The sequence below is a fragment of the Stenotrophomonas sp. 05L414_2 genome (genome assembly GCF_056397905.1).
Genome location: NZ_JBFTOJ010000039.1, coordinates 1 through 52,271 on the forward strand (window position 1 = coordinate 1; position 52,271 = coordinate 52,271).

Below are 52,271 nucleotides of genomic sequence, written 5' to 3' on the forward strand. Positions count from 1 at the left end.
CGCCCGCAAATGAAACCCGGTTGAAGGCTGCGGACGTGGTCGCGGCAGACCGCTACGGAAGCTCCAGCCTGGGCATCTTGAACGTGAACAAGGTGCCGGCGGCCGCACTGGACTCCACCTCCAACGTGCCGCCATGGGACCGCGCGATCTCCGACGCAATGTAGATGCCGAGGCCGAGACCCGGCCGCGGACGCTCACTCTTTTCACGTGAGAATGGGCTGAAAATCGCGTCCAACCTCGCTGATGGAATGTGTCCCTCGTTGTGTACGTCGAGCGTGAGCATTTCCGGCTCGGAGTGGACGGTCAGCGTAATCGGGGACGAGCGCTCTCCGTGTACCGCTGCATTGGTGAGCAGGTTGGCCAGGAGCTGTGCCAATCTGCTCGGGTCGCAGACCACGTCGTCGTCTATCTTTATGTGGACCTTGATGTCCTGGCGGCCAGTGGCGATTTCCACCTCTTCCACAACCCGCTTCAGGTCTTCTTCCAGCGTGCTTGTCAGCTGCAGCGCGATGGGAATGCCGCCGCCCAGACGTCCCCTGGCGAAATCAAGCACGTCGTTGATCAGTCCGTCCATTCTGGCAACGCCGGAGGTGATGTGCGCGAGCATCCGTTGCTGGCGCTCAGTGCCCGCCTCACATGCCAGCGAATCTGCGGCGATGCTGATGGCCTGCAGCGGACTGCGCAGGTCATGACCCAGCACGGCAATGAACTGGTCGCGCAGGTCGGCGACACGATGCGCGTCGGAGAGCGCCGTTTCCGCTCGCACAAGGCGATCTTCCTTGTCGAGGTAACTTCCTACCAGGTCGGCCAGCAGTTCCATGGAGCGTTGGACGTGGGCTATGTCGAAGTTGGCCGGTGCCGAATCAATCGCGCAGAGCGTGCCGAAGAAGCTCCCGTCTGGCCGATGGATGGGAACGGACGCATAGCTCTCAAGCCCGTAGATCCGTGGCGTGTGATGCTGRGAGTAAATCGGGTGCTCGCTTGCATGCGCAAATACAACTGACGTCGCCGACTGCCTGATCTCGTCACAGATGGTGGTCTCAAGCACCAGTTGGCCACCGGGAACCAGCCCGAACCCCAGGGTGTCGAAGGTGGCGCACGCGGTCCAGGTTGTCTGGGTCACGCGGGCAATGGCCGTGAATCGTGAGCCCGTGATGTGGGCGACGGTCTCCAGGATTCGCGGCACGGCCTGGATTCGACCAATCTCGGCGATGTCGTCCAGCAGATTGGGGTCCGTCAGCTTCTGCATGGTCGCTCGTCCGGTGGGCACCGCATCATCCCATGGAACCGTTGTGTAGGTTGATGCGAGGGTGATTGCGGCCTTTTCAGGCTTGGTCGTGGCGGACACTCGGGCCCCCTGCGGGAGGTGAACGACCGATCTGTCCGAATGCAGACATTGCGCAGGTCAGGCCATCTCCTTGGTCTCGTGGTCGCGCCGATCGTCGATGACCGTTCAGAGCTTGATTTCCAGCGTTGCCCGATACAACAGCGCCGTCTTGCGGCGCCGCTCGATATCCGTCGAGCCGCTCTCGTCGAAGTAGGCGTTCCCCGAAATGATCGCCTGCTGCAGCAGTTGCGCACGCTCACGCGGAGCTTGCTCTTCCTGCTGATGCTCCATCGCACGTCAGGTTGAAGACAGAGGGCACCGAAACCTCCACTGCGGCCGTGACCCAGCTGCTGAAAGGTCTTGTAGGTGCTGGCTACGTGGACAAGCAGGAGGCAACCGACGACCGGCGCAAGTGACGGCTGCCGGTCGAGCGCGCCACCGGCAGCGCGAAGCGAACATCCAGCAGTGGATGCAGCAGGCGCTGGCGCACTCTACGACGCGCTGTAGGCCGCCCAGAGGGCTTTACACCATCGCATCCATATTTATAATCGACCGGATGGTTAAATATGGAATCCGGTGATGGGCCGTCGCAAAAGTATTGATCCGCAGCAGCTCCTTGATGCTGCCGAGCGCGTTGTCGCCCAGGTGGGGGCGGCGCGCCTGACGTTGGATGCGGTGGCCGCCGAAGCCGGGGTCAGCAAGGCCTCGGTGGTCTACGACTTCCAGTCCAAGGCCGGTCTCATCCAGGCCGTGGTCGAACGTGCGGTGGCCCGCGACAACGCCTTCAACCGCGAGGCGGCCAAGGGGTTCAACCAGGATGCGCTGCTGCGCGGTCGTATTGCCGCAGCGGCCCAGCCCTTTCCCGAGGCATTCCAGCCGGTGGCCTTGGCGCTGTGCGCGGCCATGGCCCAAGATCCACAGCTGCGCGCACCCATCCAGCACAACCAGGCGCAGATCCTGGCCGAGATCCAGCAGCAGGCCACGCACCCACGCAGCGCGTTGCTGGCATACCTCGCGCTGGAGGGTATGAAGCTGCTGGAGTCGCTGGACTACGTGCAGTGGCCGGCCGCGCAGCGGCAGCAGCTGCTGCAGGACATTGGCGCGTTGATCGAGACGCCGCCGCGCTGAACCCGTTCTCTCCCCCGAGGTAACCCTGATGAGTTCTTCCACCCTCTTCCTGACCGGAGGAAGCGGCTACGTGGGCCGCAATCTGATTCGCCGCCTGTGTGCAGACGGTCACCACGTGCGTGCGCTGGTGCGCAGCCCCCAGGCGGCGGCGGTGGTACAGGCGCTGGGCGCCCAGCCGGTACACGGCGATCTGCTGGACCCCGACATCGCTTTGGCGATGGAGGGCTGCGCCGCGCTGATCCACGCGGCCGCCGACACCGACCACCGAAATGCTTCACCCAGCCAGTGGCAGACCAACGTGGAAGGCACCCGCAACGTGCTGACGGCCGCCCGTACTGCGGGTGTGTCGGTGGCGATCGTGCTGAGCAGCGAATCGGCACTGACCACCGGTGCGCCTTTGCATCAGGCGCGCGAGAACCATCAGTATCCGGCGCGCGCAGCAGGCATCTACGGCGCGAGCAAGGCTGAAGCAGAACGGGTGGCGATCGCGCTGTCCACACCGCATTTCGCAGTGAAGGTGCTGCGACCAAGATTTGTCTGGGGCCGCGACAACACGACCGCTATGCCCTACTTGCTGCAGGCCGTACGCAGCGGCCGCTTCGCCTGGATCGACGGCGGGCACTACCTCACCTCGTCCACCCACGTGGACAACCTGGCTGAAGCGGTCTGCTGCGCCTTGACGCGCGGTGCGGGCGGCCGTGTCTACCACATCTGCGATGGTGCGCCCGTGCCGTTCCGCCGTCTGATTGGCGCTCAGTTGCTGGCTTATGGCGTACAACCGCCTGAAAAACAGGTGCCGCGTGCGCTGCTGCGTGTTTTCATCGGACTGGATGACCTGTTCCGCAGACTGCGGCTGCCTCTGCGTGCGCCAATGACCCGCCAGGAGTTCGCATCTTCAGCGGTGGAGGTCACGCTGGATGACAGCCGTGCACGCAGCGAGCTTCGCTATCGGCCGGCGGTTACGCTGGAAGCCGGAATCGCGATGCTGCAGCGCCAAGTGGCCGAGCAAGGCTGATACTCATCGAGCGATCAGCGGGAGAGCCTCGCGCGGTGCGTGGCCGAACAGCCGACTGAACTCGCGGCTGAACTGAGAAGGGCTCTCGTAGCCCACGGCGAACGCGGTGGCGGAGATGCTGGTGCCGCCCCCCTGCAGCAGGCGACGTGCCTCGATCAGGCGCAGCTGCTTCTGGTACTGCAGCGGTGACAGGCCCGTTGCCGCACGGAAATGCCGATAGAACAGCGCGCTGCCCATGCCTGCACGGCTGGCCAGCGCGGCCGCATCAAGCGGTTGCCGGAAGCTGCGTTGCAGGGTGCGAATCGCGCCCGCCATCCGCCGTGCCAAGGGAGATGGCTGGGCCATCGCCAGCAGTGCTGGCCCTGCTTCACCCTGCAACAGACGAAACAGCAGCTCACGCTGCAGGGCAGGCCACAGCAGCCGCTGGGCGTCGGGCGTGTCGAGGGCCAGCTCCAGCAGACGCAGCAGACAGCTCAGTACGGGTGAATCCAGCGCTACCACACTGAATGGCGCAGGATGAGGCGCTTGGCCTGTCGGTGGGTTGCCCAACTGGCTCAGCAACTGTCGCAACAAGACGGTGTCCAACTCCACCACCAGCCCCAGAAAATGCGTCTGGTGGTTGCCCCGGGCGGCCATCCCGCGAGCGGGAACGGGCTGACGGGTGAGTAGTGCATCGCCGGCGCGATATTCCAGCACCGCATCGCCCACCCATACCTGTTTGGCCCCCTGTAGCACCGCCGCCACCGCGGGACGGTACAGAGCCGGGGCCGGAGCGCGCGTTGATCCTGTACGCGCCAGCCAAGCGCCGGGCAGAAGTTCCAGCAGCGGCTCCGCGTCCAGGCTGCGTGCGCGCAGCACCGCCTGCGCCTGCAGCGCTAATGCACGCAGCGGGGCTTGGCGATCACAGGTAGCAGGGAAATCGGGCAAGGATCGTGTGCAATTGGGCAAGTGCGGACGGCACCGTGGGCGCAGCATGTCACGCTCCGTTTCACGAGACAAAGCCACCATGAACAGCGTACACACTCCGCGCACCATCGCCCTGGTTACCGGCGGCAGCCGCGGCATTGGCCGCAGCATTGCCCTCCACTTGGCCAGGCAGGGTAGCGACGTGATGATTACCTACCAGCATCAGCAGGTTCAGGCCGCCGAAACCCTGCGCCAGATCGAAGCCTATGGCGTACGCGCCGCGATGCTGCCGCTGGATCTGGATGCGGTTGGATCACTGGAGACCTTCGTATCGGCTGTGCGGGCACAATTGCAGCGCTGGGGTGCATCGTACTTCCAACAGCTGGTGAACAATGCAGGGCTGCACGCACCATCGGCGTTCGGTGAGATCCGCGGCGATGACATCGACCTGCTGTACCGCGTGCATTTCAAAGCGCCACTGCTGCTGACCCAGTTGCTGGCGCCGCAGCTGGCCGATGGCGGCGCCATCATCAACATCTCCACCAGCCTTACCCGCCACGTGGCTGCGGGCAGCCTGGTGTACGCAGCAATGAAGAGCGCACTGGAAACCGCCACCCACTATCTCGCGCTCGAGCTGGGACCGAGGGGCATCGCGGTCAACGCCGTAGCCCCTGGCGCCACCGAGACCGACTTCTTCGGCGGTGCAGTGCGCGACGATGCCGCCGTGAACCACTATGTGGCACAGCACACGGCGATGGGACGTACGGGTCGCCCCGACGACATCGGCATGGCCGTGGCAAACCTGCTGGCGGGAGGCAGTCATTGGATTACCGGTCAGCGCATTGAGGCCTCAGGAGGAATGCTCCTGTAAGCGACTAGAGGGCCTCGCGATGTCAGCTTCTGGCCGAAAGTGGACGCTGGCGTGTGCATGCAATCCGAGCAGATATTCGTCAACCCGGCCGGGCGCTACAGGTTCTGGAAATGTCCGGATTACCTGGCAGGTCGCCTTCGGCAACTGCGCCGCCGAGCTGATGTGTAATCGCTGGTTGACAAGGTAGAACGATCGTTCTACCTTGGCGCCATGGATAAGACAACGACCGACACCCGACTGAAGATCCTGGACACGGCGGAGGCGCTGATTTACCAGAACGGAATACATGCGACCGGCATGGATCTGCTGGTGAAGACCTCTGGCGTTGCGCGCAAGAGCATTTACCGACACTTTGAAAACAAGGACCAGGTTGCCGCAGCCGCGCTGAGCGCGCGGGACGTGCGCTGGCTCAACTGGTTCAGGCAGGAATGCGACAAGGCCGGCAGCCCGGAAGCGCGCATCCTGGGCATGTTCACGGTGCTCAAAGGTTGGTTCAGGTCCGAGGGCTATCGCGGCTGTGCCTTCATCAACACGGCAGGCGAGGTCGGCGATTCTCACGACCCGATCCGCAGGATCGCCAAGCACCACAAGCAGAAACTGCTCGATTACACGCTGGAGCTCACCGGGCAACTGAACATCGCGCAGCCGGCCGTTCTGGCGCAGCAGCTCCTGCTTCTGATGGAAGGCGCCATCACCGTATCGCGCGTGATGGGTGACTACGACGCCGCAGACACCGCAAGGGACGTTGCGCAGTTGTTGTTGAAGCAAGCCACGCGCTAACGCCGCAGTAACCGAAATCCCGCCGCAGTACCCCGTTCATCCATTTCCACTGGAGGCCCCACCGTGTCCGCAGAAGCACCCCGTCCCCCCCTTCCCCCGTTCTGGCCGTCGCGGCGGTGGATGACCACGCGCAACTCCGACGACTCTGGAAACTGGTTCCGCTCCTATGGAAACGAGAACTGGGAGTTCGGCGCGGATGGTCTGATGGAGCGCCGCTTCTCGTGCATCAACGACATGCCCATCAAGGACAGCGAACGCAAGTTCCACTGGCCACTGGGGCGCCGCCCGGATGATCACCCGGGGCTGTCCGACCTGGGCATGTAAGCTGCGGAGCCAACGTGAGGAAGGCCTGCGGGCGTGAATGCGCCCGCGGGCTTTCCATGTCAGCGCGGGGTGCTCCTTCGCTTCAGGGTCCGGCTACGGCTGCACTTCAGCGCGGAACGCGATCTCGATCAACTGTTCGGGGAAGGCGAGCGCGGAAACCCCGATGAGGTTGCTGGCCACCTGGGGAACAGGCTGGCCATAGACGGCAGGCCTGACCTTGCTGCTGGCGGCGAACGCCGCAGGCACATCAATGACAAACAGGGTTTCCTCAACCACATCCGCCAACGATCCACCCAGCTCGGCCAACAACACCTGCGCGTTCTCGTAGGTGCGCTTCATCTGCGCTTCCATGGTGTCGAAGTTGGCAGGCTTTCCATCAGCGCCCAGAGCGGCCGGTGCCACCAGCTGTCCCTCCGGCGTGTGCGAGAGCTGGCCCGACACGAAGATCGAATTGTTCACGCGCACGGCCTGTACATACCCATAGGTCGATTCCCACGGCACGCCGAAGCTGGCCGTCTTGCGGTTGGAGGTACTCATTGCGTTGTCCTTCCAAGGATAAGGTCGCTGGTCTGCCGGCAGGCTCGGGTCCCCGCCTGCCCCGAACGGGTGAGGCAAGCGTGATCGTGAGCCTCGTGCGGCTGCTGCTGGCCGGAAGCAGACACAGCCTTCGGTTGCGCCATCCATGCGCCGTTTGTTCAATCCAGCGCGTGCTCGGCCAGACATGATCTATCGGTCCCAATGCAATCCCGCACCGATGACAGATTCCGATACGTGCCGTTCGCCAGTCCAAAGTACCTTCCGACGTTGTGTCATCGGTGGAGAACGAAAGGACAGATCGGCACCACCGCAGGTTACGGAGGGGGCGATAGCCTTCTCCACCCTGTCTTCCCTGGCCGCAGTATTGAGCGATGAGAACCGCCGGCTGTTGCGACTGCTGCGCGAACTTCAACCCAGGTCGCTCACCGAACTGTCCGAGCACTGCGGGCGCAAGGTTCCAAGCCTTTCTCGTACCCTTCGGATGATGGAAGGCTATGGGCTGGTTGAACTGAAGCGGGTCGGGGCGTCTGTGGTGCCATCTGCCATGGCCACGCGCTTTCTCATAGAGCTCGACTAGCACCACGTTGTATCGCCGCATCGCGGAGTTCTGTCGTTATTGCCTCGTTGACGTGTCAGCCCACTACGCTGGCAATCACGACCCATGTCGCATATTCCTCTATCGCCGAGGGCCCTTGCGCCATCGGCGTCTGGGGCGGCTTAACAGCATGCAAGAATGCCGAAAGCGTCTTGCATCAAGCATTGAATGCAACTCTTCTGATTGGCACTGCGCGTCGGCACAGGTACAGATGACGAGCCGCCTCATCTGGGGCGGCCGGGCCTCGAAAACCCGTATCGACAATGAAGTGATTGCGCTTGCCGGCCGACGCCACCTCGCGTGGCGTCGGTCGGCAATCCGTCTGCCGGCTGCGGCGGGCGGAGCGTGGAGGCCTTGTGCCTGCCGGTTCATTGTCCCRGTTTTCGAGCCACGTCTCCGCCCGCCACCTTTGTGTGGCGGCTACCGTCTGTCCTGCACGGAGCCCCAGCCATGACTGCACCGGAATTCCCCCGTCCCCATCCCTATCGCGCAGCTGACGATGCGTCATCAGAGCAAGCATCTGCGATCGATCCCAGAGCTTTCATCGCCACGCTGACGCGTATCGGCAACGGCGCAGCCGCCGACGGCCAGCCGTGGCCGGAGCGTCATCAGATGCCCGGCCGCCGCATGGCGCTGGCCGATGCGGACTGCGCACTGGCGGGCCTGCGCATCGCGCTGGAAATGCTGCTGGCGGCCGAGCGCGTCCGCCAGAACGGACCGGACGACGAATACGTGGGCGATCGGGTGATGGAGGGTTTGATGATGGCGTGCCTGGCGCTGACCGCGCAGGTCAGCGCGCGGATGCGGCCTGAGGCGTAACGCCGGAGAATCTTCCGGCGTTACCGCCGGTCATTCGCAGGAATCGCCTTCTTCCTTCAGCATCGCCTCGTCCACCGGCCGCTCGCGCTCGATCAGCGCGCGCTGCTCCGCGTTCGGCTCGCCCAGCCACCACACGTTGCAGCGGGTGGTAAGGCGGCCGACCATCTTCGAGTGCGTCGGCGAATACAGCATCGCCAGCGCGGTGGTCGAGCACTGGTGCGCCTGGCAGGCGGTGTAGAGCCACCACGGCTCGCCCTGCAGCACCATCAATTCGCCAGGCCCGCTGGGACCGCTCAGCAGGCGTTCGCGCAGGGAGGGGACGTTCTTGTCGGGCGATTCGGCCGTGGCAGTGTTCTTCATCAGGGCGTCGAACGCGGCCAGCACCTTCGGGTCCTTGCGGCCGCAGTCGTCCACGGTGTTGCCGCCGACCAGGGTGAAGAAATAAGTCGCCAGCGGATTGTCCGCGCAGGTGAGTTCGGCGCCGGGGGTCTCACCTTCCGGCTCGCCTTCGTTGTCCCACACCGACGGGTCCACGCCGTCTTCGACGGAAGGCGCGTTCTCGACCACCGTGGCCGTGGCGGCGGGGGCTTCCGTCGGCGCAGCAGTAGCGGCGGGTGCAGCTGCGGTGCCTGCTTCCGGTGCCGGTGCCTGCGTGCACGCGGCCAGCAACGCGACCAGCCCTGCCATTCCCATCATTCGAGACGTCATTCCCTGTCCTGTGTCCATTCGCCCAGCCGGCGACCGCGTGATTCTACCCGCCAGCCAAGGTGGATACTCTGGCAATCACGCCTTCCATCACTGCCAGGATGCAGACGTATGTGCCGTTCAAGACTTGCCGTGATTCTTCTCAGTGGCCTGTTGCTGGCCGGGCCTGTTGTTGCGCAGGAGCCCGCCGCACGCTCGCCCGCCGCGCGTCTTGCCGATGTCCCCCTGCCCGCCGCGCTGGATCGCGTGCTGCGCGATTACGAACAGGCGTGGCGCACCGGTGATGCGAAGGCGTTGGCGGGATTGTTCGCCGAGGATGGTTTCATCCTGCAGAGCAACCAGCCGCCCGTGCGCGGGCGCGCGGCGATCGAGGCGGCGTATGCCGGCCAGGGAAGCAGCCCGTTGCGGCTGCGTGCGCTGGCCTATGCCGCAGAGGAATCCACCGGTTACATCATTGGTGCCTACACCTACGGCAACAACGCAGGCGATACCGGGAAGTTCACGCTGACGTTGAAGCGGGTGGCGGGTGGGCCATGGATGATTTTTTCGGACATGGACAACACCAACGCGCCGCCGCAGTCGCGGTGATGGGCGCTGCGGGTTCCGCAGTAGATCCACGCCATGCGTGGATGGGTTTCGCGCACGCACAGAAAAAACCCCGGCGCTGGGCCGGGGTTTTTCGATTCACTTGAACAGCGTATCCGGATACTCCGGTTTCTGTTCGCGTGCCAACAGCGCACGCAATCCTTCTTCCGGGGTCTGCTCGCCATGCAGCACGGCGCGCACGCGGTCGGAGATGGGCAGGTCGATGCCATGACGGCGCGCCTGTCGCATCACCTCGTCGGCGGTCTGCACCGACTCGACCACCTGGCCGATTTCGCGGATGGCGTCCTGCAGCGTCTGCCCGCGGCCCAGGGCCAGGCCCAGGCGGCGGTTGCGCGACAGGTCGCCGGTGCAGGTCAGCACCAGGTCGCCCAGCCCCGCCAGGCCCATCAGCGTTTCCGGCTTGGCGCCGATCGCTGCCGCCAGGCGCAGCATCTCGTTGAGGCCACGGGTGATCAGGCCGGCACGGGCGTTCAGGCCCAGCTGCATGCCATCGGCCACGCCGGTGGCCACGGCCAGCACGTTCTTCATCGCACCGCCCAGCTCGGCACCGACCATGTCGTCGCCGGTGTAGGCGCGAAACGCCGGACCGTGCATCGCCTCGGCCACCGTCTGCGCGAACTCGGGCACGTCGCCGTGCACGGTGATCGCGGTCGGCAGGCCCAGAGTGACTTCCTTGGCGAACGACGGCCCGGTGACAACGGCCAGCGGCACGTCCTCGCCCAGCACTTCGCGCGCCACTTCATGCAGGAAGCGGCCAGAGCCGGGCTCGAAGCCCTTGGTGGCCCAGGCCACACCGGCACCGGCCGGACGCAGCGGTGCCAGCGCGCGCACGGTTTCACCGAATGCATGCGACGGGGTCACCACCAGGATCCAGGCGGCACCTTCCACCGCCGACGCGAGGTCGGTGGTGGCGCGCAGCGATTCCGGCAACGGAATGCCCGGCAGGTAACGCGGATTCTCGTGGCGCTGGTCGATGGCCTCGACCACGGCGGCATCGCGCCCCCACAGCACGGTCTGGCGACCGTGGCGGGCGAGCAGCGTCGCCAGCGCGGTTCCCCAGGAACCGGCGCCGAGTACGGCAACCTTGTCAGCGGTAGTGCTCATCCGTGACGTCGCGGCCGGGATCAGGCGTTGCCGGCCGGCTCGGAGTCAGCCAGCGACGGTGCGTCGCCCTGCTCCTGGCGCTGGCGCAGGGTTTCTGCGTACAGGCCTTCGAAGTTGATCGGCTGCAGGAAGAACGGCGGGAAGCCGCCGGCCTGGATCAGGTCGCTGACCAGCTGGCGCACGTACGGGAACAGGATGTTCGGGCACTGGGTGCCGAGGAGCACGTCGATCGACTGCGGGTCCAAGCCGACCAGGCCGAACACGCCAGCCTGCTTCACTTCGGCCACGTACGCGGTGCGCTCGCCGGCCTGGCAGGTCAGGGTCACGGCCAGCACGACTTCAAAGGCATTCTCGCCCAGACGCTGGACCTGCTGGTTCAGGTTGAGCTGCAGTTCCGGCTGCACCTGGTCGTTGAAGATCGACGGGGCATTCGGCGACTCGAAAGAAACGTCCTTGACGTAGATCTTCTCGACGGTGAACGCGGGGCCGGTGGCGGCATCGACCGGCGCGACAGCGCCGTTGGTGGTCTCTTCGGACATTTCCAGTAACTCCAGTGAATGCAATGAAAACGATGGTCGAATTACTGCGATGGGGGCGGCGGAGGGCGCAAACAAGGCCACATCCGCCACCGCCTGCGATCAGTTGCGGCCCTTGACCAGCGGCAGTTCTGCCTGCTGCCACGCGGGGATGCCGCCGTCGAGCACGAAGACCTTTTCGAAGCCGGCCTTCTTCAGCGCCTTGGCGGCGGTCTCGGACGCGTTGCCGCTGCGGCACACCAGTACCACCGGGGCCTGCTTGGCGTTGGCCACCAGCTTGTGCTCGGGGCCGAACGCGCTGGCCTGGGCACTGCGGCTGCCGGCGATGTGGCCCTTTTCGAAATCAGCGCTGGGCGACAGATCAACCACCACCGTGCCGCCCGCGTTGATCAGCTGGGTCAGTTCGGCGGGCTTGATGCCCTTGAAGCCCCGGAACAGGCGGCGGATTTCGGTGACGATGAGGGCCACGGTCAGGCCGACCAGGGCCGCGGACAGCATCGGGTTTCGGCCTGCGAAGGCCAGCAACTCTTCGTAATTCACTCAGGTCACGGGTCGATTAAGCGGGCGCCGATTGTCGCACAAGCCGGACGCGACCCGTCACTGCCCCTGCCAGAGGTCCGGCAGGCCCGCACTCTGCCACCAGCGCTTGGCTTCCGGATCCCAGCGCCAGCGCTCGGTCACCACCACGGTGCGCTCGGCCTGGGTGTTCTGGTTGATCACCCCGATTTCGACCCGGCGCTCGACCTGGCCGCCGTCCAGCGATGCGCTGCTGCGCTCGCGGTAGGACGACACGCGCAGCTGCGCATAGCGGTTGAGCTCGAACTCGGTCGGCGGCTTGGTCTTGCGCAGCTGCGGGTCCAGATAGGCGATGGCGTCGTCCATGCTGCCCCAGCGGATGGTGGCACCGTAGGCGATCTGGGTCTCTTCCAGCAGCTTGCGCTGCTTGCGGCTGAGGTCGTCGGCGGCAGCGCCGGCGGCGGCGCTGAGCAGCAGCAGGGAACACAGGAGGATCTGGATGAGGCGGCGCATCGGTGGGTTCCGCAGGGCGTCAGCCTGCCATCCTACCCTTTGGCGAAGGCAACGAAGCGACCGCTGAATTCGGCCGCGGCCTTGCCGTCGGCACCGGGCTGGGTGGCGACAATGCTGATGCGGGCCTTGCCGCGCTGGCGGAAGGTGGCCAGGAAGGTCTCCCAGGCGCCGCTTCCGGCCGCTTCGGCATGGGCATGCAGGTCTTCATAGACCGGTGCCAGGTAGCGCAGGTTGCTGTCGGCCACGTAGACCTCGGCGTCGTGGCCGGCCAGGCGCAGGCGCAGGCTGACCAGCGCCCAGCCGGACAGGGTCAGCACCGAGGCCAGGCTGCCGCCGAACGCATTGCCCTTGTCATTGACGTTGGCCACCAGCGGCGCGGTGATGCGCAGCACGCCGTCGGCATAGCCATCCAGGCGGATCTGCATCGCGCGGACCGCCGGCATGCAGTCCAGCACGTCCTGCAGGGCAGCCAGCGAAGAGGTCAGGGCATCAACAGCCATCAGCAGCAACCACGACAACGAAGGGCCCGCATAATGACGGTAATGGCCAACCATACGATACCCACTGGCTGGACCCTGATCTCGCTGCGCCCGCAGGGCCAGCAGGCGGCGCTGCGCCACGCCGCAGCAGGGCTGGGAGGCCGTACCGTCGCGCTTTCGCCCTGGCGGCTGCAGCGTCTGCAGGGCAGCGCCGCGCGCCAGCAACTGCAACGGGCGCTGACCAGCGATCGGGTGGTGTTCACCAGCCCGGCAGCCGTGGCCGCAGCGGCCAGCCTGCTACCGCTGGCGACGGCGCAGCGCAGCCCGTGGCTGACGGTGGGCGAAGGCACCGCGCGTGCCCTGCTGGCCCATGGCGTCGCTGACGTCCATGCGCCCCAGCGGATGGACAGCGAGGGCCTGCTGGCGATGCCGGTGCTGGGCGATGTGCGGGGCATGCAGATCGGGCTGGTGACCGCACCGGGAGGCCGGGGCCTGATTGCCGCTGAGTTGCAGGCCGCGGGCGCGCAGATCACCCGCGCTGATGTCTACCGACGGCTGCCACTGCGCTTGTCACGGCGCATGCTGGCGCGTTTGGCCCGTTCTCCGATGCCTTGGCTGCTGGCCATCAGCAGTGGCGAGGCATTGCAGCGTTTCTGGCAGCAGCTGCCTGGGCACTGGCAGCAGCGGCTGCGGGCGAACGCGATCGCGCTGGTCGCCAGCGACCGGCTGGGCGCGCAGGCGCAGGCCCTGGGGCTGACCCGGGTGGTGCGCAGCGAGGGCCCTACCAGCGTTCAGTTGATGGCCGCTGCACACACTGCGCTCACCGGCCCGGCAGCGACCTGAACAGGCGCCCGGCAGCGGCTTGCCGGTGTCGTCGGCAACAGTGATGCTGTGCACAACGCTGCCTGCCGGATCTGTTCCGGCATTGCCGCCGACAAGGAAGCCCGATGAACGACACTCTGCCGCCCGCTCCATCGCCCCATCGCCCCATGCGCTGGCTGCTGCCGCTTGCCGTGCTGGCGGTGCTGGGCGCGGGCGGCTATGCCGGCTACCACTATTGGCAGAAGCAGCAGAGCGACCAGCTGGCGCAGGCGCAGACCACCGCCGTGCAGCTGAAGGGGCTGGAGGCTACGGTCGAGGCCCTGCGCCGCGACCAGCGTGCTGCCAGCCAGCGCTTGCAGGATGCGGCCACCACCAACCGGGTGCTGCGCGACGAAGTGCTGGGCCTGTCGCAACGAAGTGCCCTGCTGGAAGAMAACCTGGCCAAGCTGGCCGACAGCGCCAACCAGGGCCGCCAGGCGGTCCAGCGCGATGAGGCCGAACTGCTGCTGACCCAGGCCGCACAGCGGCTGGCCTTCGCCGATGACGTGGAAGGCTCACGCCGGCTGTATGCGCTGGCCGCCACTGCATTGGCCGATCTGCCCGACAGCGACGGCCTGAACCTGCGCCAGGCACTGGTGCAGGAACGCAACGCGCTGGATGCGTTGGGCGCTGGCCCGCGCGTGCTGTCACTGCAACGCCTGGACGCGCTGGGCAAGGCCCTGCAGGGCCTGCCTTCGCAGATCGCGCAGACGCCGGCCAACAACACCGCAAAACCGTGGTGGCAGGCCGCGCTGGCGCCCTTCGTGGATATCACCCCGAGCCGCCTGAACGGCCCGCTGACGTCGGCCGAGCGCGCCACCATCGATACGGCGCTGCAGCTGGAACTGACCCTGGCCCGCGCAGCGATCGAGCGCGGCGACGGCAAAGGCCGCGATGCCGCGCTGAACAGAATCGATCACTGGGCGCAGCGGCGCTGGCCGGATTCACCGGACCTGCGCGCGCAACGTGCTGAACTCCATGCCCTGCGCTCGCTGCCATTGCAGGCCGATGACACCGTGCTTGGCAGCACCCTGCAACAACTGCGTACCCAGACCGACCGGAGGTAAGCCCGTATGAAACCCCTGCAATCACTGGTCGTGCTGTTGCTGGCCGTGGCCATTGGCGTAGTTGCCGCGCAATGGCTCGGCACCGATGACCTGAACCGCTACGGCGAAGTGACCCTGCGCTATGGCGGCTACGACTACCACAGCAACCTGCCGAAGGTAGCGCTGCTGTCGGTGATCGGCGTGCTGGTGCTGTGGCTGCTGTGGAGCCTGATCGCCGCACCGTTCCGTGCCTGGGGCCGCTACCGCCGCAAGCAGGGCCGGGTGCGCCTGATCGATGGTCTGCTGGCCTATGAGCATGGCCAGTGGCAGCGCGCCGAGAAGCTGCTGGATGGCGCCGCCAAGGATCCGGAAGTGAGCGGGGTTGCCCTGGCCAATGCCGTGCGCAGCGCGCAGGTGCGGGCCGATGCACCCGCTGCAGAGGCGCTGCTGCAGCGCCTGGGCGAAAGCGATGCGACCTTGCAGGCACTGCTGCGTGCCGAGCAGCTGTTGGCCAACGATCTGCCGGTGGATGCGATCAACGCATTGGATGTGGCGGCGATCCAGCCGCTGCCGCCGCGTGGTCTGTGGCTGCGTACCGAAGCGCTGGCACGTGCTGGCCGCGCGCACGAGGCTTACGGCCAGCTGGGCGCGCTGCGCCAGACCAAGGTGCTGCCGGCCGAGGCCAGCAGCGAGCTGGAAGCACGCCTGGCCGCGCAGGCACTGCTGGAAGCGGGCGACGTCAACGCCCTGGCTGCGCAGTGGGAAGCCACGCCGAAGGCGCTGCGACCGACCCCGGACGTGGTTGCCGCCTACGCCACCCGTGCAGTTGCACTGGACTGGGACGAACCGGCACTGCTGGCGCTTGAGCAGGCGCTGGACCACCGCTGGGATGACGAACTGGTGGCCGTGTATGGCCGTCTGCCGGCCGAACGTCTGGCCACGCGCCAGGCCAACCTGCAGCGCTGGCGCAACGTGCATGACGACTCGGCGGCCCTGCGCCTGGCCCAGGGCCGCATCGCGCTGGCGCAGCAACAGTGGGACGCGGCCGATGCGTTCCTGCATGAAGCCATCGCCGCGGGTGCCGGTGCCCCTGCATGGGAAGCGCTGGGCGAAGCCTTCGCGCAACGTGGCGAACACGTGCTGGCCGCGCAGTGCCTGGCCAACGCGCTGCGCCTGCAGCGTGGCGAAGACAGCGTGGCGCTGGTGCGTGCACCGGCAGCGGTGGTTGACCCGCCGCTGCATGCGACCGTCGAGGAGCAGTCGATTGCACCGCTGCCGCCGGTGTACGACGCCAATGAAGAGCGCGACGCGTTTGGCAACCCGCGGATGCCGTGACCCGCTTCGGTAGTCGCCAACCTTGGTTGGCGTGTGAGCCCGCCGGGATAACAAAAACGCCGCCCATCGGGCGGCGTTTTCAATTCCAACGTTGCCGGCCAGCGGCCGGCACTACCGTGGCGTTCAACGTTCGACGATCGCCACCACGCCCATGCCGCCGGCGGTGCAGATCGACACCAGCGCACGGCCACCGCCGCGCTCGGCCAGCTGCTTGGCCGCCGTGGCGATCACGCGTGCACCGGTGGCGGCGAACGGGTGGCCGGTGGCCAGCGACGAACCCAGCAGGTTGATCTTGTCCGGGTCGATGCGGCCCATCGGCGCATCCAGGCCGAGGCGGTTGCGGCAGTAATCCTCGCTCTCCCACGCACGCAGGGTGCACAGCACCTGTGCGGCGAAGGCTTCGTGGATCTCGTAGATGTCGAAGTCCTGCAGGGTCAGGCCGTTGCGCTTGAGCATCTCCGGCACGGCCACGGTCGGCGCCATCAACAGGCCTTCGCCGTGCACGAAATCGACGGCCGACACGTGTGCGTCGCGCAGGTAGGCCTGCGGCTCGTGGCCATGTGCGCGTGCCCATTCTTCGCTGGCCAGCAGCACGGCGGCGGCGCCATCGGTCAGCGGGGTGGAATTGGCTGCGGTCAGGGTGCCACGGCCGGATACCTTGTCGAAGGCCGGCTTCAGCGTGGCCAGCTTCTCCAGCGAGGTGTCGGCACGCAGGATGTTGTCGCGCTCGACGCCGCGGAACGGTGCGATCAGGTCGTTGAAGAAGCCGCGCTCATAGGCTGCGGCCAGCTTCTTGTGCGAAGACACCGCCCACTCGTCCTGCGAGTCGCGCGAGATGTTCCACTCCTTGGCCATGTCCTCGCAGTGGTCGCCCATGCTCTTGCCGGTACGCGGCTCGGCCACGCCCGGAAACTCCGGCTTGAGCTCGGCGAACTTGAAGCCGGAGGTCAGTGCGCGGATCTTGTCGCCGGTGCTCTTGGCACGGTTGGCAGCCAGCAGGCGCGCACGCAGCTTCTTGCCATACACGATCGGCACGTCGGACGTGGTGTCCGAACCACCGCCGATGCCGGACTCGATCTGGCCCAGGGCGATCTTGTTGGCAACGGTGATGATGCTGTCCAGCGAGGTGCCGCAGGCGCGCTGCAGGGTGATGCCGGGGGTCAACGGCGACAGGCCCGAGGACAGCGTGGCTTCGCGACCCAGGTTCCAGTCGCTGGAGTGCTTGATGACCGCACCCATCGCCACTTCGCCCAGCTGCTGGCCGTGCAGGCCGAAGCGCTCGACCAGCGCTCCCAGCGTACGCACCGACATGCCGAGGTTGCCGACATCCGAATACGCGGTGTTCTGCCGGCAGAACGGAATGCGGACGCCACCGAGGATGGCGACGGGACGAGCGTTGGGCATGGAGATACCTGGCATGGATGAGGGTGTCTGCAACATGGCCTGCACGACAGAGCAGGCATAATGGGGCCAAGTGTAGCTGCCGCCCTGTGATGGGCCAACCGTGGAACCATGAGCAAACCCGACCCTGCGATGAATGCCCTTGGCGTGCTGGCCCTGGAACTGGCCGGCGGCGAAATCCCCCGCCAGGCGGTGCTCAGCGCTGAACAGGCCGGTGAACTGGCCGAACGCGTCGGCCGCGACCTGTCCAAGCTGGTGCCACAGGTGGCCGAGCTGGACCTGGTGTTCGCCGCCGCCCATTTCGATCCGGCCGAAGTGCTTCGCCCCGGCTGGCCGATCCATCGCCGCCTGGAAGAACTGCAGATGCGCGCGCCCGGTAGCAACCAGGGCCCGCGCGTGCTGGCCTTCGGCGCCGATGCCAGCGGTGATGTGCCGCTGCCGTTCCAGGCCGACGCTACCTTGGTAGGCGGTGGCCTGCGGGTGGTGCCGTTCCTGCTGACCGGTACCGACGTGGCCACCACGACAGCCGTGGCCGATGCCCTGGAAGAGGTGCTGCTGGCCAATGGCATGGCCCATGCCGATACCGCGCTGATGGCACAGAACACGTTCGGTGCACGCGTGGAGCACGCACGCTATTTCACCGTGAACGATCTGGCCGCGATGATGTCGATGCAGTACGACAACCAGGGACTGGCCGCGCTGTGGCCGCTGATTGAAACCGCGATCATGGCCCCGGGCCAGGACGAGTGGCTGAGTGACGCGCCCGAGCCGTTGCTGCGCTATACGCAGGGCGAAGCGCGCATGGCGCTGTTCGACCCGGCCGGCTGGTGCGCGCATTACAACCACGGCAAGGGCGACTGCGAGCGCCTGCAGGGCATCTACGAGCAGTTCCTGATGCGCCAGCGGCAGATGGCCGCGGTGCTGGAAGCGCACGGTGTGCCGGTGCTGTTCGTGCATTGCGAAGCCGGCCAGGACGCGCGCGAGCTGCTGGCGCGCTGACGTCCAGGTAATGCCGCCGGGCATGGCCCGGCGCTACCCACGGAATACGGTAGCGCCGGGCCATGCCCGGCGGATCAACTGAAAAACGCCGGCTTGCGCCGGCGTTTTCGTTTTCTTACGGTGCCTTGTTGATTACCGCGCACGCCAGTCGCGCACCGGCGTTGCCGGTCGGCTGGGTCTTGTAGTCGTCCGCGTCGGCGTGGACGATCAGGCCGCGGCCGATGATGTCGAAATCATCACCCTTGCCGATGTTGACGTTGCTCGACACCGGGCTGTCGATGGTGGCTACGCCCTTGTCGTCGGCCTTGATGTTGGGCATGTCGCCACCGTGGTGCGGATCGGTGGCCACGTTGCCGTGGTCCTGCTTGCCCGGATTGAAGTGGCCGCCGGCGCTCATGCCGTCCGGCGCGCTGCAGTCACCCTTCTCGTGGATGTGGAAGCCGTGCTCGCTGCCCGGCTTCAGGCCACTGATCTGGCCGGATGCGTGCACCTTGCCGTCGACCAGCTTGAAGGTGATCGAGCCCTTGGTTTCATTGCCCTGGGTCGGTGCCAGTTCGGCAGTGGCCGAGGCATCGGCTGCCGGGGCCGCTGCGGTAGCCGGTGCAGTGGCCGGGTCGGCCGGCGCTGCCGAACCTTCGGCCGGGGTGGTGGCCGGGGCTTCGGCTGCCGGTGCTGCCGGCTGCTGGTTGCAGGCGGCAAGGCCCAGTGCAGCGATGGCCGCGAACAGCGAAGTGTGGATCAGACGCATGGAAACTCTCCTTGGGAAATGCCGGTGGTGTGATCAGCGGGTTACCCGGATCACGCCGCAGGCGATGCGGACGCCGGCATTGCCGGCGGGCTGGCTGCGATAGTCGTCGGCCCTGGCATGCACGACCAGTGCACGCCCGGCGATATCCGTGGCGGCGCCTCCGCCCAGGGTAACGCCCTTCAGATGCACATCGATGTTGGCGCGGCCCTGCGCGTCGGCCTGCAGGTTGTCGATGTCACCGAGGTGGTGCTTGCCGCTGCCTGCACGACCGTGCGCGACACCGGCGGGATTGAAGTGGTTGCCGGCGCTGCTGGCGTCCACCGCGCTGCAGTCACCGCGCTCGTGGATGTGGAAGCCGGCCTGCTGCATCGGCTGCAGGCCGCCAACCAGGCCGGTCAAGTGCACGCCACCGCTTTCGGTCTTCAACACCAGACGGCCGCTGACGATGCTGGCCGAGGCTGGCGCCAGGTTGGCTTCGGCCAGCTGGGCCACGGGCGTGGTGACCACCGGCGGCGGTGTGGGCTGCGGCTTCTTCGGTGCGCTGCCACAGGCAGACAGGAGCACGGCAGCGGACAGCGGCAGAAGGGCGAAGGACAAACGCATCGAGGACTCCTTGCAGGTAACACTACGGACGGCATCGTCCATGGAGGATCAACAGTTCAGCAAGCGGGTGCGAGGATCGCGTGCAGGCACCGTTCAATGGCCGCCGCGGCGGCGACCGGCGCCCAGCTTGCGGGTAAGCGTATTGCGGCCGAGGCCCAGGCGCGCGGCGGCTTCGGCGCGACGACCGTGGGTGACCTGCAGGGCGGCCTCCAACAGGGCGTGGTCGACCCGTTCGCGCACCTGCGCGTGCAGGCCTTCAGTGCCCTCGGCCAGCTGCCGGCGTGCCCATTCGGACAGCAGCGCTTCCCATTGGCCCGGGTCACCGGCGGCCGTGCTGCTGCGCCGGCTGCGGGCACGGTTGAGCGCGGTATCAACATCAGCCACGCCAATGGTGTCGGCGGCGGCCAGTGCGGCCATGCGCCAGCACACGTTTTCCAGTTCGCGGACGTTGCCCGGCCAGTCGTGCTCGCGCAGCGCCTGCAGGGCGGCGGCGGTCAGCCGCTTGGGCGGCGTATCGAGCCTGCGCGCGGCAGCGGCCAGGAACGTGGTGGCCAGTTGCGCGATGTCCTCGCGGCGCTCGCGCAGCGGCGGCAGCTGCAGGCGCACCACGTCCAGGCGGTGCAGCAGATCGGCTCGGAATTTTCCCTGCGCGACCAGCCCTTCCAGATCCTGGTGGGTGGCGGCGACCACGCGCACGTCGACGCGGATCAGTTCGCGTCCGCCCACGCGGAAGAATTCGCCCTGGGCGAGCACGCGCAGCAGGCGCGTCTGCAACGGCAACGGCATGTCACCGATTTCATCGAGGAACAGGGTGCCGCCGTTGGCCTGCTCGAAGCGGCCGATGTGGCGCCGCTGCGCGCCGGTGAACGCACCCGCTTCATGACCAAACAGCTCGCTTTCCAGCAGCTCGGCGGGAATGGCGGCGGTGTTCAGCGCGACGAACGGATGCTGCGCACGCGGTGATTCGCGGTGCAGCGCGTTGGCCACCAGCTCCTTGCCGGTACCGGTTTCGCCGATGATCAACACCGCCAATGGCGCCTGCGCGAGGCGGCCGATGGCGCGGAACAGCGCGCGCATCGGTGGCGTATCGCCCACCAGTTGCGGCGGCTGGTCGCTGGCGGCTTCTGCCGCGGGAGTCGGCGCGGCCATGGCCGGCGCCACCGCAGGCAGCACGCGCTGGGCCAGTGCCACCGCGTCGTCCAGATCGAACGGCTTGGACAGGAACTCGTGCGCACCGCCGCGGAACGCACCGGCGGTACTGGCGACGTCGGTGTAGGCCGACATCACCACCACCGGCAGCTGCGGCAGCGCGGCCTTCAGCTTGTCCAGCAGCACCAGGCCATCGTCGCCGGGCATGCGCACGTCGGTGAACAGCAGCGCAGGCGGCGGGCTATCGGCCAGCGCCTGCAGTGCGGGAGCGGCGCTGTCGAAGTCGACCACCTGGTAGCCGGCCTCGCGCAGCGCGGTGCATAGCACGAAGCGCACGGCGCGGTCATCGTCGACCACCCAGATGCACGGCGGGGACGCGGAAGACTCAGACATCGCGCGGGGCCTCCTCGGCGGCGGCGGTGCCGTTGCCGATCGGCAGCAGCAGGGTGAATACGGTATGGCCCGGGCGCGACCGGTAGGTCAGCGTGCCGCGATGCTCGCGCGCGACCTGCTGGGCCAGCGCCAGGCCCAGGCCGGTGCCTTCGGCGCGACCGCTGACCAGGGGCAGGAACAGATGTTCGGCCAGTTCTTCGGGCACGCCACGGCCGTCGTCGGCGATTTCCAGCCGCAACGCCAGGGTGTGCAGCTGCTCGGCGATGCGCACACCGTGTTCAACGCGGGTGCGCAGGGTGATGTTGCCGGCACCGGCCTGGATGGCATTGCGCACCAGGTTCCATACCGCCTGGGTGAGGCGATCGGCGTCGCCATCGAATTCGGGGATGCTGGGGTCATAGTCGCGCTGCAGGCGCACGGCCCAGCCGGCCTCGTTCTCGGCCAGGCGCAGCACCCGCTCCAACGCGGCGTGGATGTTCAGCGCCGCATGTGGCGCGGCGGGTGCTGGTGACAGCAGCTGCTCGAGCAAGCCATTGAGCCGCTCGATCTCCGAGCCGATCAGGTCGATCAGTTCGCGTTCGCTGGCATCGCGCTGCGCCGCGCGGCGGGCCAGCAGCTGTGCGGCGCCCTTCAACCCGGCCAGCGGATTGCGCAGTTCGTGCGCCAGGCCCTTCAGCGCTGCGCTGAGCGCGCTGGGCAGGGCCTGGGTCGGGTCGAGCCCGGGGAACTCATCGACCGGATGCGCCTCCAGCAGCCAGCCGCCATCGTCGCGGCGGCTCATCCAGCCTTCGGCAAAACGCGCGGCTTCGCCCGGCAACGCCAGCGCCAGCCGGTTCAGGCGCAGGCTGTCGCGCTCGTCGCGGGCCAGGAAATGGGCCAGCGCCTCACCCTGCACTTCCAGCGCGGCCAACGGCTGGCCGAGCAGGCGCCGGCCGCTGACGCCCAGCCAGCGCGCGAAGGCCGGGTTGCAGCCGGCGATGCGGCCATCGGGCCCGGCCCAGGCCAGCGGCGTGCCGAGGGCATCGAGGGACGGCGGGGGCGTGGGGTCGGACATTGCACCAATGTAGTGCAAAACGTGGGTGTGGGGTCAGAGCCCTTTCCTCGCGGAAAGGGATCTGACCCCTTGCGCTGCGGGGTCCGGGGTCGGATCCCTTTCCGTCAGGAAAGGGCTCTGCCCCCTGCAGGTCGAGCAAGCTCGACCACTACCGGCTTTGCGGTTACAGCTTCATGTTGAGGCCGACGAAGACCGCGCGGCCCGGGGCGGGCGAGAACATCGGCCGGGCGCTGTCCCAGAAGAAGCTGTCGTACCACGCGTAGGCATACTCGCGGCCGGTCACGTTCTTCAGCTGCAGGTCCACGCTCCAGGCCGGGGTGATCTGATACTTCGCGCTGAGGTCGAGCACGGCGAAGCCGCCGAACTTGCCAGTGGCGTTGCGCTCTTCCAGGTAGTAATCGCCCTGCGCGCGCGCCTGCAGGCCCAGTTGCAGGGCATCGCTGGCCTGGTAGTCCAGGCCGAGGTTGCTGATGTGGCGCGGGGTGGCGGCCACTTCGCGTCCCTGCAGGGTCACGCCAGCGGCGCGGTCGTCGCGGGTGATCTTCGCCTCCTGGTAGGCATGCGAGGCCCACAGCGTCCACGCGTCACCCAGCTGCGCGCTGATCTGCGCATCCACGCCTCGGCGGCGGGTCTTGCCCAGCGTGACCGTGGTGCCGGTGGCCGGCATGTTGGACACTTCGTTTTCCGCGTCCTGCTGCCATACCGCCAGCCGGGCCTGGCTGCCGGCGAAGGGCTGGAATTTCAGGCCCAGCTCCATGCCGGTGTTGGTGGAGGGCTGCATCGGTGCCTGCCCCGGGGTGAGGTAGGCCGGCGCGGTGGAACCGGTCAGCACCTGGAAGGTACGGCCCCAGTTGGCGTAGACGTGGGTGTGCTCACCCAGGCTGTGGATGACACTCAGCTTGGGCTGGCCGATGCTGCCGTAGTCCTGCAGGCGGCCGTTGGCGCCATTCATCAGCCGGGTGTGGCCGCTGAAACGGTCCACGCGGTAGGCCGGCACGATCTTCCACGCTTCGACCGGCTGGTAGATGGCCTGCACGTAGGCGCCCCAGTTGTCGAAGCTGTGGCGGTCGTTGTTCTGCACGCGTGCCGGTACCTGGCTGAAATCGGTGGGCTCGGCGTAGGCGTAGCGCTCGCGACGGTAGCCATTGTCCTGCTGCTCGTAGTTCAGCCCGCCTTCCACGGTAAGCATGGGGCTGGCCTGCCAGGCGAGCGTGCCGAGCAGGCCTGCCTGGCGCTCGTCCCAGACACGACGCTGGCGCGGCAGGTTACCGCTGGGCAGGTCACTGAAGGTCACACGACGGTCGTCTTCATAGCGGTTGTAGTACAGCCGCGTGCCGAAGGTCACCACGTCGGACAGCTTCATGTCCAGGTGCGCGGCGAACTGGCGCATGTCGCGGTCATCGCCGTCATTGGCGTTGCGCAGGTCGCTGCGGCGGCGGCCCGCATGCAGCTCTTCCGCCGTCATGAAACCGGGTTCGTCGGCCTCGTGATGGTAGGCGCGCGCGGTCAGGCCGATGCGCAGCCCCTCCTCCAGCGAGCCGAAGAACCACTTGCCGCCCAACGCGTATTTCTTCGAGCTGTCGTGGTCGCGGTAGCCGTCGCTGGCCTGGGTACCGACGAAGTAGTTCTGCGCGAAGCCGTCGGCTTCGCGGCCCACCGCCAGCTGCACATCGCGGGTGTTGTAGCTGCCATAGGCCAGTCGCCCGTCGGTGTAGGTGCCGCCCTGGCGCGTGCCGAAGTTCACGTTGCCGCCGATGTTGTGCAGGCCGTAGCGCGGATCGTTGGTACCGCGCACCACTTCGATGTAGCTGATTTCCAGCGGAAACAGCATGTCGATGAAGCGCTGGTTGCCACTGTTGACGTTGCTGGGGATACCGTCGATCAGCGTCTTGATGGCATTGAGGTAGCCCTCGCCGTTGAAGGCGCGGAAGCTGACCTTGCCCGACTCTGCACCCTGCCGGGTTTCGGTCAGCTGGATGCCGGGCATCTGCCCGAGCAGTTCCCAGCTGTGCGACACGTTGCGGTTTTCGATCTGGTCCGCGCCCAGCACGTCCACCGAGGTCAGCACCTGGTGTGCGCTCAGCTGCCCCTCGCTGTGCTGGTGCACATCGACCTTGCCCAGGGTGAGCGCGGCGTCGGCGGACTGGGCGAATGCTTCAGGGGCGAACGGGGCGGCCGCGAGCGCGGCCACCAGCGTGGGAGTCTTCATCAGGGGGCGGGCGGGAGGCTGGAAATGAAACTTTATAACATTTCGATTCCGCCAGCCATCCGATGACTGCAGCTCCCTCGACCTTAGACGGGGTAGCCGGTGGCTTCCCGGGCCTTCTTCCAGGCAATTTCAAACTCGCGCGCGCTGATCTCGTCGTCTTCGTCGAAGTCCATGAACGACACCGGCTGGTCGGCCAGCACGAAGCGGTCATCGCTATGGCCGGTTTCATCGGCCCACACGACCTTGGCCCCGTAGATTTCCACCTGGCGCACGATCTTCTCGCCACGGGCTTCCATCAGCACGTTGCCCTTGCCCAGGCCCGATTCGGCCCAGTGCTTGTAGTACTTCTTCGTGTTGGATTTTGCGTTGTTCTTTGCGTATTTCATTGCATGGGTCCTGGCCGCATGCGCGACCGGAAAGTTCGGAATGGCGCCATTATCAGGCATATGGGGGTCAGATCCCTTTCCTGCGGAGGGGGATCTGCCCCCTGCTGACCTACTGCGGCAACGCCACACCCTTCGGCCACAGCAGCCACAGGTTGCCCTGCTGCTTCATGTCGCCGGCCAGCTTGCCGGCGGCATCGCCGCTGCCCCAGTACAGATCGGCACGTACCTCGCCGGCAATGGCGCCACCGGTGTCCTGCGCGGCCACCGGGCGTACCACCGGCGTGCCGTCCGGGCGCGTGGTGGACAGCCACAGCAGGCTGCCCAGCGGCACCACGGTGCGGTCCACCGCCACGCTGTAGCCGGCGGTCAGCGGCACGTTCAACGAACCGCGCGGACCTTCCGGGCTGTCCGCGCTGCGCACGAAGAACACGTAGCTGGGATTGCTGCGCAGCAGTTCCGGTACCCGCGCCGGATGTGCCTTCGCCCACGCGCGGATCGCGTCCATGGTGACGTCTTCCTTCTTCAGCTCGCCCTGCTCCACCAGCCAGCGGCCGATCGCGCGATAGGGATGGCCGTTCTGTTCGGCATAGGCCAGCCGCACCTGCTTGCCATCGGCCAGGCGCACCCGCCCCGAACCCTGGATCTGCAGCAGCTGCAGGTCCATCGGATCGGTCAGCCAGGCCAGCACGGGCGCCTTGGCCCCCTTGCTGGCGATGCTGCCGGCATCGTCGTAGGGCTTGAGCACCTTGCCCTCCACGCGACCGCGCAGGCGCTTGCCCTTCAGTTCGGGATAGACACTGTCCAACTGCACCACCACCAGATCATCGGGTGTGCCGTACACCGGCACGGTGGCGGTGTCGGTACGGGTGAGGCTGCCCGGATAGATGGGCTCGTAATAGCCGGTGATCAGGCCGTCGGCGCGATGGCCGCCGGCGCGCAGGGAATAGACATCGAGATCGCGCTGCAGGAATGCGCGGATCGCGCTGGCGTCCTTGTCGGACACGGTGCTGGCGGTCGCGCAGGGCTTGGCCCAGGTCGCATCGTTCTTCAGGCGGGTGCAGCTGCTGCGCCAAGCGGCGAAGCCGGCCTGCAGGTCGGTATCGGATACGGCCGGCAACGTGTTCCAGTCGACCTTGGCGTAGGTGGCGGCAGCGGGCTTGGCAACGGCCGGCGCTTCAGGCCGGTTGCCCGTGGTGGCGCAGCCGGCAAGCAGGGCAACGGCCAAGAAAGTGAGGAGCGCGCGCGGCGACGTAACAGTGATCATCGTCGCAATGTAGTGGGGCCGATGGTGGCGCGGCAACCTTGGGTAGCGCCGGGCCATGCCCGGCGAGAAGCGGATCCCGCGCGGTGCGCTCGCCGGGCATGGCCCGGCGCTACCGGCTACGGGGTCTGCAGCAACAGCGAATGCAGGATGCGCGCGTCTTCGGCGTCGAGGACTTTCGGCAGGGTGTCGCTGCCACGGAAACGGCGGTGGAACGCCCGTACCGCTGCTTCGCGGTTGTCGAGCGGATAACCGAAGCGCGCCAGCGCGGCCCATGCATCGAATCCTTCCGGCGCAGCACCATCGGCAGCGCGCGGCCACACGCCGAAACCGGCTTCGGCCAACTGTTGCCACGGGAAGAAGCGGCTGGGATCTTCCTTGCGCGTCGGCGCCAGGTCGGCGTGACCGATCACCTGCCGCGGCGGAATATTCAGCCGTTCGGTGAGGTCGCGCAGCAGCACGATCAGCGATTCGATCTGCGCAGGGCTGAAGGGCGTACGACCGTCATTGTCCAGCTCGATGCCGATGGACGCGGAGTTCAGATCGGTGATGGTGCCCCAGCGCCCGGAACCGGCGTGCCAGGCGCGGCGCTCATCGGCCACCAGCTGGTAGCGATGGCCATCGGCGCCGATCAGGTAATGCGCACTGACCCGCCCGCCGCTGTTGGCGGTACGCAGCGTGTGCAGGCTCTGCTGCACCGATTTCTGCTCGGTGTGGTGGATGACGATGATGACCGGCGTGCGCGCGTTCTGGTTCGGCGACGGCACCCAGGTGGCAAGCGGGTTGCGGGTTTCCTGCGGCGTGGAGGCACAGGCGGCCAGCAGCAGGCAGGCCGAGAGCATCAGGGAAGTGCGGATCGGGTGCATGCCCCGATTGTGCGCGATAAGCCCGGACGATGCAGTAGAGCCACGCCATGCGTGGCTGGGCCACCGACCGTGCCGATCAACGGTCGGCACCCACCAGAGCGGGAGTAGTCCAGCGCAGGAGCAGTGCCAAGCAAGCTTGGCAACTACCAGAGCAGATGCAGTGCCGATCAACGGTCGGCATCCTCCAGAGCAGGAGCAATCCAGCGCAGGAGCAGTGCCAAGCAAGCTTGGCACCTACCAGAGCAGATGCAGTGCCGACCAACGGTCGGCACCCACCATGTAGATGCATCAGGCCTCGTAGGCCGATTCACCATGCGAGGTGACATCCAGGCCGGTACGCTCGGCCTCCTCGGTGACCCGCAGGCCGACCACCACCTTGACCAGCAGCAGGATGGCTGCGGTCACCACGGCCGACCACAGCACGGTGAGGCCGACGCTGACCACCTGCACCCACACCTGGTGGCCGATATCCAGATCGGCCTTGGTGCCGCCCAGCGACTGCGCGCTGAACACACCGGTGAGGATCGCACCGACGATGCCACCCACGCCATGCACACCGAACACGTCGGCGGTGTCGTCCACCTTCAGCAGGCGCTTGAGGCCGGTCACGCCCCACACGCAGACCACGCCGGCAACCAGGCCGATGACGATCGCGCCGAGCGGGCCGACGGTACCGCACGCCGGGGTGATGCCAACCAGGCCTGCCACCGCACCCGAGGCCGCGCCCAGTGCCGACGGCTTGCCCTTGCTGATCGCTTCAACCAGCGTCCAGCCCAGCACCGCTGCAGCAGTCGCCAGCACAGTGTTGAGGAAGGCCAGCGAGGCGACGGTGTCGGCGGCGGCGGCAGAACCGGCATTGAAGCCGAACCAGCCGACCCACAGCAGCATCGCGCCGATATAGGTGAACGGCACGTTGTGCGGCTTCAACGCGGTCTGCCCGTAGCCCAGCCGCTTGCCGACGAACCATGCAGCCACCAGACCGGCCACGCCGGCGTTGATGTGCACCACGGTGCCACCGGCGAAATCGATCGCGCCCAGTTCGCCCAGGTAGCCGCCGCCCCAGACGATGTGCGCCATCGGGATGTAGCTGAGGGTGAACCACAGCGCCGAGAACAGCAGCACCGCGCGGAACTTGATGCGCTCGGCGAAGGCACCGACGATCAGCGCGGTGGTGATGCCGGCGAAGGTCGACTGGAAGGCGACGAACAGGTAGTCCGGCAGTCCCTTGATCGGCGTGTTGCCCACCGACTCCGGGGCGAAGCCCTTGAGGAAGGCGAATTCGGTGAACGAGCCGAAGAACGGATTGCCGGCGCTGAACACTGCGCTGTAGCCATAGGCCACCCACAACAGCAGCACCAGCGAGAACACCACCAGGATCTGGCTGAGCACCGACAGCACGTTCTTCGAACGCACCAGGCCGCCGTAGAACAGGGCCAGGCCCGGTACCACCATCAGCAGCACCAGCAGGGTGGAGGTGAGCATCCAGGCGACGTCGCCATGGTCATAGGCGGGCGCGGCCACCGCTTCGGCAGCCGCAGGCGCAGCGGCGGTCGGGTCCTGCAAGGGCTCGACGGCCACGGCTTCGCTCTGCAGCGGCGTGACCTGGGCCTGGGCATGTGCACTGCCTGGCCAGACACCGGCGGCCAGCGCACTGAACAGAATCAGCAGGCACACCAGATGGAACCGGGCTTGCCACCCGGTGAGAAGGCGCATCTTCATGGGGGAGTCTCCGGAAGGGGGCTTACAGCGCGTCGGCGCCGATTTCGCCGGTGCGGATGCGGATGACCTGCTCGACAGCGGTCACGAAGATCTTGCCGTCGCCGATCTTGCCGGTGCCTGCAGACGACTGGATCGCTTCGATCACTGCGTCGGCACGTTCGTCGGTGACCACGGTTTCGATCTTGATCTTGGGCAGGAAGTCGACAACGTACTCGGCACCGCGATACAGCTCGGTGTGGCCCTTCTGGCGGCCGAAGCCTTTCACTTCGGTCACGGTGATGCCCGACACGCCGGCATCGGACAGGGCCTCGCGGACCTCGTCGAGCTTGAACGGTCGGATGATGGCGGAGATCAGTTTCATGCGCATGTCCCGATGGTGGATGGGGCCAGCGCGCGAACGCGCGATGGCATCAGGCAACCACGGGCCATCGTGGTGATGGCCGTGGCTGTTGCACCGGACACGAATCGGGCCGGGACAGCCGTGCCTCTCTCCTTGCACGGCCGACGCGGGAGGGAGGGCGGCCCATGTCGCGTGTCCGGTCTCTCTCTTGCCCCTGGATCTGCGGGCCAAGGGCCCGCGTTTCCAATGCAGCGGACCAACGGTCCGCTCTACCACGGCGGGCCGGAGCCCGCCCTGCGGCTCCCCAGCCGCAAAGACGGATGCGATGGCGGCGGGTGGGAGGGGTTACCCACCGCCATCGCAGCCGGTCAGCTGGCGTAGTACAGCTGGTATTCCAGCGGGTGGGTCGCCGCGCGGAACTTGGTCACTTCCTGCATCTTCAGCGCGATGTAACCGTCGATGAAGTCATCGCTCATCACGCCACCGGCCTTGAGGAACTCGCGGTCCTTGTCCAGCGCTTCCAGCGCCTGGTCCAGCGAGGAGCAGACCTGCGGGATCAGCTTCTCTTCTTCCGGCGGCAGGTCGTACAGATCCTTGTCGCTCGGTGCGCCCGGGTCGATCTGGTTCTTGATGCCGTCCAGGCCGGCCATCATCAGCGCGGTGAAGGTCAGGTAGCCCGACTGGATCGGATCGGGGAAGCGCATTTCAATGCGGCGCGCCTTCGGGTTGGACACCCACGGAATGCGGCACGAGGCCGAACGGTTGCGCGCCGAGTAGGCCAGCATCACCGGGGCTTCGAAGCCCGGCACCAGGCGCTTGTAGCTGTTGGTGCCCGAGTTGGCGAAGGCGTTGATGGCCTTGGCGTGCTTGAAGATGCCGCCGATGTACCACAGCGCCAGCTGGCTCAGGCCGCCGTAGCCGTCGCCGGAGAACAGGTTGGTGCCGCCCTTGGACAGCGACTGGTGCACGTGCATGCCGCTGCCGTTGTCGCCGACGATCGGCTTGGGCATGAAGGTGACGGTCTTGCCGTTGCGGTGGGCGACGTTCTTGATGACGTACTTCATCSKCAKCAGTTCGTCGGCCTTCTKCACCAGSGTGYTGAACTTGGTGCCGATCTCGCACTGGCCGGCGGTGGCCACTTCGTGGTGCTGCACTTCCACTTCGATGCCGACCTGTTCCAGGGTCTTGCACATCTCCGCACGCAGGTCGTGCAGGGTGTCGGTCGGCGGAACGGGGAAGTAACCGCCCTTCACGCCCGGACGGTAGCCGCTGTTGGCGCCGTCGTACTTGGCGCCGCTGTTCCAGGCGGCTTCTTCCGAATCGACCTTGAAGAAGGTATTGCCCATTTCATTGGCGAAACGGACCGAATCGAAGATGAAGAATTCCGGCTCCGGGCCGAAGAACGCGGTTTCGGCGATGCCCGAGGACTTCAGGTAGGCCTCGGCGCGCTTGGCGATGCCGCGCGGGCAGCGGCCGTACGGCTGCATGGTGGCCGGGTCGAGGATGTCGCAGCTGATCACGATGGTCGGATCGGCATAGAACGGGTCGACGTAGGCGCTGGCGGTATCGGGCAGCAGCACCATGTCCGATTCGTTGATGCCCTTCCAGCCGGCGATCGAGCTGCCATCGAACATCTTGCCTTCTTCGAACAGCGACGGCTCGATGATGCTGACCGGGAAGGTGACGTGCTGCTCGACGCCACGCATGTCGACGAAACGCAGATCGACGAACTCGATCTGGTTGTCCTTGATCAGCTTCTCAACGTTTTCCACGGACATCGGTACGACCTCGGATGGGAATGAATGCCTGCTGAGGTACAGCAACGACCGTGCCAACTTTTCGGCCTTCACAAGTTGTTGATTTCAAAGCGCCTGCCCCAGCGCGGTGCAGACGCACATGCACCAAACGGGTGCGCGGATTGCCGCACGCACCCGTTTGGTGCGGCATGGATCGTCTATTCTCTCGGGCTTCTTCCGCCGCCAGCGCCCGCACCGTCCATGTCCGACCTGCTCTCCGCCCTGCTGCTGGGCATCCTCGAAGGCTTGACCGAATTCCTGCCGATCTCCAGCACCGGCCACCTGCTGATCGCCCAGCACTGGCTGGGCGCGCGATCGGACTTCTTCAACATCATCATCCAGGCCGGTGCGATCCTGGCCGTGGTGCTGGTGTTCCGCCAGCGCCTGCTGCAGCTGGCCACCGGCTTCGGCCAGCGCGAGAACCGCGAGTACGTGTTCAAGCTCGGCGCGGCCTTCCTGGTAACCGCAGTAGTCGGCCTGGTGGTGCGCAAGGCCGGCTGGTCGCTGCCGGAAACCGTCAGCCCGGTGGCCTGGGCGCTGATCATCGGCGGCATCTGGATGCTGCTGGTGGAGGCCTATACCGCGCGCCTGCCCGATCGCGACCAGGTGACCTGGACGGTGGCCATCGGTGTTGGCCTGGCGCAGGTGGTGGCCGGCGTGTTCCCCGGTACCTCGCGCTCGGCCTCGGCGATCTTCCTGGCCATGCTGCTGGGCCTGAGCCGCCGCGCGGCCGCTGCCGAGTTCGTGTTCCTGGTCGGCATTCCCACCATGTTCGCCGCCAGCGCCTACACCTTCCTGGAACTGGCCAAGGAAGGGAACCTGGGCAGCGAGAACTGGACCGACGTTGGCGTGGCCTTCCTTGCCGCAGCCATCACCGGCTTCGTCGTAGTGAAGTGGTTGATGGGCTACATCAAGTCGCATCGCTTCACGGCGTTCGCGATTTACCGCATCGCCCTGGGCGCTGCATTGCTGCTGTGGTTGCCATCCGGCAGCTGAACAGCGCCGGGGCACGGCAACCCCGTTGCCGGCCCCGGTCCGTTTCCCCCTCGGTTCCCCAAGGAGAATCACCATGAACCGCAAGCTCACCCTGCTCCTCCCGCTGGCCCTGCTGGCCGCCTGCAGCCAGACCCCTGCCCCGGCCGGTACCGGCGGTGACGATCTGGCCCCGGCCGCGGCCAAGGCCGGCGACCAGAAGGCGCTGGCACACCTGGATGCGCAGCGCCTGCAGAGCCAGCACTGGCTGCTGCAGCAGGCCACCGCGGCCGATGGCAAGCGCATCGATGCGCTGTTTGCCCGCGCAGACAAGCCGGTCACCCTGGACTTCGTTGATGGCCGCCTGTCGGTCAGCAACACCTGCAACCGCATGGGCGGCGGTTACACCCTGGCCGATGGCAAGCTGAGCGTGAGCGCGATGGCCTCGACCATGATGGCCTGCACCGACAAAGCGCTGATGGCGCTGGACGAAGCCGTCTCCAGCCGTCTGCAGGGCGAACTGAAGGCCGAACAGGATGCCAACGGCGTGCTGACCCTGACCACCGCCAAGGGCGACGTGCTGGTGTTCAACCCGGAACCGACCGCTGAAACGCGCTATGGCGGCGCCGGCGAAACCGTGTTCCTGGAAGTGGCTGCGAAGACCGAGAAGTGCTCGCACCCGCTGATCCCGGATTACCAGTGCCTGCAGGTGCGCGAAGTGAAGTTCGACGACAAGGGCCTGAAGCAGGGCGAGCCGGGCAAGTTCGAGAACTTCTACGGCAACATCGAGGGTTACACCCACGAAGACGGCGTGCGCAACGTGGTGCGTGTGAAGCGCTACGAAGTGAAGAACCCGCCGGCCGATGCGCCGTCGCAGGCGTACGTGCTGGACATGGTGGTCGAGTCGGCCATCGAGAAGAAGTAATGCAGGAGGGCGGCCGCGAGGTCGCCCTTCTTCGTTGTGGGCAGGGCCGGCCTCTGGCCGGCGGCTGCACACAGCTCAGGCGACCTGCGGAACATGCCGGCCAGCGGTCGGCACTACCCACATGCATCAGGGAGATCGGCATGAAACGGACGTACATGCTCACACTGGCCTGGCTGGCCATCGGCATTGGCATTGGCATTGGCATTGGCAGCAGTGCACGCGCCGCCAGCACACCCACCACCGACCAGCTTGAAGCCCATCCGTGGCAGCTCACGCGCGCCACCGACGCGCAGGGCAAGCGTATCGACGCGTTGTTCGTCAGGGGCCGGGCGCCGTACACGCTGCGCTTCCAGCCCGGCTACATGAGCGAGTTGAACCTGTGCAACCAGGCCAGCAGTCATTACCACCTGCAGGACGACCGGCTGATCCTGGAGAGCGGCATCCGGACCACCGCGCTGTGCATCAATCCCAAGGTGGATGCGCAGGAACGGCGAGCCGAAACGCTGTTTCACGGTCGCGATACCGCACCCACCCTCGCGTTGGACGACACCGGTGCGTTGGTCGTGCGCAATGCCAAGGGCGAAGTGCTGGTGTTCAAACCCGCGCCGCTGCCGGCGAAATGAAGAGGGCGGCCACTGGCCGCCCTTCTTCGCTGGTGGGTAGAGCCGGCCGCTGGCCGGCTGCCACGTACAGCGGGCGGTGCACGCGCTCGTCGTTGAACGGCGGGTACGGGCCGTCGTAGCCGAGGTAATCACCGGCCATGTCCGGATTGCCGGCGAACCAGCCGGTGAAATCATTCAGGCCCTGGCGGCTGCCGGCCGGGCCGGCCGGCGCGGTCTTGCCCTTCACCACGAAACCATCGCTGCAGCTGCCAGCGGCGATCTCCTGCACCGAAGCCGGAATGTCGGCCATCACCCAGTGCACGAAATCGCAGCGCGGCTGATCGCGCGGCACGCTCATGTCATCGCGGCCGACCGTTTCCGGCACCGTTGGCACGTCCGGGTCCACGCACACCAGCAGGAACGAGCGGGTGCCATCGGGCACACCGCTCCAGGCCAGGTGCGGGTTGCGGTCGGGGGCGAAGCCGGCGGCATCGCCGGCGGCGAACTCACGGTCGATCGGCGCACCGTTGACCAGGCTGTGACTGCTCAGTTGCATCAGATGCTCCTCACTCTTCCGGGTAACCCAAGCGCACCGCGACCGGGGTGAGCTGGGCGAACGCGGCGCCCATCACGTCGCGATACCTGCGCCAGTGGCCGGCAGGCAGGCGCGGTGCACCCAGCTGTGCAGCCGGCGGCATCGGACGCCCGAACACGCGGCCCAGCAGGTCGGCCATCGCATGTGCATCGTTGCCGATGTCGTCGATGCGCAGCAGCACGTGCGGATACAGGTCTTCCTCGTGCAGCGCGGCGATCTGGGTCAGCGAACGCACCAGCCACTGGCTGGCTTCGGCCATCGAGGTCATCGCCAGCGGAGCGGCGGCACCATAGGCGATCCAGTCCAGCAGCATGTCGCGCGGGTCGCGCAGCACCAGCAGCAGGCGACCCTGCGGCAGCTGCGGGCGCAATGCCCACAACAGCGCGTTGTCCCACCACAGCAGCCAGTCGATCACGGTGTCACTTTCCAGGCCGCGGGCGGGCAGGTGCTCGCGCCAACGCTCGACCAGGCGTTCCGGGCTCAGCACGCCCGACGCCAGGTCCTGCAGCGTGTTGTAGTTCTGGAAGGCATCGTCCGGTGGCGTGGCGGTGTAACGATCACTGCGCAGCACCGGGCTGGCAGCGGCCAGGCCGGTTGCCACCCGCTCCACGCCCGAACCCGGGGCGCCCCACAGGAAGATCGGCGCCGAGCCGCTGTCGCGCGTCGCTTCGTCGATGCTGGCCATCTCCGGCCAGCTCGGCGGTGCCTTGGCCTGCGGCGGCAACGGCAGCCGCTGCGAAGCCTGGTCGGTCTGCAGCGCCATCCACGTACGCAGCGCTTCTTCCGGCTGCCCGGCGCGATCCTGGATCTCGCCCAGCCAGGTCCGCAGATCAGCGCGGTGTCCCTCCGGTGCCTGTGCGATCAGGGCCTGCACGCGCTCCACGGCGGCGGCCGGGTCACGCTGCAGCAGCCCCTCGACGCGACGGCTTTCACCGCTGACGCGGCCCGGTTCCAGGGTGGTGATGCGCTCGGCGATGGCTTCGCCCTGCTCATGCTCGCCGGCCATGTCATGCAGGCGCATGCGCGCTTCCAGCGCCGGCAGGTGGCCGGGCATCGCTGCCATCCAGCGCTCCACGACGGCTACGGCGCCGGCACTGCCGACGTCTTCCACGGCCAGTCGTGCCAGCCACAGGTCATGCAGCTGGTCATTGCTTTCCAGAGCGTCATCCAGGCGTGTGCGGGCTTCATCTTCGCGGCCCAGGCGCTGCCAGGACATCAGCAGCAGCTGCAGCACCTGGCGATCACCCTGCAGCGATTCCAGAAGCGGCAGCAGGTGCTCCAGCGCCTGCAGCGGCTGGCCACTGCGCAGTGCCAGTTCGCCGGCCAGGCGGCGCATCGGCGGCACGTCCAGCTCCGGCTCCTGCAGCGCCTGCTGCATTGCCTCGGCGGCGGCCTCCACGTTGCCCTGGCGCAAGGCCAGCTGCACCACCATGCCGTGCAGCGAGGACATCTTCGGGTTCAACGCCAGCACGCGACGGAACGCCTGCTCGGCAAACGCCAGCATGTCCTTGCCCAGATAGGCAAAGCCCAGTGCGTACAGCACGCGGGTATCGTCCGGCAGCGCCTGGCTGGCCGCCGACAACAGGGCCAGCGCACGGTCGGCGTCGCCGCGGCGCAGCGCGACCATGCCATCGATGGTCAGCAGTTCCGGATGGTCCGGCTCCAGCCGCGAGGCCAGGGTCGACAGCCGCTGGGCCTCGTCGAAATCATTGCGGCCCACCGCCAGGTGCGCCTGCATCAGGTAAGCCGGGAAGGCGTTGGGGTCCAGCCCGGTGGTGCGCAGCAGGGCTTCATCGGCACCGTCGAACTGGCGCAGTGCCAGCAGCAGGCCGGCGTGCTGCAGGTGCAGCTGCGCATCATCGGGGGCCAGCTGCAGCGCCTGCTGCAACGCCTCCATCGCGGCCTCGGCCTGGCCCTGCTGCTGCAGCGCAAGCGCCAGCCAGCGGTGGGCCTCGGCCTTGCCGGGTTCGTCACGGGTCCACGCCTGGGCCAGCTGCACGGCCTGGCCGGCATCGTTCTGGCGCAACGCTTGGAGGATCTGGTCTTGCATGGCCGTCCGGTTCAAGGTCAAACCCGCATTGTAGCGGGCCGCGCGCCGGTGCCGGTTCAGCCCGGCAGGACCCGCCGCAGGCGCTGTGCGACCCAGCGCTCGGAGAACCCATCGCCGCGCCAGTTTTCCAGGAAGCCACAGTGGCCGCCCCAGCAGGCGGTTTCCAGCCGCGCCTGCTGCGGCAGCTGCCAGTCGCGGAAGGTCGCGTAGGGGATCACCGGATCGTCCTGCGCCATCAGGATGTCAGCAGGTACCTGCAGCGTGGACAGGCGGTCGCCGGCGATGGAGTAGCCATCGAAATAGGCCTGCAACGAACCGAACGTGGTGTGCCGCTCGACCAGCCAGGCGGTCAGCGAACGGATGTCCATGTTCAGCACACGGTCGTCGCAGTCGCTCAGTTCGGGGAACAGATCGCGCTTGCGCCGCAGCGAGCCGGCCCACTTGCGGCGGAAGTACCAGTCGTACATCGCCGGGCCGTTCTCGATGTTCTCCATGGTCAGCCCGGGGTCGAGCACCGGGCAGACCGCGGCCACGTGCTGCAGCGGTACACCGGCGGCCGGTGCGCGCAGGGCCAGCCGCAGCACGAAGTTGCCACCCAGCGAGTAGCCGGCTGCAACCAGCGGCAGATCGGGCCAGCGCTGGGCGACATCGCCTGCGGCGTGCACCACTTCGTCGATGAGGTTGGAGTGGAAGATGCCGGGATTGAGATGATGGGTGTTGCCGTGGTCGCGGAARTTCAGCCGCACYACGTCGAACCCCTGCTCCAGCATGCGGGCAGCRGCCATGCGCATGTAGCTGGATTCGGCGCTGCCTTCCCAGCCGTGCAGCAGCAGGGCGATGCCGCGCGGTTCGCGCCCTTCGACATGGCTGTGCCAACCCTGCAGGCGCACACCTTCGCCACCATCGAGGATCAGCTCCTCGCTGACCGCGCCGGTGGCGGCCAGCAGCAGCAGGCCGCGCTGCAGGCGCATGCGGCTGGAGCTGAGCATCGACTGCAGGTGCGGATTGCGCAGCCAGCGCGGCGGCTGATAGTCGGACGCGGTGAGCATCGGCGCATCAGCGTCGAGGGTCGGTGGCGGAGACACGGCCACCCTCGCCTCAATCCCCGCTCATGGCCGCCACGATGCGCGCGCGCGAAGTTTCCGCGATGCGCCGACGGCCTTCCAGGTCCTGGGTGCCGATCGGCTCCAGGAAATGCACTTCGGTATGCCGCGCCGGCTCACCGAGCAGGCGCAGGAAATTGGCGAAGAAACTCTCGCCCGGGCCGAAGGCCACGATGGTCTGTGCATCCCCGCGCACGCCGTAGATCAGCGCCACCGGCTGCACCGGCACGCTGGTTTCGACGGCGGCCTGGAAGATGCGCGCATGGAACGGGCCAACGTCATGGCCGCCGCGGGTACGCCCTTCCGGGAACACGCCTACCGCCTTGCCGGCGCGCAGGCGGTCGGCCATCACCTGCATCACCCCACCGAGCGATTCGGTGTTGCCACGCTGGTGGAAAATGGTCTGGCCGCGCGCGGCAAGCCAACCGACCACCGGCCAGCTGGCGATCTCGCGCTTGGCGACAAAGCCCATCATGCGCTGGCTGTGCAGGATGGAGATATCGACCCAGCTGACATGGTTGGCGACGAACAGCACTGCGCCCGGCAGCGGCTGGCCGACGCGCGACAGGCGGAAGCCGAAGATCCACATCAGGCCGCCCTGCCACCAGTTCACTACCTTGGCGCCGAAGGTAGCATCGCCCACGCGCAGCTCGCCCCATGGCGGAAGCATGCCGATCAGGATCAGCGGCAGGAACACGGTGATGTGGACCAACAGCAGCGGTACGCGGTACAGGTAACGGCACACACGCGCCACGCCGCCGCGGGGGGCCGGAGTGGGGGAAGTCATCCACGCACGATACCGGAGGGCTGCCATCGCTGCCAGCCGAATTCGGCCATAAGTCTCATTGACGGCGGCCATCGGTGGGGAACGCTGGGTTCCGCCGCCGTCACCGATGCCGCGACGGCTCAACCGTGCCCGGCCGCCACCACGGCCAGGGTCAGCCGCGAGATGCAGACCAGCCGGCCCTGCTCGTCCTCGATGCGGATTTCCCACAGCTGGGTGCTGCGGCCCACGTGCACCGCGCGCGCGGTGCCGGTGACCGTACCCGAACGCACGGCGCGTACGTGGTTGGCGTTGATCTCCAGGCCCACGCAGACCTGCTTGGCGGTATCCACGCAGAGGTTGCCGGCGCTGCTGCCGAGGGTTTCGGCCAGCACCACCGARGCGCCRCCGTGCAGGATGCCGTACGGCTGGCGGGTGCGCTCATCCACCGRCATGGTCGCCTGCAGCCAGTCCTCGCCAGCGGCGCTGAAGACGATGCCGAGAGTATCGATGGCGGTATTGCGGCTGAGTGCGTTGAGCTGCTCGATGGAAACGGCTTCGCGGAATACCTGGGTCATGCGGCTACCTTCAGAGGATGGGAACGAGGCCGGCGCCGAATGCGGTCAGCATGCGCACCAGCAGCCACTTCGGCCCGACATTGACCTCGGGGAAGTCGCCCACCGCGACATAGCAGCGGTGGAAATCGGCGCTCTGCCGCGGCAGTGGCTGCGGGCAGTCCGGGCCGGGCTTGAACTCGTAGTCGGTGGCATAGCGCCACGGCCAGAAGTCGAGGATCGGCAGCGCCTCGGAGGCCTTGCCGACGCTGTAGTTCAGGCCGGACAGGACCGGCGGCTTGGCACGCGGCGCCACCGTCCAGGAGTTCTGCGGGTGGGTATCGCGCAGGATGCTCTGGGCCAGCTGCTCGGCGAAGGTCGGATCGTCGATGATCACCGCGCCTTCGGTGTTGTAGTTCTCGCTGCGCGGATCGAAGTTGTGGGTGCCGACCACGCCGATGCGGCGGTCGACCACCAGCGACTTGGCATGCAGGCCCATGCGCGCGCCCTTGCGGGTGACCGGCAGCGGCTTGTTGACCGCCTTGCTGCCCAGGAACGAGGGGCGCGTTTCGGTACGCAGCAGGCGGGTCTCGACTTCGCTGCCGGCAGCACGCCGGCGCGCACGGGCATTCTCATACGCACTGCCGGTACGCGGATGGATCACCCGCGCCGGCCGGTCGTCCACATCCGCAGCGGCCACCGCATCACCACCACTACCGCCACCGGCATTGCTGCCCGCCGCGCTGCCACCGAGCAGCGGATTGCGGCCGGTATCGCTGCCCGGCGCTGCGATCGGGTCGGGCAGCAGGTTGCGGTAATCGACCGGGGCATCCAGCGGGAACGGCTTGAATTCGAAGATGTTGAAGCCCAGCTCGCGCATGTTGCGCCGCTTGTACTTGTAGGACAGCGCATACACGATCGGGTTGTCGGTGGCGGCCAGGCTGTTGCTGGATACCACCACGCGCGGCGGCTGCGGGCGCTTGCGCAGCTCGCGGAACAGTTTCTGTGCCGGCTTGGACAGCACCAGGTAGGGCGTCTGCAGGATCACTTCGTGCTGCGCACTGGAGATCAGTGCATCCAGCTGCGGCTCGGTGACATGCTGCCCGGCCAGTGGGGCGTCGGCGCGCTCACGCCGGTGCTTGCGCGGCAGATCGGCCACATAGCGCACCGAGGCGACCGGCAGGGCGGTATCCACGAACGAACGGGTGACGAAGGCGACGTCGTTGGCTTCCTCGCTGACCCGCTCCACCCGCTCGGGCCTGCGGAACTGCGCCGGCGGCAGCAGCGGCACGCCCTGCTTGAGCAGGGTACGGCCGACATCGTTCAGGCGCTCGGCCGGCACGCTGCGCTGCGCGCGCCAGAAGGCATCGAAGTTGGCCGCCATCGCGCGTGCTTCGGGGCCGGCGATCAGCACGTCACGGTCGCGGAAGTTGTATTCGCGGTCCCAGTCGTAATAGTCGTCCTGGTAGTTGCGCCCACCGACCACGCCGATCGCATCGTCAACCACCAGCAGCTTGTTGTGCATGCGCTGGTTGAAGCGGCGGAAGCAGCACAGCACGCTGCCGGCATAGTCGAAGTAGTTCAGACGGGCCTTGCCGAAGGTCGGGTTGTAGACCCGCAGCTGGAAGTTCTCGTGGGCACCGGCCAGTGCGCCGAGGATCTGCAGGTCGGAGATCGCCGAAAGCTGGTCGATCAGCAGCCGCACCTTCACCCCGCGCCGCGACGCCGCCAGCAGCTCGTCGATGACCAGGCGGGCGCTGTCGTCCTTGTCGAAGATGTAGGTCTGCAGGTCGATGCTGCGGGTGGCGCTGCGCAGCAGGTTCAGGCGCGCGACCAGCGCACCTTCGCCCTCGTCCAGCAGGGTGGCGTAGTGCCGCGGCTGGTCCGGGGTCGATTCGCTGAACGCCCGGCCGGCCAGTGCCCGCAGGGGCGAATCCAGCGCGCAGCGGTCGGCCTGCTGGCAATCGACCTGGGTCGAGCGCGCCTGCACGGCAATCGCCTCGGCGCGATCACGCTGGGCATGCGACAGCGACGCGCAGCCGCTGCCCAGCAACACGGTTGCCAGCGCCAATACACGCAGCAAGGGATTCACGGTTTCGGCGCCTCGCTGAGGCGCGCACGCAATACGAAAGTCACTCGGTCACTCAAGGCAAGCTGCCAGCTGTCCATGCCATACCGACCTCGTTGCACGGTACCGCGGCTGACGACGTCGCAATCATAGCCGGGTCGGGCACATTCCGCTTTCTCGACCTTGAGCGTCTCCGGATGGCTGACCCCGCGCAGGGTCAGCCGGCCGTCGATACCGCCGCCCTCGGCAACCGTCTCCGGCCAGTACGGCAGCGAGTCGAACTCCACGAACGGGTAACGGCCGGCATCGAAGAACTCGGGGCCGCGCATCCAGCCGGTATAGCGGTCCTTGCCGGGAATCTCCACGGTGCGGGTGAACATCTTCAGGTGGACCTGGTGGCGGCCATCGGACAGCACCTCGATACGCCCCTCGAAACGGGGGAACACGCCCTCGATGCGCTGGCCGAAGCGGGTGCGGACTTCGAAACCGATCTGCGAGCGCACCACATCCAGCTGCAGCGTACGCGGCGGTTCGGCCACGACCGCCGGCAGCGCGGTCGGTGGCGGTGCGGCAGCCCAGGCCGGGCCGATGGCCAGAACGACTGGCAGCAGACAGCGGCCCGGCAACGCCAACCTCATCGGCTCACGGCCACCAGAAGGCGTTCAGGCTGGCCACGCCCGGCTCGATCGTCGCCTCGCGGGCGAACCCGAGCACGGCCACGCCGCCCGGCGGCATGCCACGGTAATCACTGCTGGTGCCATCGGTCATCAGCGCCACCAGCTGCTCCAGCCCGGGGTTGTGGCCGACGATCAGCACCCGGTCCAGGTCACGGCGCTCGTCCACCAGCGCGGCCAGGGTGCCGGGGGTGGCCTCGTAGATGCGGTCTTCCAGGCGCTTTTCGACATAGCCGATGGCTGCCATCACCGCTTCCAGGGTTTCGCGGGTCCGCCGCGACGGTGAACACAGCACGCAGTCCGGCAGCAGGTTGTTCTCCTTCAGCCACTTGCCGGCGGCTTCGGCTTCAGCGAGCCCCACCGGCGACAACGGCCGGTCGAGGTCGGCCTGGCCGGTGGTGGCCGGTTCGGCGTGGGCGTGGCGGAGCAGGATCAGTTCGCGCATTGCGGGATTCCAATGAAGGGATGGAGACCTACGGCTGTTACAGCTTCAGCCAGGACAACAGGGGTTCCCAGTCGGCCTGGTGCTCGCGCACCTGGGCGGAGCGGTAATCGAAAAGACTGCGGCCCAGGCCGGTCATGACCACATAGCTCTGGCTGTCGCGCAGCTGGGCGACCACCGGATAGGGCCAGTCAGCCAGCATCTGCAGGGCCTGCTGCGAGGTCTGGGTCCAGGGCTTGGTGCGGTTCAGCACCAGCCCGACCGGCAGCTTGCGGCTGTGCACGCGCGGTACCTGGGCCAGGCTGTTGAGGAAGCCGACGATGGCTTCGATGTCCAGTGCCGAGGGCAGCACCGGCACCACCACGGCATCGGCAGCGTCGAGGAAATGCGGGATATCGTCGGCCAGCGCGCCGGCCGGTGCATCGATCACCACGGTATCGGTACCATCGGGCAGCTTCTGCGCCCATTGCTTCTTGCGGTACACGTCGATCGGCAGTACCGCGCTTTCCAGCCCGGCCCGGCGCTGTGCCCAGCGGGTGCTGGAGCCCTGCGGGTCGGCATCGGCGATCACCGTGGCCTTGCCTTGCAATGCCGCGTACGCGGCCAGGTGGGTGGCGATGGTGGTCTTGCCCACCCCGCCCTTGGAACCGGCCACCAGGATCGTCTTCATGCCAGCCTCGCTTCCGGGTACGTGCCCCGAGCGTACACCGCCGATGGTGACGGAAGGTAGAGCCGTGCTGAACCAGTGCCCCCGGCCTTTGCTATCGTGGCGCCCCCGAAGGATCGAACCGCCATGAGCGAACTGCAGGACCTGAGCGCACTGATCCGCGCCAACACGCCGTTGATCGTGGTCGAGACCCAGGATGAGGGTCGCATCGTCGAGCTGTTCCGGCAGACGCTGATGCATGTCTGGCGGGCCCTGCACCGCTGGTCGATCACCGAAGGCCTGCGCCGCATCGACCTGGAGCGCGAGGACGAGCCGGTCGGTCCGCCCGATGCCAGTGCCGCATTGCAGATGATCCGCCAGGCCGACCAGCGCGGCGTGTACCTGCTGCTCGATTTCCACCCCTACCTGGGCTACGCCAGCCACCAGCGTGCCCTGCGCGACCTGATCCAGCGCCGCCACAGCGAACCGCACGTGCTGGTGCTGATCGGCGCCAAGGTGGAACTGCCCKCCGAACTGGAAGCCCTGGCGGTGCGCTTCAACCCGCGCCTGCCCGACGCCAATGCACTGCTGAAGATGCTGCGCGAGGAAGCCGATGCCTATGCACGCGAACACGGCGGGCGCCGGGTGGAAGTGGACAGCGAGGCGGTCAAGAAGATCCTGAAGAACCTGCAGGGCCTGAGCCTGGTCGATGCGCGGCGCATCGCGCGGCAGCTGATCTATGCCGATGGCGCGCTGCGCGACGACGACCTGCCGCAGTTGGCGCGGCTGAAGTTCGAGCTGCTCAACCGCAGCGGCCACCTGTTCTTTGAACATGACAGCGCGCGCTTCGGCGATGTGGCTGGCGCCAACCGGCTCAAGCGCTGGATCAACCAGCGTCGCGTCGCCTTCATCGCCGGCTCGGCACCGGCCGGGCTGGACCCGCCGCGCGGCATGCTGCTGCTGGGCGTGCAGGGCTGCGGCAAGTCGATGCTGGCCAAGGCCACCGCCGCCGGCTTCGGCGTGCCGCTGCTGCGCCTGGACGTGGGCGCGCTGTACAACAAGTACCACGGCGAGACCGAAGCCAACCTGCGCCAGGCACTGGCCTCGGCCGAGCAGCTGGCGCCGTGCGTGCTGTGGATGGATGAGATCGAAAAGGGCCTGGCCACCGGCACCGAGGATGGCGGCGTGTCGCGCCGCGTGCTCGGCTACCTGCTGACCTGGATGGCCGAGCGCAAGGCGCCGGTGTTCATCGTGGCCACCGCCAACCAGGTGCACGAGCTGCCGGCCGAGCTGCTGCGCAAGGGCCGCTTCGACGAGATCTTCTTCGTCGACCTGCCCTCGGCCGATGTGCGCGTGGAACTGCTGCGGCTGCACCTGGGACGGCGCCAGCTCAATGCCGACGACTTCGCGCTGCCCGCACTGGCCGCAGCGGCCAACGGGTTTTCCGGTGCGGAAATCGAGCAGGCGATCGTGGCCGGGCTGTATTCGGCGCATGCCGAAGGCCGGCCACTGGATACCGAACTGCTGATGGGCGAGATCCGCACGACACGGCCGTTGTCGGTGCTGATGGCCGAGCAGGTGGCGGCGTTGCGGGAATGGGCGTCGGGGCGCACGGTGTCCGCGGACGACTGAAGGTCGCCGCCACCGCGTCCATCCACGCAGGGCGTGGATTCCCTGTCGGTCAGGGTGCGGTGTCTGGGCTCCAGCCAGCGGGCGGGGTCAGCGGCAGACCGTTTTCCTGCAACAGGCGGCTGATGGCTGCCGTCGTGCCTTCGCGCGCGGCGCGCTGCAGGTAGCCGGCGGGCAGCCCCCGCCGCCGCGCACTCAGCTGTTGCCACTGCAGCCAGTCAAGTGCGCGCTGGGCATCAGGATCGGCGGGCACCAGCCGCAGTGCCAGTTCCTGCAGACCCAGATCGCCACTGGCTGTCATCTGCGTGGCCAGCCTCCTGCACGTTGCGCTGTGCTGTGCCTGCCCGCACAGCGCAATGCCGGCGAAGTCCCACAAGGTGCGTTCCTCCAGCGACCCCAGCAGGGCGTCTTCGACGATCTGCCGCGGGCTGCGGTCCGCCTCCTCCAGCGGCGTGTCGGACAACGACACCCCTGCCAGCGCCTGCAGCTGCATCGCCAGCAGCCGCCGCGTCCCATCACCGAACGGTTGCCGTTCCGCGGCGGCGCGCAGCTGCTGTGTCGCCATGCCGACTTCTTCCAACCGCCAGGCCACCTGCACCGCCTGCCACGCGCCCTCGCCGTTGTCCTGATCGTCCGCACGCTGCGCCTCCAGCAGTGCCGGCAACAGCCCGGCACCTGTGGGCGCAGCCGTGGGCAAGCCAAGATTGCGACCGACGGGGTCACCGCAGGTGAGCGTGCCCTGGCACAGCCGCAACAGGCGGTGGCGGTGGAAGCGGTGCGCTGGCGCGGCCTGCCAGGCGTCCAGGAAAACCGGCGTGAGTGCATCGGCATCGGTCAGGCGCTGGCCATCGGCCTTTACGCCCAATGCCAGCGACAACTCGGCCCCCTGCCAGCGCTCGGCCGGGACATCGCTGGCCTGCAGGGCGGCGATGCGGGTGACGACCGGCTGCAGCCAGTCCGGCACGGACCGGTCCTGAGCATTCAGCCCCCCTGGCAGCAGCAGCGACAGGAACAACAGCAAGGTAGCGCGTTGGCGCATCCGGAGCTCATGGCAGCGAAGGGCCAACCATTGTAGGCCCCCTTGCACGCCGCCAGCGGCCGGCCGCTGTCAGGGCCAGGCTGGAGGCGCGGCCAGCCAGGCCTGCTGTACTTCGGCCAACGTCGCGCGTTCGTCGTCGCGCCATTGCGGCAACAGCTGCGCGTAATGGCTGCTGTCGCGCCATTGCCCCGGCTCGGTCCGTACGGCGGCGGCATACCACTTCACCGCCTCCTGCTGCTGGCCGGCCCGCCACAGCGCCAACGCATAGCTCGGCGGTACCCAGCCCGGATTGCTGCGCAGGGTGCTGGCAGCGGCCTGCCACTGTTCCAGCGCGGCCAGCGCCTGGCCCTGCCGCAACAGGTCCCAGCCATAGTTCCAGCGTACGCTGCGGCCCAGCGCGCTCTGCACCGGCGCCTCGGCCAGTGCCTCGCGATAGAGCTTGTCGCCCAGTTCCGCGCGCCCCTGCGCGATGGCCACCGACGCCAGCTGCGCCGTGGCTTCCAGCCCCTTGCGGCCACGCTCGCGATGCTTCAGCAGCTGTGCCACCAGGTCTTCGCCTTCACCCTGCACCACCGTGATCGGCGCGGCAGCGGCGTCGCTGTCGAAATAGAACTCCTGCGGTGCCGGCAATGCCGGCGCGGCCCACACAGTGGCCGCTCCCGAAACCAGCAACACGCCGGCCAGGAACTGTCCTGCAACTGACATCCCAATTCCCCCAAGGTTGAAACACCAACCCTCCCTCTCTCTCCCCGATCCTAACCCCAGCACGGCCCCGGCGCGAGTGCCGGGGGCCCTGGCCCCCCACTGTTACAATTCGCGCCTTTCCCGCCGCGTGCACCTGCGCGGCCGGTGCCAGCCGATCCTGACAGGCCAGCCATGACCAGTACCGCGCAACTCACCTCGCCCGCTTCCGCCGACCTGCTCGACCGTGATTACACGCTCGACCACAAGTACACCCGCAACGAAGGGCGGATCTACCTGAGTGGCGTGCAGGCGCTGGTGCGGCTGCCGCTGATGCAGCGCCTGCGCGACGAAGCTGCGGGCATCGACAGCGCCGGTTTCATCAGTGGCTATCGCGGCAGCCCGCTGGGCGGCTTCGACCTGGAACTGTGGCGCGCGCGCAAGCACCTGGAAACGGCCAAGGTGAAGTTCACCCCGGGCCTCAACGAGGACCTGGGCGCCACCATGGTGTGGGGTACCCAGCAGACCAACCTGTTCCCCGGTGCCAACGTGCAGGGCGTGTTCGGCATGTGGTACGGCAAGGGCCCGGGCGTGGACCGCTGCGGCGACGTGTTCAAGCACGCCAATGCCGCCGGCACGTCGCGCCATGGTGGTGTGCTGGCACTGGCCGCCGATGACCATGCCTGCCGCAGCTCGACCCTGCCGCATGGCAGCGAGGACGAATTCGTCAGCGCGATGATGCCGGTGCTGAACCCGGCCGGCGTGCAGGACATCCTCGACATGGGCCTGCTCGGCTGGGCGATGAGCCGTTACACCGGGCGTTGGGTCGGCTTCAAGACGATCGCCGAGACGGTGGAATCGTCGGCCTCGGTCGAGGTTGATCCGCTGGCCCGGCGCATCGTGCTGCCGGAGGACTTCGACATGCCCGCCGGCGGCCTCAACATCCGCTGGCCCGATCCGCCACTGGACCAGGAGATGCGCCTGCACCGCTATGCGGTGAAAGCCGCGCAGGCCTTCGCGCGTGCCAACGGCATCGACAAGGTGGTGATGGACGCGCCGCGTGCGCGGCTGGGCATCGTCACCACCGGCAAGAGCTACCTGGACGTGCTGCAGGCCCTGGAATACCTGGGCCTGGACGAGCAGGCCTGCGCCGACATCGGCATCCGCGTGTACAAGGTCGGCATGACCTGGCCGCTGGAACCGGAAGGCATCGCGCGCTTTGCGCAGGGCCTGGAAGACATCATCGTGGTGGAGGAGAAGCGTGCCTTCATCGAGCGCCAGATGAAGGAGCAGTTCTTCAACTGGCCAGCCAGCTGGGGCCAGCGCCCGTCCATCGTCGGCAAGTACGACGAGGCCGGCGAGTGGATCCTGCCGTCCACCGGCGAACTGACCCCGGCCACCATCGCCGGCGTGATCGGTCGCCGCATCCAGAAGTTCTTCAACAACGAATCCATCGAGCAGCGCCTGCAGTGGATGCAGGAGAAGGAAGCCGAGCTTGCGTTGCCGCGCGCCAGCTTCCCGCGCGTGCCGCACTACTGCTCCGGCTGCCCGCACAACACCTCCACCACCGTGCCGGACGGCTCGCGTGCGCTGGCCGGCATCGGTTGCCATTACATGGTGACCTGGATGGACCGCAGCACCGACACCTTCACCCACATGGGTGGCGAAGGCGTGACGTGGGCCGGGCAGGCCGCGTTCACCGACACCCAGCATGTGTTCCAGAACCTGGGCGACGGCACCTATTTCCATAGCGGTTCGCTGGCCATCCGCCAGGCGATCGCCGCCGGCGTCAACATCACCTACAAGATCCTCTACAACGACGCGGTGGCGATGACCGGCGGGCAGCCGGTGGACGGCCCGTTGAGCGTGCCGGACATCGCAAAGCAGATGCGGGCCGAGGGCATCCACACCATCATGGTGTTGTCGGACAACATCGCCAAGTGGACGCGCCAGCGCGAGCATTTCCCCAGCGACGTGGAGTTCCACGACCGCAGCGAGCTGGATGCGGTGCAGAAGCGCCTGCGCGAAGTGAAGGGTGTTTCGATCCTGATCTACGAACAGACGTGCGCCACCGAGAAGCGCCGCCGCCGCAAGCGCGGCAAGCTGGAAGACCCGGCCAAGCGGGTGATGATCAATTCGCTGGTCTGCGAAGGCTGCGGCGACTGCGGCAAGAAGAGTTTCTGCGTGTCGGTGCTGCCGAAGGAGACCGAGTTCGGTCGCAAGCGCGACATCGACCAGTCCAACTGCAACAAGGACTATTCCTGCGTCAACGGCTTCTGCCCGAGCTTCGTCACCGTGCACGGTGGGCAACCGCGCAAGGGCAGCAAGCGCGATGCCTCCACGCTGCTGGACAACCTGCCGGCACCGGTGGTGCGCGGCACCCTGGAGCAACCCTGGAACATCCTGATCACCGGCGTTGGCGGTACCGGCGTGGTGACCATCGGCGCCCTGCTGGGCATGGCCGGTCACCTTGAAGGCAAGGGCGCCTCGGTGCTCGACCAGACCGGCCTGGCGCAGAAGGGTGGCGCAGTGACCACGCACATCCGCATCGCCCGCCGCCCGGACGACATCCATGCGGTGCGCATCGCCGCTGGTGAAGCCGATCTGGTGCTGGGCTGCGACATGGTGGTGGTCAACGACTACTGGGCACTGTCGAAGGTACGCGCCGGCCGTTCGCAGATGGTGCTCAATACCTACGAAGCGATGCCGGGCACCTTCACCACCCGCCCGGACATGCAGTTCCCCGCCGCCGACATCATCGCCGGCGTGCGCGTGGCCCTGGGTGGCGAGGAGCCGCTGCTGCTGGACGCAACCCAGCTGGCCACCGCGCTGCTCGGCGATGCGATCGCCGCCAACCTGTTCATCCTCGGCTACGCCTGGCAGCAGGGCCTGGTGCCGCTGTCGTTCGAGTCGCTGATGCGCGCCATCGAACTCAACGGCGCGGCCGTGGCGATGAACCAGCAGGCCTTCGCCTGGGGCCGCCTGGCCGCGGTCGATCCGCAGGCCGTGCAGCAGGCCGCCGGCCTGGTGCGCAACCGCCACACCGACACCGAGAACACGCCGGGCCCGCTGCAGGCGCTGCCGCCGGGCGAATGGGAAGGCAACGAATGGGGCGCTACCGCCGCACCGCGCAACACTGGTGACGAGCGCGAGCTGCGCGGGCTGCCGACGCACGGTGGCGATGTCGCCTTCCTGCCGCTGGACGATGCGCGCCTGTCGCGCTCGCTGGACGAGATGATCGAGCGCCGCTCGGCCTTCCTGACCGACTACCAGGATGCGGCCTACGCCAACCGCTACCGCAGCCTGATCGAGCGCGTACGCGCGGCCGAAGCCGAGCGCATCGGCGGCTCCACCGCGTTGACCGAAACCGTGGCCCGCTACCTGTTCAAGCTGATGGCGTACAAGGACGAGTACGAAGTGGCGCGCCTGTACACCAGCGGCGACTTCCAGCGGCGCCTGCAGCAGCAGTTCGAAGGCGATTACCAGCTGCGCTTCCATCTGGCACCGCCGCTGTTCGCCAGGAAGGACGAACAGGGCCGGCTGCAGAAGAAGGAATACGGCCCGTGGATGTTCAAGGCGTTCGGCCTGCTGGCGAAGCTGAAGTTCCTGCGCGGTGGTCGCCTGGATGTGTTCGGCCGCACCGAAGAGCGTCGCATGGAGCGCCAGCTGATCACCGATTACGAGGCGACGGTGCAGCAGCTGATCGACGGACTGGATGACGACCGCCTGGCGCTGGCGGTGGAGATTGCCAGCGTGCCCGAGCACATCCGCGGCTTCGGCCACGTCAAGGAAGCGCACTTCGAGAAGGCCAAGGCCCGCGAAGCAGTGCTGCTGGCGCAGTGGCGCAACCCGAAGGCGCTGCATATCGTGCAGGTGGCGTAATAGTGGCAGGTGGTAGTGCCGGCCGTTGGCCGGCATCTGCCCTTCCCGGACAATGTGTTGCCGGCCAGCGGCCGSCACTACCGGTGATTCACCCCAACCGCCACAGCAGCAGGCGGTTGTTGGACGGCATCGCCGCATCCCCCAGGCGGGTAAAGCCGTTGTCGGCGGCCAGCGCCTGCACCGCTTCGCTATCGCGGATGCCGCTGCGCGGATCACGCGCCTTCAGCCACGCATCGAACTGCGCATTGCTGTCGCTGGTGTAGCGACCGCCGTAGTTGAACGGTCCGTACACCGCCAGCAGCGCGCCGTGGCGCAGCAGGGGGGGAAGTGCGGCAAACAACGCCTGCACATGCTCCCAGCTCATGATGTGCAGGGTATTGGCACTGAAGGCAGCGTCGAACGTGCTGCCTTCCGGCAAGCTCAGGCCGGGCGCTGGCGGCAGTTCCACCTGCAGCGCCACCGGCGGCAGCAGGTTCAGCAGCGCCGCCTCCGCGCGCCAGGCCTCGATGCCGGGCAGATGATCCGGATGGTCGCTGGGCTGCCAGCGCAGCCATGGCCAGCGCTCGGCGAAGAAGGCAGCATGCTGGCCGGTGCCGCTACCGATCTCCAGCACCCGGTGGCGATCTCCCATCCACGGGTCGAGCGCAGCGGCGATCGGTTCGCGGTTGCGTTCGCAGGCTTCTGAATACGGCTTGCTCGACATCGAGACGGCGTCCAGGCGGGGTCGGCTTCATTGTGCACGAGGGGGGTATTGCTCGGCAGGGCTGCGCCCTGCACCTGCAGAGGCCGGAGCGAGAGCAACGTCAAAAGGCGGCATTCCGTGGGTCGGCGGGGTGGATCCGGTTGCGGGGGACGCCGTGAATCCGTCCATGGAGGCTCGGTCCATCCATGGCGCTCACGCCCCCGCAACCGGATCCACCCCGCCTTCGACAGTTTTCCGCGATCTGCTGGAACGGCTCTTGGGGTCAGATCCGTTTTCCTGCGGAAAACGGATCTGACCCCAGATTKATTTCGATATCTGACAGATGTGTCGACCAAGGTCGACACCTACCAACAGCCGCGGAGATCTGTCAGAGGTGGGGCGGTGTGGGGTGGCAGGACCGTTGGCGCCATGGATGGCGCCATCGAGCCCCCAATGGGTGAGGGCGCTTTGCTTGCGAAGCATTGCTTCGCAAGCGCCCGAACGCACAGCCGCCAGCGGCTGGGCCGGCCTGGGGTTTACGGCGTGTCCTGCCACCCCACACCGCCCCGCCCACCCACGGAATGCCCGCTTTTGACGTTGACGTTGCTGCTGAGGTTGCCGGCCAGCGGCCGGCACTACCGCAGGTGCAGGGCTGCAAGCCCTGCCGAAACCCTCCCCGACCATGACTGCAGTCACTTGCCCGAATGTCCGCCGCTGGCGAAAGTCGAGGAGTTGACGTGATCGGATCGGTCCTTTGCCGGCCGCACGGAAGTGAGAGAGAGACGCTGTGCAACGACGTGAGTTCCTGGCATTTTCCGCTCTGGGCCTGGCGGGCCTGGCCCTGCCGCATTCGCGGCTGATCGCCGCCGAGCAGTTGCTGGCCCCGGTCGACCCGGCCAAGCGCCGGCGCCTGGCCGAGGTCGCCCTCGCTGCCGCGCGTTCGGCCAAGGCCAGCTACTGCGACGTGCGCATCGGGCGCTACCTCAACCAGTCGGTGATTACCCGCGAGCACCAGGTCGGCAACGTGACCAACCGCGAATCATCCGGTGTGGGCGTGCGGGTGATCGTCAACGGTGCGTGGGGTTTCGCCGCCACCCACCAGCAGACCGAAGCGGCGGTGCGCACCGCCGTCGAACAGGCCACCGCCATCGCCCGCGCCAATGCCAGCATCCAGTCCCGCCCGGTGCAGCTGGCGCCCACCCCGGCCGTCGGCGAGGTGCGTTGGCAGACACCCATCCGCCGCAATGCGATGGAAGTGCCGATCCAGGACAAGGTCGAGCTGCTGCTGGCGCTCAATGCGGCCGCGCTGAATGCGGGCGCCGACTACATCAATTCCACCCTGTTCCTGGTCAACGAACAGAAGTACTTCGCCTCCAGCGACGGCTCGTTCATCGACCAGGACATCCATCGCATCTGGCTGCCGTTCACCGCCACTGCCATCGACAAGGCCAGCGGCAAGTTCCGCACCCGTGCCGGCCTGTCCTCGCCTATGGGCATGGGCTACGAGTTCCTTGATGGCGATGCACGCGGCAAGGTGCAGCTGCCCGGTGGCATCACTGCGTACCGTGATTCCTATGACCCGGTCGAGGACGCCATCGCCGCCGCCCGCCAGGCGCGCGAGAAGCTGAAGGCGCCCTCGGTGAAGCCCGGCAAGTACGACCTGGTGCTGGATCCGTCCAACCTGTTCCTCACCATCCACGAGAATGTCGGCCACCCGCTGGAACTGGACCGCGTGCTCGGCTACGAGGCCAACTACGCCGGCACCAGCTTCGCCACCCTGGACAAGCGCGATGCCGGTTTCCGCTGGGGCAGCGACATCGTCACCTTCTTCGCCGACAAGACCCAGCCGGGCAGCCTCGGCGCGGTCGGCTACGACGACGAAGGGGTGAAGACCCAGCGCTGGGACCTGGTGCGCGACGGCATCCTGGTCGACTACCAGGCGACGCGCGATGAGGCCCACATCCTCGGCCGCGATGCCTCGCATGGCTGCAGCTATGCCGACTCGTGGTCCAGCGTGCAGTTCCAGCGCATGGCCAA

Annotated in this window: 50 protein-coding genes and 2 pseudogenes; 18 read left to right on the forward strand and 34 right to left on the reverse strand. The window is 67.3% G+C overall.

Translation table 11 applies throughout. From position 1 onward, the window contains the following. Positions 1–52: 52 nt before the first annotated feature. Positions 53–1,249: a GAF domain-containing sensor histidine kinase gene (locus tag AC1DJN_RS07610; RefSeq protein WP_478013556.1), complete on the reverse strand. Its 1,197-nt coding sequence runs from the start codon at positions 1,247–1,249 to the stop codon at positions 53–55. Positions 1,250–1,453: 204 nt separating this feature from the next. Continuing rightward, positions 1,454–1,618 carry a hypothetical protein gene (locus AC1DJN_RS07615; protein WP_442251507.1) on the reverse strand — a complete coding sequence of 55 codons (165 nt, stop codon included), beginning with the start codon at positions 1,616–1,618 and terminating at the stop codon, positions 1,454–1,456. 288 nt (positions 1,619–1,906) lie between these two features. On the opposite strand from AC1DJN_RS07615, the gene AC1DJN_RS07620 reads away from it, so the two are divergent. Then, complete coding sequence (locus tag AC1DJN_RS07620) at positions 1,907–2,455, forward strand: TetR/AcrR family transcriptional regulator (RefSeq protein ID WP_025875904.1); 549 nt, start codon at positions 1,907–1,909, stop codon at positions 2,453–2,455. A 28-nt stretch (positions 2,456–2,483) separates the two neighbouring features. Continuing rightward, a complete protein-coding gene (locus tag AC1DJN_RS07625) occupies positions 2,484–3,470 on the forward strand; it encodes an NAD-dependent epimerase/dehydratase family protein (protein ID WP_442251506.1) in 987 nt (328 codons plus the stop codon). A gap of 3 nt (positions 3,471–3,473) precedes the next feature. On the opposite strand, the gene AC1DJN_RS07630 is transcribed toward AC1DJN_RS07625, so the two are convergent. Continuing rightward, positions 3,474–4,493 carry an AraC family transcriptional regulator gene (locus tag AC1DJN_RS07630; protein ID WP_442251505.1) on the reverse strand — a complete coding sequence of 340 codons (1,020 nt, stop codon included), beginning with the start codon at positions 4,491–4,493 and terminating at the stop codon, positions 3,474–3,476. Here AC1DJN_RS07630 and AC1DJN_RS07635 point away from each other — a divergent pair. The 3 genes and pseudogenes from AC1DJN_RS07635 to AC1DJN_RS07645 form a co-directional block, all read left to right on the forward strand. Then, positions 4,477–5,247, forward strand: a complete 771-nt coding sequence (locus AC1DJN_RS07635) for an SDR family NAD(P)-dependent oxidoreductase (RefSeq protein ID WP_478013555.1) — start codon at positions 4,477–4,479, stop codon at positions 5,245–5,247. The two genes, AC1DJN_RS07630 and AC1DJN_RS07635, sit on opposite strands and share 17 nt — an antisense overlap. Positions 5,248–5,457: 210 nt before the next feature. Continuing rightward, complete coding sequence (locus AC1DJN_RS07640; protein ID WP_442251503.1) at positions 5,458–6,027, forward strand: TetR/AcrR family transcriptional regulator; 570 nt, start codon at positions 5,458–5,460, stop codon at positions 6,025–6,027. A 138-nt stretch (positions 6,028–6,165) separates the two neighbouring features. Beyond that, a pseudogene (locus AC1DJN_RS07645) lies at positions 6,166–6,351 on the forward strand (DUF1348 family protein); the annotation flags it as partial. 93 nt (positions 6,352–6,444) lie between these two features. Here AC1DJN_RS07645 and AC1DJN_RS07650 read toward each other — a convergent pair. Continuing rightward, positions 6,445–6,888: a RidA family protein gene (locus AC1DJN_RS07650; protein WP_442251502.1), complete on the reverse strand. Its 444-nt coding sequence runs from the start codon at positions 6,886–6,888 to the stop codon at positions 6,445–6,447. A 217-nt stretch (positions 6,889–7,105) separates the two neighbouring features. Here AC1DJN_RS07650 and AC1DJN_RS07655 point away from each other — a divergent pair, with 217 nt between their 5' ends. Both AC1DJN_RS07655 and AC1DJN_RS07660 read left to right on the forward strand, forming a co-directional pair. Next, positions 7,106–7,465 (forward strand): HVO_A0114 family putative DNA-binding protein, encoded by a 360-nt coding sequence (locus AC1DJN_RS07655; protein WP_051562394.1) that lies wholly within the window; start codon positions 7,106–7,108, stop codon positions 7,463–7,465. Between the two features lie 468 nt (positions 7,466–7,933). Then, positions 7,934–8,302, forward strand: coding sequence for a hypothetical protein (locus AC1DJN_RS07660; RefSeq protein WP_442251501.1), 369 nt, complete (start codon positions 7,934–7,936; stop codon positions 8,300–8,302). Between the two features lie 30 nt (positions 8,303–8,332). Here AC1DJN_RS07660 and AC1DJN_RS07665 read toward each other — a convergent pair whose 3' ends face one another. Further along, positions 8,333–9,010: a hypothetical protein gene (locus AC1DJN_RS07665; RefSeq protein ID WP_442251500.1), complete on the reverse strand. Its 678-nt coding sequence runs from the start codon at positions 9,008–9,010 to the stop codon at positions 8,333–8,335. 129 nt (positions 9,011–9,139) lie between these two features. Here AC1DJN_RS07665 and AC1DJN_RS07670 point away from each other — a divergent pair, with 129 nt between their 5' ends. Continuing rightward, positions 9,140–9,595 carry a YybH family protein gene (locus AC1DJN_RS07670; protein WP_442251499.1) on the forward strand — a complete coding sequence of 152 codons (456 nt, stop codon included), beginning with the start codon at positions 9,140–9,142 and terminating at the stop codon, positions 9,593–9,595. A 96-nt stretch (positions 9,596–9,691) separates the two neighbouring features. Here AC1DJN_RS07670 and AC1DJN_RS07675 read toward each other — a convergent pair whose 3' ends face one another. The 5 genes from AC1DJN_RS07675 to AC1DJN_RS07695 all read right to left on the reverse strand — a co-directional run bounded on the left by AC1DJN_RS07675 (position 9,692) and on the right by AC1DJN_RS07695 (position 12,782). Next, positions 9,692–10,717 carry an NAD(P)H-dependent glycerol-3-phosphate dehydrogenase gene (locus AC1DJN_RS07675; RefSeq protein ID WP_032978039.1) on the reverse strand — a complete coding sequence of 342 codons (1,026 nt, stop codon included), beginning with the start codon at positions 10,715–10,717 and terminating at the stop codon, positions 9,692–9,694. A 20-nt stretch (positions 10,718–10,737) separates the two neighbouring features. Further along, complete coding sequence (gene secB, locus AC1DJN_RS07680; protein WP_025875931.1) at positions 10,738–11,256, reverse strand: protein-export chaperone SecB; 519 nt, start codon at positions 11,254–11,256, stop codon at positions 10,738–10,740. Positions 11,257–11,355: 99 nt separating this feature from the next. Continuing rightward, positions 11,356–11,793 (reverse strand): rhodanese-like domain-containing protein, encoded by a 438-nt coding sequence (locus AC1DJN_RS07685; RefSeq protein ID WP_025875933.1) that lies wholly within the window; start codon positions 11,791–11,793, stop codon positions 11,356–11,358. A gap of 57 nt (positions 11,794–11,850) precedes the next feature. Then, positions 11,851–12,282, reverse strand: coding sequence for a hypothetical protein (locus AC1DJN_RS07690; protein WP_080150286.1), 432 nt, complete (start codon positions 12,280–12,282; stop codon positions 11,851–11,853). Positions 12,283–12,314: 32 nt separating this feature from the next. Further along, the gene (locus AC1DJN_RS07695) at positions 12,315–12,782 is read right to left on the reverse strand and encodes a YiiD C-terminal domain-containing protein (RefSeq protein ID WP_032951885.1); all 468 of its coding nucleotides are present in this window, start codon (positions 12,780–12,782) and stop codon (positions 12,315–12,317) included. Positions 12,783–12,815: 33 nt separating this feature from the next. Here AC1DJN_RS07695 and AC1DJN_RS07700 point away from each other — a divergent pair, with 33 nt between their 5' ends. The 3 genes from AC1DJN_RS07700 to AC1DJN_RS07710 all read left to right on the forward strand — a co-directional run bounded on the left by AC1DJN_RS07700 (position 12,816) and on the right by AC1DJN_RS07710 (position 16,003). After that, positions 12,816–13,604: a uroporphyrinogen-III synthase gene (locus AC1DJN_RS07700; protein WP_032978034.1), complete on the forward strand. Its 789-nt coding sequence runs from the start codon at positions 12,816–12,818 to the stop codon at positions 13,602–13,604. Positions 13,605–13,708: 104 nt separating this feature from the next. Continuing rightward, positions 13,709–14,689 (forward strand): uroporphyrinogen-III C-methyltransferase, encoded by a 981-nt coding sequence (locus tag AC1DJN_RS07705; RefSeq protein ID WP_478039050.1) that lies wholly within the window; start codon positions 13,709–13,711, stop codon positions 14,687–14,689. A gap of 6 nt (positions 14,690–14,695) precedes the next feature. After that, entirely contained in the window at positions 14,696–16,003 is a 1,308-nt protein-coding gene (locus tag AC1DJN_RS07710; RefSeq protein WP_032978029.1) for a heme biosynthesis HemY N-terminal domain-containing protein, read from the forward strand. A gap of 123 nt (positions 16,004–16,126) precedes the next feature. Here AC1DJN_RS07710 and AC1DJN_RS07715 read toward each other — a convergent pair whose 3' ends face one another. After that, a complete protein-coding gene (locus tag AC1DJN_RS07715) occupies positions 16,127–17,422 on the reverse strand; it encodes an acetyl-CoA C-acetyltransferase (RefSeq protein WP_088100805.1) in 1,296 nt (431 codons plus the stop codon). A gap of 93 nt (positions 17,423–17,515) precedes the next feature. Here AC1DJN_RS07715 and AC1DJN_RS07720 point away from each other — a divergent pair, with 93 nt between their 5' ends. Then, positions 17,516–18,403, forward strand: a complete 888-nt coding sequence (locus tag AC1DJN_RS07720) for a hypothetical protein (protein WP_025875947.1) — start codon at positions 17,516–17,518, stop codon at positions 18,401–18,403. 115 nt (positions 18,404–18,518) lie between these two features. On the opposite strand, the gene AC1DJN_RS07725 is transcribed toward AC1DJN_RS07720, so the two are convergent. The 11 genes from AC1DJN_RS07725 to glnA all read right to left on the reverse strand — a co-directional run bounded on the left by AC1DJN_RS07725 (position 18,519) and on the right by glnA (position 30,909). Further along, on the reverse strand, positions 18,519–19,151 hold the full coding sequence (locus tag AC1DJN_RS07725; protein ID WP_080150281.1) for a superoxide dismutase family protein: 633 nt from the start codon (positions 19,149–19,151) through the stop codon (positions 18,519–18,521). A gap of 33 nt (positions 19,152–19,184) precedes the next feature. After that, positions 19,185–19,754, reverse strand: coding sequence for a superoxide dismutase family protein (locus AC1DJN_RS07730; protein WP_025875951.1), 570 nt, complete (start codon positions 19,752–19,754; stop codon positions 19,185–19,187). Positions 19,755–19,847: 93 nt separating this feature from the next. Beyond that, positions 19,848–21,296 carry a nitrogen regulation protein NR(I) gene (ntrC, locus tag AC1DJN_RS07735; RefSeq protein ID WP_442252380.1) on the reverse strand — a complete coding sequence of 483 codons (1,449 nt, stop codon included), beginning with the start codon at positions 21,294–21,296 and terminating at the stop codon, positions 19,848–19,850. Next, positions 21,289–22,350, reverse strand: a complete 1,062-nt coding sequence (locus AC1DJN_RS07740; protein ID WP_032978300.1) for a two-component system sensor histidine kinase NtrB — start codon at positions 22,348–22,350, stop codon at positions 21,289–21,291. Before AC1DJN_RS07740 ends, ntrC begins: the two co-directional genes overlap by 8 nt. Positions 22,351–22,513: 163 nt before the next feature. Then, on the reverse strand, positions 22,514–24,559 hold the full coding sequence (locus AC1DJN_RS07745) for a TonB-dependent receptor (protein ID WP_313116361.1): 2,046 nt from the start codon (positions 24,557–24,559) through the stop codon (positions 22,514–22,516). Between the two features lie 83 nt (positions 24,560–24,642). Beyond that, entirely contained in the window at positions 24,643–24,945 is a 303-nt protein-coding gene (locus AC1DJN_RS07750) for a hypothetical protein (protein ID WP_025875959.1), read from the reverse strand. Between the two features lie 109 nt (positions 24,946–25,054). Then, positions 25,055–26,209, reverse strand: coding sequence for a murein transglycosylase A (gene mltA, locus AC1DJN_RS07755; RefSeq protein ID WP_032978019.1), 1,155 nt, complete (start codon positions 26,207–26,209; stop codon positions 25,055–25,057). Positions 26,210–26,325: 116 nt separating this feature from the next. After that, positions 26,326–27,072: an N-acetylmuramoyl-L-alanine amidase gene (locus AC1DJN_RS07760; RefSeq protein WP_032978016.1), complete on the reverse strand. Its 747-nt coding sequence runs from the start codon at positions 27,070–27,072 to the stop codon at positions 26,326–26,328. 288 nt (positions 27,073–27,360) lie between these two features. Beyond that, positions 27,361–28,791, reverse strand: a complete 1,431-nt coding sequence (locus AC1DJN_RS07765; protein ID WP_032978013.1) for an ammonium transporter — start codon at positions 28,789–28,791, stop codon at positions 27,361–27,363. A 22-nt stretch (positions 28,792–28,813) separates the two neighbouring features. After that, positions 28,814–29,152 (reverse strand): P-II family nitrogen regulator, encoded by a 339-nt coding sequence (locus AC1DJN_RS07770; RefSeq protein WP_004134334.1) that lies wholly within the window; start codon positions 29,150–29,152, stop codon positions 28,814–28,816. 347 nt (positions 29,153–29,499) lie between these two features. Beyond that, positions 29,500–30,909 carry a type I glutamate--ammonia ligase gene (gene glnA / locus AC1DJN_RS07775; protein ID WP_478039051.1) on the reverse strand — a complete coding sequence of 470 codons (1,410 nt, stop codon included), beginning with the start codon at positions 30,907–30,909 and terminating at the stop codon, positions 29,500–29,502. 219 nt (positions 30,910–31,128) lie between these two features. Between glnA and AC1DJN_RS07780 the strand changes: the two genes are divergently transcribed. The 3 genes from AC1DJN_RS07780 to AC1DJN_RS07790 all read left to right on the forward strand — a co-directional run bounded on the left by AC1DJN_RS07780 (position 31,129) and on the right by AC1DJN_RS07790 (position 33,447). Continuing rightward, positions 31,129–31,923 (forward strand): undecaprenyl-diphosphate phosphatase, encoded by a 795-nt coding sequence (locus AC1DJN_RS07780; protein ID WP_032978010.1) that lies wholly within the window; start codon positions 31,129–31,131, stop codon positions 31,921–31,923. A 73-nt stretch (positions 31,924–31,996) separates the two neighbouring features. Next, entirely contained in the window at positions 31,997–32,824 is an 828-nt protein-coding gene (locus tag AC1DJN_RS07785) for an META and DUF4377 domain-containing protein (protein WP_282280354.1), read from the forward strand. Next, the gene (locus AC1DJN_RS07790; protein WP_282280355.1) at positions 32,824–33,447 is read left to right on the forward strand and encodes an META domain-containing protein; all 624 of its coding nucleotides are present in this window, start codon (positions 32,824–32,826) and stop codon (positions 33,445–33,447) included. Before AC1DJN_RS07785 ends, AC1DJN_RS07790 begins: the two co-directional genes overlap by 1 nt. A gap of 73 nt (positions 33,448–33,520) precedes the next feature. On the opposite strand, the pseudogene AC1DJN_RS07795 reads toward AC1DJN_RS07790, so the two are convergent. The 9 genes and pseudogenes from AC1DJN_RS07795 to AC1DJN_RS07835 form a co-directional block, all read right to left on the reverse strand. After that, positions 33,521–33,982 (reverse strand): annotated as a pseudogene (locus AC1DJN_RS07795) (YbhB/YbcL family Raf kinase inhibitor-like protein); the annotation flags it as partial. A gap of 10 nt (positions 33,983–33,992) precedes the next feature. After that, complete coding sequence (locus AC1DJN_RS07800; protein WP_154878994.1) at positions 33,993–36,071, reverse strand: tetratricopeptide repeat protein; 2,079 nt, start codon at positions 36,069–36,071, stop codon at positions 33,993–33,995. Positions 36,072–36,127: 56 nt separating this feature from the next. Next, on the reverse strand, positions 36,128–37,162 hold the full coding sequence (locus AC1DJN_RS07805) for a YheT family hydrolase (protein ID WP_025875982.1): 1,035 nt from the start codon (positions 37,160–37,162) through the stop codon (positions 36,128–36,130). A gap of 7 nt (positions 37,163–37,169) precedes the next feature. After that, positions 37,170–37,961: a lysophospholipid acyltransferase family protein gene (locus tag AC1DJN_RS07810; protein ID WP_025875984.1), complete on the reverse strand. Its 792-nt coding sequence runs from the start codon at positions 37,959–37,961 to the stop codon at positions 37,170–37,172. A gap of 119 nt (positions 37,962–38,080) precedes the next feature. After that, complete coding sequence (locus tag AC1DJN_RS07815; protein ID WP_478039052.1) at positions 38,081–38,515, reverse strand: hotdog fold thioesterase; 435 nt, start codon at positions 38,513–38,515, stop codon at positions 38,081–38,083. 10 nt (positions 38,516–38,525) lie between these two features. After that, a complete protein-coding gene (locus AC1DJN_RS07820; RefSeq protein ID WP_032977998.1) occupies positions 38,526–40,583 on the reverse strand; it encodes a phospholipase D family protein in 2,058 nt (685 codons plus the stop codon). Continuing rightward, entirely contained in the window at positions 40,580–41,197 is a 618-nt protein-coding gene (locus AC1DJN_RS07825; RefSeq protein ID WP_025875990.1) for a YceI family protein, read from the reverse strand. Before AC1DJN_RS07825 ends, AC1DJN_RS07820 begins: the two co-directional genes overlap by 4 nt. 4 nt (positions 41,198–41,201) lie before the next feature. Further along, on the reverse strand, positions 41,202–41,678 hold the full coding sequence (locus tag AC1DJN_RS07830; protein ID WP_032977995.1) for a SixA phosphatase family protein: 477 nt from the start codon (positions 41,676–41,678) through the stop codon (positions 41,202–41,204). 37 nt (positions 41,679–41,715) lie between these two features. Continuing rightward, complete coding sequence (locus AC1DJN_RS07835) at positions 41,716–42,345, reverse strand: ParA family protein (RefSeq protein WP_025875994.1); 630 nt, start codon at positions 42,343–42,345, stop codon at positions 41,716–41,718. A gap of 123 nt (positions 42,346–42,468) precedes the next feature. Here AC1DJN_RS07835 and AC1DJN_RS07840 point away from each other — a divergent pair, with 123 nt between their 5' ends. Then, complete coding sequence (locus AC1DJN_RS07840; RefSeq protein ID WP_478039053.1) at positions 42,469–43,953, forward strand: AAA family ATPase; 1,485 nt, start codon at positions 42,469–42,471, stop codon at positions 43,951–43,953. Positions 43,954–44,002: 49 nt separating this feature from the next. Here the strand turns inward: AC1DJN_RS07840 and AC1DJN_RS07845 are convergent, their stop codons facing one another. Then, positions 44,003–44,989, reverse strand: a complete 987-nt coding sequence (locus AC1DJN_RS07845; protein ID WP_032977992.1) for a hypothetical protein — start codon at positions 44,987–44,989, stop codon at positions 44,003–44,005. 69 nt (positions 44,990–45,058) lie between these two features. Then, positions 45,059–45,694 carry a tetratricopeptide repeat protein gene (locus AC1DJN_RS07850; RefSeq protein ID WP_313443967.1) on the reverse strand — a complete coding sequence of 212 codons (636 nt, stop codon included), beginning with the start codon at positions 45,692–45,694 and terminating at the stop codon, positions 45,059–45,061. Positions 45,695–45,865: 171 nt separating this feature from the next. Here AC1DJN_RS07850 and AC1DJN_RS07855 point away from each other — a divergent pair, with 171 nt between their 5' ends. After that, complete coding sequence (locus tag AC1DJN_RS07855) at positions 45,866–49,552, forward strand: indolepyruvate ferredoxin oxidoreductase family protein (protein WP_442251608.1); 3,687 nt, start codon at positions 45,866–45,868, stop codon at positions 49,550–49,552. 88 nt (positions 49,553–49,640) lie between these two features. Here AC1DJN_RS07855 and AC1DJN_RS07860 read toward each other — a convergent pair whose 3' ends face one another. Next, complete coding sequence (locus AC1DJN_RS07860) at positions 49,641–50,255, reverse strand: DUF938 domain-containing protein (RefSeq protein ID WP_442251607.1); 615 nt, start codon at positions 50,253–50,255, stop codon at positions 49,641–49,643. A gap of 766 nt (positions 50,256–51,021) precedes the next feature. On the opposite strand from AC1DJN_RS07860, the gene AC1DJN_RS07865 reads away from it, so the two are divergent. Then, positions 51,022–52,271 (forward strand): TldD/PmbA family protein (locus AC1DJN_RS07865; protein ID WP_478039054.1); only part of this gene is annotated, 1,250 nt, incomplete at its 3' end.

Coding starts and splice junctions, on each gene's coding strand:
- AC1DJN_RS07855 (WP_442251608.1), top strand. CDS start 45,866: ATGACCAGTACCGCGCAACTCACCTCGCCCGCTTCCGCCGACCTGCTC.
- AC1DJN_RS07625 (WP_442251506.1), top strand. CDS start 2,484: ATGAGTTCTTCCACCCTCTTCCTGACCGGAGGAAGCGGCTACGTGGGC.
- AC1DJN_RS07800 (WP_154878994.1), bottom strand. CDS start 36,071: ATGCAAGACCAGATCCTCCAAGCGTTGCGCCAGAACGATGCCGGCCAG.
- AC1DJN_RS07710 (WP_032978029.1), top strand. CDS start 14,696: ATGAAACCCCTGCAATCACTGGTCGTGCTGTTGCTGGCCGTGGCCATT.
- AC1DJN_RS07640 (WP_442251503.1), top strand. CDS start 5,458: ATGGATAAGACAACGACCGACACCCGACTGAAGATCCTGGACACGGCG.
- AC1DJN_RS07845 (WP_032977992.1), bottom strand. CDS start 44,989: ATGCGCCAACGCGCTACCTTGCTGTTGTTCCTGTCGCTGCTGCTGCCA.
- AC1DJN_RS07615 (WP_442251507.1), bottom strand. CDS start 1,618: ATGGAGCATCAGCAGGAAGAGCAAGCTCCGCGTGAGCGTGCGCAACTG.
- AC1DJN_RS07650 (WP_442251502.1), bottom strand. CDS start 6,888: ATGAGTACCTCCAACCGCAAGACGGCCAGCTTCGGCGTGCCGTGGGAA.
- AC1DJN_RS07850 (WP_313443967.1), bottom strand. CDS start 45,694: ATGTCAGTTGCAGGACAGTTCCTGGCCGGCGTGTTGCTGGTTTCGGGA.
- AC1DJN_RS07635 (WP_478013555.1), top strand. CDS start 4,477: ATGAACAGCGTACACACTCCGCGCACCATCGCCCTGGTTACCGGCGGC.
- AC1DJN_RS07715 (WP_088100805.1), bottom strand. CDS start 17,422: ATGCCAGGTATCTCCATGCCCAACGCTCGTCCCGTCGCCATCCTCGGT.
- AC1DJN_RS07720 (WP_025875947.1), top strand. CDS start 17,516: ATGAGCAAACCCGACCCTGCGATGAATGCCCTTGGCGTGCTGGCCCTG.
- AC1DJN_RS07740 (WP_032978300.1), bottom strand. CDS start 22,350: ATGTCCGACCCCACGCCCCCGCCGTCCCTCGATGCCCTCGGCACGCCG.
- AC1DJN_RS07730 (WP_025875951.1), bottom strand. CDS start 19,754: ATGCGTTTGTCCTTCGCCCTTCTGCCGCTGTCCGCTGCCGTGCTCCTG.
- AC1DJN_RS07790 (WP_282280355.1), top strand. CDS start 32,824: ATGCAGGAGGGCGGCCGCGAGGTCGCCCTTCTTCGTTGTGGGCAGGGC.
- AC1DJN_RS07780 (WP_032978010.1), top strand. CDS start 31,129: ATGTCCGACCTGCTCTCCGCCCTGCTGCTGGGCATCCTCGAAGGCTTG.
- AC1DJN_RS07695 (WP_032951885.1), bottom strand. CDS start 12,782: ATGGCTGTTGATGCCCTGACCTCTTCGCTGGCTGCCCTGCAGGACGTG.
- ntrC (WP_442252380.1), bottom strand. CDS start 21,296: ATGTCTGAGTCTTCCGCGTCCCCGCCGTGCATCTGGGTGGTCGACGAT.
- AC1DJN_RS07620 (WP_025875904.1), top strand. CDS start 1,907: ATGGGCCGTCGCAAAAGTATTGATCCGCAGCAGCTCCTTGATGCTGCC.
- AC1DJN_RS07745 (WP_313116361.1), bottom strand. CDS start 24,559: ATGAAGACTCCCACGCTGGTGGCCGCGCTCGCGGCCGCCCCGTTCGCC.
- secB (WP_025875931.1), bottom strand. CDS start 11,256: ATGTCCGAAGAGACCACCAACGGCGCTGTCGCGCCGGTCGATGCCGCC.
- AC1DJN_RS07810 (WP_025875984.1), bottom strand. CDS start 37,961: ATGACTTCCCCCACTCCGGCCCCCCGCGGCGGCGTGGCGCGTGTGTGC.
- AC1DJN_RS07660 (WP_442251501.1), top strand. CDS start 7,934: ATGACTGCACCGGAATTCCCCCGTCCCCATCCCTATCGCGCAGCTGAC.
- AC1DJN_RS07760 (WP_032978016.1), bottom strand. CDS start 27,072: ATGCACCCGATCCGCACTTCCCTGATGCTCTCGGCCTGCCTGCTGCTG.
- AC1DJN_RS07690 (WP_080150286.1), bottom strand. CDS start 12,282: ATGCGCCGCCTCATCCAGATCCTCCTGTGTTCCCTGCTGCTGCTCAGC.
- AC1DJN_RS07825 (WP_025875990.1), bottom strand. CDS start 41,197: ATGAGGTTGGCGTTGCCGGGCCGCTGTCTGCTGCCAGTCGTTCTGGCC.
- AC1DJN_RS07675 (WP_032978039.1), bottom strand. CDS start 10,717: ATGAGCACTACCGCTGACAAGGTTGCCGTACTCGGCGCCGGTTCCTGG.
- mltA (WP_032978019.1), bottom strand. CDS start 26,209: ATGATCACTGTTACGTCGCCGCGCGCGCTCCTCACTTTCTTGGCCGTT.
- AC1DJN_RS07835 (WP_025875994.1), bottom strand. CDS start 42,345: ATGAAGACGATCCTGGTGGCCGGTTCCAAGGGCGGGGTGGGCAAGACC.
- AC1DJN_RS07665 (WP_442251500.1), bottom strand. CDS start 9,010: ATGACGTCTCGAATGATGGGAATGGCAGGGCTGGTCGCGTTGCTGGCC.
- AC1DJN_RS07725 (WP_080150281.1), bottom strand. CDS start 19,151: ATGCGTCTGATCCACACTTCGCTGTTCGCGGCCATCGCTGCACTGGGC.
- AC1DJN_RS07785 (WP_282280354.1), top strand. CDS start 31,997: ATGAACCGCAAGCTCACCCTGCTCCTCCCGCTGGCCCTGCTGGCCGCC.
- AC1DJN_RS07750 (WP_025875959.1), bottom strand. CDS start 24,945: ATGAAATACGCAAAGAACAACGCAAAATCCAACACGAAGAAGTACTAC.
- AC1DJN_RS07860 (WP_442251607.1), bottom strand. CDS start 50,255: ATGTCGAGCAAGCCGTATTCAGAAGCCTGCGAACGCAACCGCGAACCG.
- AC1DJN_RS07655 (WP_051562394.1), top strand. CDS start 7,106: ATGACAGATTCCGATACGTGCCGTTCGCCAGTCCAAAGTACCTTCCGA.
- AC1DJN_RS07765 (WP_032978013.1), bottom strand. CDS start 28,791: ATGAAGATGCGCCTTCTCACCGGGTGGCAAGCCCGGTTCCATCTGGTG.
- AC1DJN_RS07830 (WP_032977995.1), bottom strand. CDS start 41,678: ATGCGCGAACTGATCCTGCTCCGCCACGCCCACGCCGAACCGGCCACC.
- AC1DJN_RS07770 (WP_004134334.1), bottom strand. CDS start 29,152: ATGAAACTGATCTCCGCCATCATCCGACCGTTCAAGCTCGACGAGGTC.
- AC1DJN_RS07700 (WP_032978034.1), top strand. CDS start 12,816: ATGACGGTAATGGCCAACCATACGATACCCACTGGCTGGACCCTGATC.